At 64.4% G+C, this 56942-nt stretch carries 51 protein-coding genes and 1 tRNA gene (1 of these 52 only partly in view); 18 read left to right on the top strand and 34 right to left on the bottom strand.

What is annotated here, in order from left to right:
- The first annotated feature begins 394 nt into the window (after positions 1-394).
- Together OPIT5_28965 and OPIT5_28960 are read left to right on the top strand one after the other, a co-directional pair.
- Positions 395-775, top strand: a complete 381-nt coding sequence (locus OPIT5_28965; protein ID AHF93627.1) for a CopY family transcriptional regulator — start codon at positions 395-397, stop codon at positions 773-775.
- A 59-nt stretch (positions 776-834) separates the two neighbouring features.
- Positions 835-2628: a hypothetical protein gene (locus tag OPIT5_28960; GenBank protein ID AHF94869.1), complete on the top strand. Its 1794-nt coding sequence runs from the start codon at positions 835-837 to the stop codon at positions 2626-2628.
- 46 nt (positions 2629-2674) lie between these two features.
- Here the strand turns inward: OPIT5_28960 and OPIT5_28955 are convergent, their stop codons facing one another.
- Positions 2675-4147, bottom strand: a complete 1473-nt coding sequence (locus OPIT5_28955; protein ID AHF93626.1) for a methyltransferase — start codon at positions 4145-4147, stop codon at positions 2675-2677.
- A 334-nt stretch (positions 4148-4481) separates the two neighbouring features.
- Positions 4482-6716, bottom strand: a complete 2235-nt coding sequence (locus OPIT5_28950; protein ID AHF93625.1) for an isocitrate dehydrogenase — start codon at positions 6714-6716, stop codon at positions 4482-4484.
- A 225-nt stretch (positions 6717-6941) separates the two neighbouring features.
- Between OPIT5_28950 and OPIT5_28945 the strand changes: the two genes are divergently transcribed.
- Complete coding sequence (locus tag OPIT5_28945; protein AHF93624.1) at positions 6942-8228, top strand: fructose-bisphosphate aldolase; 1287 nt, start codon at positions 6942-6944, stop codon at positions 8226-8228.
- Between the two features lie 137 nt (positions 8229-8365).
- On the opposite strand, the gene OPIT5_28940 is transcribed toward OPIT5_28945, so the two are convergent.
- Positions 8366-8704 (bottom strand): nitrogen regulatory protein P-II 1, encoded by a 339-nt coding sequence (locus OPIT5_28940; protein AHF93623.1) that lies wholly within the window; start codon positions 8702-8704, stop codon positions 8366-8368.
- A gap of 57 nt (positions 8705-8761) precedes the next feature.
- Here OPIT5_28940 and OPIT5_28935 point away from each other — a divergent pair, with 57 nt between their 5' ends.
- From OPIT5_28935 to OPIT5_28905, 7 genes are all read left to right on the top strand, one after another.
- Positions 8762-8911, top strand: a complete 150-nt coding sequence (locus OPIT5_28935) for a hypothetical protein (protein AHF94868.1) — start codon at positions 8762-8764, stop codon at positions 8909-8911.
- A gap of 92 nt (positions 8912-9003) precedes the next feature.
- Positions 9004-9525, top strand: coding sequence for an anti-sigma factor antagonist (locus OPIT5_28930; GenBank protein AHF93622.1), 522 nt, complete (start codon positions 9004-9006; stop codon positions 9523-9525).
- A gap of 87 nt (positions 9526-9612) precedes the next feature.
- Positions 9613-10389 (top strand): ABC transporter permease, encoded by a 777-nt coding sequence (locus OPIT5_28925; protein ID AHF93621.1) that lies wholly within the window; start codon positions 9613-9615, stop codon positions 10387-10389.
- Between the two features lie 125 nt (positions 10390-10514).
- The gene (locus OPIT5_28920) at positions 10515-11324 is read left to right on the top strand and encodes an organic solvent ABC transporter ATP-binding protein (GenBank protein AHF93620.1); all 810 of its coding nucleotides are present in this window, start codon (positions 10515-10517) and stop codon (positions 11322-11324) included.
- Between the two features lie 12 nt (positions 11325-11336).
- Positions 11337-11828, top strand: a complete 492-nt coding sequence (locus OPIT5_28915; protein AHF93619.1) for an ABC transporter substrate-binding protein — start codon at positions 11337-11339, stop codon at positions 11826-11828.
- Entirely contained in the window at positions 11825-12529 is a 705-nt protein-coding gene (locus OPIT5_28910; protein AHF93618.1) for an organic solvent ABC transporter, read from the top strand. Before OPIT5_28915 ends, OPIT5_28910 begins: the two co-directional genes overlap by 4 nt.
- Positions 12526-13335, top strand: a complete 810-nt coding sequence (locus tag OPIT5_28905) for a VacJ family lipoprotein (GenBank protein AHF93617.1) — start codon at positions 12526-12528, stop codon at positions 13333-13335. The genes OPIT5_28910 and OPIT5_28905 overlap by 4 nt, the downstream gene beginning before the upstream one ends.
- A gap of 129 nt (positions 13336-13464) precedes the next feature.
- Here the strand turns inward: OPIT5_28905 and OPIT5_28900 are convergent, their stop codons facing one another.
- The 4 genes from OPIT5_28900 to OPIT5_28885 all read right to left on the bottom strand — a co-directional run bounded on the left by OPIT5_28900 (position 13465) and on the right by OPIT5_28885 (position 16452).
- A complete protein-coding gene (locus tag OPIT5_28900; protein AHF93616.1) occupies positions 13465-14526 on the bottom strand; it encodes a hypothetical protein in 1062 nt (353 codons plus the stop codon).
- 61 nt (positions 14527-14587) lie between these two features.
- Positions 14588-14875, bottom strand: coding sequence for a hypothetical protein (locus OPIT5_28895; protein AHF93615.1), 288 nt, complete (start codon positions 14873-14875; stop codon positions 14588-14590).
- 28 nt (positions 14876-14903) lie between these two features.
- Positions 14904-15218: an aromatic ring hydroxylating enzyme gene (locus OPIT5_28890; protein AHF93614.1), complete on the bottom strand. Its 315-nt coding sequence runs from the start codon at positions 15216-15218 to the stop codon at positions 14904-14906.
- A gap of 127 nt (positions 15219-15345) precedes the next feature.
- Positions 15346-16452, bottom strand: coding sequence for a hypothetical protein (locus tag OPIT5_28885; GenBank protein AHF93613.1), 1107 nt, complete (start codon positions 16450-16452; stop codon positions 15346-15348).
- 99 nt (positions 16453-16551) lie between these two features.
- Between OPIT5_28885 and OPIT5_28880 the strand changes: the two genes are divergently transcribed.
- The gene (locus OPIT5_28880; protein AHF93612.1) at positions 16552-17772 is read left to right on the top strand and encodes a biopolymer transporter Tol; all 1221 of its coding nucleotides are present in this window, start codon (positions 16552-16554) and stop codon (positions 17770-17772) included.
- 131 nt (positions 17773-17903) lie between these two features.
- Here the strand turns inward: OPIT5_28880 and OPIT5_28875 are convergent, their stop codons facing one another.
- The 11 genes from OPIT5_28875 to OPIT5_28825 all read right to left on the bottom strand — a co-directional run bounded on the left by OPIT5_28875 (position 17904) and on the right by OPIT5_28825 (position 31899).
- Positions 17904-18284: a gamma-glutamyl cyclotransferase gene (locus OPIT5_28875; GenBank protein ID AHF93611.1), complete on the bottom strand. Its 381-nt coding sequence runs from the start codon at positions 18282-18284 to the stop codon at positions 17904-17906.
- A gap of 97 nt (positions 18285-18381) precedes the next feature.
- Positions 18382-19827, bottom strand: coding sequence for a pyruvate kinase (locus OPIT5_28870; GenBank protein ID AHF93610.1), 1446 nt, complete (start codon positions 19825-19827; stop codon positions 18382-18384).
- A gap of 264 nt (positions 19828-20091) precedes the next feature.
- On the bottom strand, positions 20092-20898 hold the full coding sequence (locus OPIT5_28865) for a beta-lactamase (protein ID AHF93609.1): 807 nt from the start codon (positions 20896-20898) through the stop codon (positions 20092-20094).
- Positions 20899-21064: 166 nt separating this feature from the next.
- The gene (locus OPIT5_28860) at positions 21065-22999 is read right to left on the bottom strand and encodes a heparinase (GenBank protein ID AHF93608.1); all 1935 of its coding nucleotides are present in this window, start codon (positions 22997-22999) and stop codon (positions 21065-21067) included.
- Between the two features lie 181 nt (positions 23000-23180).
- Positions 23181-23408 (bottom strand): hypothetical protein, encoded by a 228-nt coding sequence (locus OPIT5_28855; protein AHF93607.1) that lies wholly within the window; start codon positions 23406-23408, stop codon positions 23181-23183.
- Positions 23409-23429: 21 nt separating this feature from the next.
- Entirely contained in the window at positions 23430-24110 is a 681-nt protein-coding gene (locus OPIT5_28850) for an ATP-binding protein (protein ID AHF93606.1), read from the bottom strand.
- A 17-nt stretch (positions 24111-24127) separates the two neighbouring features.
- A complete protein-coding gene (locus OPIT5_28845; protein AHF93605.1) occupies positions 24128-25369 on the bottom strand; it encodes an ABC transporter permease in 1242 nt (413 codons plus the stop codon).
- Positions 25370-25461: 92 nt separating this feature from the next.
- On the bottom strand, positions 25462-26529 hold the full coding sequence (locus OPIT5_28840) for a glutamyl-tRNA reductase (GenBank protein ID AHF93604.1): 1068 nt from the start codon (positions 26527-26529) through the stop codon (positions 25462-25464).
- Entirely contained in the window at positions 26526-27404 is an 879-nt protein-coding gene (locus OPIT5_28835; GenBank protein ID AHF93603.1) for a cytochrome C biogenesis protein, read from the bottom strand. The genes OPIT5_28840 and OPIT5_28835 overlap by 4 nt, the downstream gene beginning before the upstream one ends.
- Positions 27405-27816: 412 nt before the next feature.
- Positions 27817-29301 (bottom strand): polynucleotide adenylyltransferase, encoded by a 1485-nt coding sequence (locus tag OPIT5_28830; GenBank protein AHF93602.1) that lies wholly within the window; start codon positions 29299-29301, stop codon positions 27817-27819.
- Positions 29302-29574: 273 nt separating this feature from the next.
- On the bottom strand, positions 29575-31899 hold the full coding sequence (locus OPIT5_28825) for a sodium:panthothenate symporter (protein ID AHF93601.1): 2325 nt from the start codon (positions 31897-31899) through the stop codon (positions 29575-29577).
- Between the two features lie 343 nt (positions 31900-32242).
- On the opposite strand from OPIT5_28825, the gene OPIT5_28820 reads away from it, so the two are divergent.
- Complete coding sequence (locus OPIT5_28820) at positions 32243-32548, top strand: hypothetical protein (protein AHF94867.1); 306 nt, start codon at positions 32243-32245, stop codon at positions 32546-32548.
- Here the strand turns inward: OPIT5_28820 and OPIT5_28815 are convergent.
- The 4 genes from OPIT5_28815 to OPIT5_28800 all read right to left on the bottom strand — a co-directional run bounded on the left by OPIT5_28815 (position 32545) and on the right by OPIT5_28800 (position 37282).
- A complete protein-coding gene (locus OPIT5_28815) occupies positions 32545-33018 on the bottom strand; it encodes a transposase (protein AHF93600.1) in 474 nt (157 codons plus the stop codon). The genes OPIT5_28820 and OPIT5_28815 overlap by 4 nt on opposite strands.
- Complete coding sequence (locus tag OPIT5_28810; protein ID AHF93599.1) at positions 33015-33482, bottom strand: transcriptional regulator; 468 nt, start codon at positions 33480-33482, stop codon at positions 33015-33017. Before OPIT5_28810 ends, OPIT5_28815 begins: the two co-directional genes overlap by 4 nt.
- Positions 33483-34273: 791 nt before the next feature.
- Positions 34274-36451, bottom strand: coding sequence for a DNA topoisomerase (locus OPIT5_28805; GenBank protein ID AHF93598.1), 2178 nt, complete (start codon positions 36449-36451; stop codon positions 34274-34276).
- 75 nt (positions 36452-36526) lie between these two features.
- Entirely contained in the window at positions 36527-37282 is a 756-nt protein-coding gene (locus tag OPIT5_28800; protein ID AHF93597.1) for a 3-deoxy-manno-octulosonate cytidylyltransferase, read from the bottom strand.
- Positions 37283-37392: 110 nt separating this feature from the next.
- On the opposite strand from OPIT5_28800, the gene OPIT5_28795 reads away from it, so the two are divergent.
- The 3 genes from OPIT5_28795 (at position 37393) to OPIT5_28785 (ending at position 41893) form a co-directional block, all read left to right on the top strand.
- The gene (locus tag OPIT5_28795) at positions 37393-37692 is read left to right on the top strand and encodes a phosphocarrier protein HPr (GenBank protein AHF93596.1); all 300 of its coding nucleotides are present in this window, start codon (positions 37393-37395) and stop codon (positions 37690-37692) included.
- Between the two features lie 384 nt (positions 37693-38076).
- Entirely contained in the window at positions 38077-40041 is a 1965-nt protein-coding gene (locus OPIT5_28790; GenBank protein ID AHF93595.1) for an ABC transporter, read from the top strand.
- Positions 40034-41893, top strand: coding sequence for an ABC transporter ATP-binding protein (locus OPIT5_28785; GenBank protein AHF93594.1), 1860 nt, complete (start codon positions 40034-40036; stop codon positions 41891-41893). The genes OPIT5_28790 and OPIT5_28785 overlap by 8 nt, the downstream gene beginning before the upstream one ends.
- A gap of 37 nt (positions 41894-41930) precedes the next feature.
- Here the strand turns inward: OPIT5_28785 and OPIT5_28780 are convergent, their stop codons facing one another.
- Positions 41931-42404, bottom strand: coding sequence for a hypothetical protein (locus OPIT5_28780; GenBank protein AHF93593.1), 474 nt, complete (start codon positions 42402-42404; stop codon positions 41931-41933).
- Between the two features lie 178 nt (positions 42405-42582).
- On the opposite strand from OPIT5_28780, the gene OPIT5_28775 reads away from it, so the two are divergent.
- Together OPIT5_28775 and OPIT5_28770 are read left to right on the top strand one after the other, a co-directional pair.
- Positions 42583-42780 carry a 30S ribosomal protein S21 gene (locus tag OPIT5_28775; protein ID AHF93592.1) on the top strand — a complete coding sequence of 66 codons (198 nt, stop codon included), beginning with the start codon at positions 42583-42585 and terminating at the stop codon, positions 42778-42780.
- 277 nt (positions 42781-43057) lie between these two features.
- On the top strand, positions 43058-43945 hold the full coding sequence (locus OPIT5_28770; protein ID AHF93591.1) for a xylose isomerase: 888 nt from the start codon (positions 43058-43060) through the stop codon (positions 43943-43945).
- A 156-nt stretch (positions 43946-44101) separates the two neighbouring features.
- Here OPIT5_28770 and OPIT5_28765 read toward each other — a convergent pair whose 3' ends face one another.
- Both OPIT5_28765 and OPIT5_28760 read right to left on the bottom strand, forming a co-directional pair.
- Complete coding sequence (locus tag OPIT5_28765) at positions 44102-45151, bottom strand: iron-sulfur cluster assembly protein HesB (GenBank protein ID AHF93590.1); 1050 nt, start codon at positions 45149-45151, stop codon at positions 44102-44104.
- Positions 45152-45435: 284 nt separating this feature from the next.
- A complete protein-coding gene (locus OPIT5_28760; protein ID AHF93589.1) occupies positions 45436-46335 on the bottom strand; it encodes a phosphate ABC transporter substrate-binding protein in 900 nt (299 codons plus the stop codon).
- Between the two features lie 224 nt (positions 46336-46559).
- On the opposite strand from OPIT5_28760, the gene OPIT5_28755 reads away from it, so the two are divergent.
- Positions 46560-46636: transfer RNA gene (locus OPIT5_28755), tRNA-Arg, on the top strand.
- Between the two features lie 172 nt (positions 46637-46808).
- On the opposite strand, the gene OPIT5_28750 is transcribed toward OPIT5_28755, so the two are convergent.
- From OPIT5_28750 to OPIT5_28710, 9 genes are all read right to left on the bottom strand, one after another.
- Complete coding sequence (locus OPIT5_28750) at positions 46809-47558, bottom strand: ribonuclease III (GenBank protein ID AHF93588.1); 750 nt, start codon at positions 47556-47558, stop codon at positions 46809-46811.
- Between the two features lie 62 nt (positions 47559-47620).
- Positions 47621-48406, bottom strand: a complete 786-nt coding sequence (locus tag OPIT5_28745) for a hypothetical protein (protein ID AHF93587.1) — start codon at positions 48404-48406, stop codon at positions 47621-47623.
- 45 nt (positions 48407-48451) lie between these two features.
- Complete coding sequence (locus tag OPIT5_28740) at positions 48452-50014, bottom strand: hypothetical protein (GenBank protein AHF93586.1); 1563 nt, start codon at positions 50012-50014, stop codon at positions 48452-48454.
- Positions 50015-50065: 51 nt separating this feature from the next.
- On the bottom strand, positions 50066-50887 hold the full coding sequence (locus OPIT5_28735) for a hypothetical protein (GenBank protein AHF93585.1): 822 nt from the start codon (positions 50885-50887) through the stop codon (positions 50066-50068).
- Between the two features lie 118 nt (positions 50888-51005).
- Positions 51006-52907, bottom strand: coding sequence for a sugar ABC transporter (locus OPIT5_28730; protein ID AHF93584.1), 1902 nt, complete (start codon positions 52905-52907; stop codon positions 51006-51008).
- Positions 52904-54850 carry a sugar ABC transporter gene (locus OPIT5_28725; GenBank protein ID AHF93583.1) on the bottom strand — a complete coding sequence of 649 codons (1947 nt, stop codon included), beginning with the start codon at positions 54848-54850 and terminating at the stop codon, positions 52904-52906. Before OPIT5_28725 ends, OPIT5_28730 begins: the two co-directional genes overlap by 4 nt.
- A 14-nt stretch (positions 54851-54864) precedes the next feature.
- Complete coding sequence (locus tag OPIT5_28720) at positions 54865-54972, bottom strand: hypothetical protein (protein AHF94866.1); 108 nt, start codon at positions 54970-54972, stop codon at positions 54865-54867.
- 68 nt (positions 54973-55040) lie between these two features.
- Positions 55041-55190 carry a hypothetical protein gene (locus tag OPIT5_28715; GenBank protein ID AHF94865.1) on the bottom strand — a complete coding sequence of 50 codons (150 nt, stop codon included), beginning with the start codon at positions 55188-55190 and terminating at the stop codon, positions 55041-55043.
- On the bottom strand, positions 55187-56942 hold the 3' portion of the coding sequence (locus OPIT5_28710; GenBank protein ID AHF93582.1) for a helicase. The gene runs 326 nt beyond the window's last position; only the last 1756 of its 2082 coding nucleotides appear in the window; its start codon lies beyond the right edge, outside the window — the gene reads right to left on this strand; the stop codon is at positions 55187-55189. The genes OPIT5_28715 and OPIT5_28710 overlap by 4 nt, the downstream gene beginning before the upstream one ends.

Below are 56942 nucleotides of genomic sequence, written 5' to 3'. Positions count from 1 at the left end.
GGCGGACGACCGGGATCCGGACCGGCGGGGAGCGGTGCACCAGTCGACGAATTTTTTGGCAAAGATTTTTTTCGTGGATGGCGGTGATGACACGGACAGGGTTGCCCATGGAGGGAAGGAGCATGAGGTGGCGGAAATCCTGCGCTGGGCGGCGGAGGCGATTATCCGGTGCCATGACGAGTACGGCGACATTCCCCGCGACATGGAGATCTGCCAGAAAACCCTGGCGAAGGTGAAGCGTTCCAGGTCGGCGAAAGGATGAGAGGTGGAATCGGTGGCTCTCCCGATTTCGGGGCTGAAGGCAACAGGGTCATAACTATAAATCCAGATGGAATGCTAAAAAATTAGCATATCGACTTGACGTCGGCGGAGGATCGTGTGCTAAAAAAATAGCATGAAGTTGAAGCCCGAGCACCTCACCCGACGCGAACGCCAGATCATGGATATCATCTTCAGCCGGAGCGAAGCGACTGCAGCCGATGTTCAGGCCGCCCTGCCCGAGGCGCCCGGTTATTCTGCGGTGCGTGCCCTGTTGCGCATTCTCGAAGAAAAGGGCTTCCTGAAACACCGCGAGGACGGTCCGCGCTATATCTACCTGCCCACCCAGGCGCCGGAGCAGGCGAGGCGGTCGGCCTTGAAGCGGGTGGTCAGCACGTTTTTCGAAGGTTCGCTCGCCAGTGCGGTCGCCGCGCTGGTGGATGCGGACGATGGCAAGCTGGATCCGGAAGAACTGAACCGGATCGAGGCGATCATAAAAAAAGCCAGATCCCGATAATCCCTTCCGCTTTTTCGCCTGTTTTCCGATCCACTGTCCCTCTTCGCCCCCTTGGCCCGATGAACCTCCAGAGTTATTTTTCTCTCCTGCCGGATTTGATGCTGAAGAGCACTGTCGTCCTTTTGCTGGCGTTGCTGGTCACGCAGGTGTGGCGCAATGCGTCGGCGGCGAGCCGGCACATGATCTGGCTGGCTGCATTCGTCATTATTTTATTGATACCAGTAACGACCGCGCTGGTTTCCCGGATAGCGGCGAACAGGGAGACCGGAGGAGGCGTGACGCTCGTGTTGGGGTTTCCCGCAGTCGACCCTGAATTGCCGCAGGTGGCGTCCGCATCTTCCGGGTCGCCGGAGACCGTCGCCACTCCGGCACCAGTCACCAGCGAGTGGCACGCGTCTGCATGGCAGGCGGGGCTGACCGGTGTGTGGCTGGCGGGAGCGGCAATGTTGCTGGGATCGGGAGTCGCCGGGCGTGTGAGGTTGTGGCACCTGTGCCGACGGCGCAGCGAGCGGGTCCGCGACGCACGGGTGGTTGCATTGGTTGGCCGGATTGCTACCGAAGGCGGAATCAGCCGGAGGGTGCGGTTGCGCATGACGAGGGACTGTCGTGTGGCGATGACATGGGGAATATGGAGGCCGGTGGTGATGTTGCCAGCCGGGGCGTGCGGGTGGACGGAAGAACGACTCTCGCTGGTGCTGCGTCATGAACTCGCACACGTGAAGCGGCGGGATTGCCTGGCGCGATTGTGCTGCCAGGTGGCGTGCGCGTTGTATTGGCCGAATCCGCTGGTGTGGCTGGGCGCTCGCCGGGCGCGCCTCGCGCAGGAGCAGGCTTGTGATGATCGCGTGCTCGCGGCGGGCGTGTCGACGGAGGCCTATGCCATGGAACTGGTGACAGCGGCGCGTGAATCGGGAAGACGCCGGTTTGGCGCAGCCGTGGCGATGGCCGAACGCTCCACGCTCGAAACCCGGGTTCTGGGCATCATGAGCGAAGGGAGCAACCGGCGTCCGGTGCATCGTTTGCTGGTGGCGCTGACGTCGTTGGTGGCGCTGATGGCGCTTGTCGGGTGCTCGGCGGTGGAGGTGCGCGACGGGCCAAAACCGGCTACGCCCGGTGAAAAAGCATCCATGGGGTCCACGGCTACCGATCGGCCGAGTATCGTGGTGCGGGCTCGTTTCGTTGAAATCGGGGAAGTACCCTCAGGTGCAAGCGCCCTGGACGCTCTTGTGAAAGGCACGTTGCCGCCGCCGGGCGGGGTTGTCGGCGTGTTGACGCGAGAGCAAACGGCGTCCGTCTTCGCCGCGCTGAAAACCCTGAAAGGCGTGGAGATAATGTCTTCGCCCACGGTCACAGTGACCGCAGGGCAGCCGGCTCACATGAGTATCGGCCAGGAACTGCGTTATCCGGCCCGTTGGGAAAAGAATCCCGCTGGCACTGACTGGCTGCCTGACGGATTTGAAGGGCGGCTTGTCGGAGTGGAGCTGAGGGTAATGTCGCAGATCAAGGCGGACGGTTCGCTTGAACTGGATGTGACTCCGACGTGCAGGGAGTTCGAGGGTTTCCTCGAACTGGATGAGGTGGGTCCCGTTTTGCCGACGACCGAGGGGATTTCGCTGGATGGGAAACCCATACCCTGGAACGCACCGCTCACTCCGGTATTTTCCGTGCGAACGGTGACGGCGATCGTGAATCTGAATTCGGGAGAAACCGTCGTGTTGAATTGCGGTCCAAAAAAACGAATCCTCGGTTCGGGCGCCGTGATACCGGCTGTGGCAACTCCGGATGAGGCCACACCGGTGATTTCTCTGGTGCTGGTGACCGCCGACATCGCCCCGATAGCACGAGGACGATGAACGCCACGTCGCCGGGCCGTGGCGCGCTTCTCCGGAAAACCTCGCCTCACAGCCGGGCGGCGACGCAGCGGAAATGGTGGCCGATGATCGCCAGCTCGATCGCCACGCGAAACTGGCCGGGACGGCGGAACAGGGTGGCCAGGGAAAACCGGCAGTAGGCCAGGCGGCCGCGATGCCAGACGCCGAGAAGCCAGAACGATTTTATGAACGCCGACACATCTGCCCACGACAACCGCAGTCGTCCCCCTGTCGCATGGTAGGTTTTCAGGAAAATGCGGATACGCCGGTAGTAGTTACCGGGTTCGTAGAGCCGGCGCATCAGCTCGCGGTAGCCGGACTCGAGGTAGTCGCGATTGAGCCGGGGAAGGAAGTTGAGCGTGGCGTCCGTGTTGTTGCCTGTGGAACGGGCGAGAAGCCGGCCCTCGCGCTTCAGCCGCTCATAAAGCCGGGTCCGCGGCAGGGCAGTGAGCAGCCCGACCATCGCCGTCACCACGCCGGAACGCTGGATGAAATCGAACTGCTGCTTGAAGATGTCGCGGGTGTCGCTGTCGAAGCCGACGATGAAGCCGCCCATGACCTCGAGCCCGGACCGTTGCAGGACCTGGACCGCGGCGACGAGATCGCGGCCGCGGTTTTGCAGCTTGTGACACTCGTCGAGCGACGCGGCCGAGGGCGTCTCGATCCCGACAAACACCTTGCGGAAGCCGGCCGTGACCATGAGGGCAAGCAGGTCGGCGTCGTCGGCGAGGTTGATCGAGGCCTCGGTGAGGAAACCCATCTGCGGCCGCGTGCGTTCGCGCCATGCGATCATGGCGTGCAGGAGGGCGCGGGTGCGCGCCTTGTTGCCGATAAAATTGTCGTCCACCACAAACACCATGTCCTTCCAGCCGCACCGGCGCAGGGCCTCGAGTTCGGCGACGAACTGTTCGGGCGACTTGGTGCGCGGCACGCGGCCGTTCATCACGATGATGTCGCAGAATTCGCAGTCGAAGGGGCAGCCGCGGGAAAACTGCGCGGACATCGTCACGTAGTTTTTCATCCGGATCAGGTCCCAGCGCGGCACGGGCGTCCCGGCGAGGGCGGGGAAGGCGGGCGCCCGGTAGAGAGGTTGCGGCGCGCCGCGTTGCAGGTCGGCGATCACTTCAGGCATGATCATCTCGGCCTCTCCCAGCACGAAGTGCGGAATTTCCGGAAAATTCTCGTGGCCGGTGGTGAAGAGCGGTCCGCCCGCGATGATCTGCCGGTCGAGGGCGGCGCAGCGCCGGGCGATCTCCCGCACGGATTCGCCGTGCACGATCATGGCGCCGAGAAAGACGTAGTCGGCCCAGCGCAGGTCGGCGTCGTCGAGGGAGCGGACGTTGAGATCGACGAGCCGCAGTTCCCAGTCGCGCGGCAACATGGCGGCGACGGTCAGCAGGCCGAGCGGCGGAAAGGCCGCTTTTTTCGCTACGAAACGTAGCACGTGCTGGAAGCTCCAGAATGTGTCGGGTGTCTTTGGACTGACCAAAAGTATTTTCACCGTGACCGCGGTTACCTGTCCGGAGACAAGGTCGCACACTGCGTCCGATGGCGCCAGGTCAATTGCCACGCATATCTTGCGCAGGGTATAACCGGACGTGATACCTGGTGTGACGCAGCCGCGAGGCAGGGGCGGCGCTGGCGACGGTCACTCGTCAGCGCCGGTGTCGGGAAACCTGCCGCGTAGCTGCGAACGCACGTTCGCAGGGTTCGAGTACCGGAAGGCCTGCGAACGTGCGTTCGCAGCTACGGCCCTGTGGCCGCCAGATACTTCCAGGCGACGCCCCTTGCCTCCGGAACCCGATCTTCCCTCGAAGAACGGAGGACGATGCAGGTTACAGGGCGGCGAGGATTTCGTTGAAGGTCGCGCTCGGGCGGAGGGCGGCGGAGGCTTTTTGTTCGTCGGGCTGGTAGTAGCCGCCGATGTCGGCGGGCTTGCCCTGGACGGCACTCAGCTCGGCCACGATCTGTTTTTCGTTCGCGGCGAGTTTTTCCGCGATCGGGGTGAAGAGCGCCTGGAGTCCGGCGTCCTTCGTCTGCGTCGCGAGGGCCTGAGCCCAGTAGAGCGCGAGATAGAAGTGGGAACCCCGGTTGTCGATGCCGGCGCCGACCTTGCGGGCCGGGGACTTGTCGTTCTCCAGAAACTTGCCGTTGGCCTCGTCGAGAGTCCCGGCGAGGATCCTGGCCCCGGCATGGCCGGAGGTCTCGGCGACGTGCTCGAAGGAGGCGGCGAGAGCGAAAAACTCGCCGAGGCTGTCCCAGCGCAGGAAGTTTTCCTCGTTGAATTGCTGCACGTGCTTGGGCGCGGAGCCGCCGGCGCCGGTCTCGAACAGGCCGCCGCCGTTCATCAGCGGGACGATGGAGAGCATCTTGGCGCTGGTGCCGACCTCGAGGATCGGGAACAGGTCGGTGAGGTAGTCGCGGAGGACGTTGCCGGTGACGCTGATCGTATCCTGCCCGGCCTTGAGGCGCTCGAGGGTGGCCTGGGTGGCGGCGGCGGGCGGGAGGATGCGGATGTCGAGGCCGGTCGTGTCGTGGTCTTTCAGATACGTCTTGACCTTGGCGATGACTTGCGCGTCGTGGGCGCGGTTCTCGTCGAGCCAGAAGATGGCGGGGGTGGCGGAGAGGCGGGCGCGCTTGACGGCGAGTTTCACCCAGTCCTGCACGGGAGCGTCCTTGGTCTGGCAGGCGCGCCAGATGTCGCCTTCCTCCACGGCGTGTTCGAGGAGGATCTTGCCCGAGGAATCGATGACGCGGACGGTGCCGTTGGCCGGGATTTCGAAGGTCTTGTTGTGCGAGCCGTACTCTTCGGCGGCCTGGGCCATGAGGCCGACGTTGGGCACGCTGCCCATGGTGCGCGGGTCGAAGGCGCCGTGCTTTTTGCAGAAGTCGATGGTGGTCTGGTAAACACCGGCGTAGCTGCTGTCGGGGATGACCGCGAGGGTGTCCTGCGGCTTGCCGGCGGCATTCCACATCTGGCCGGAAGTGCGGATCATGGCGGGCATGGAGGCGTCCACGATGACGTCGCTGGGGACGTGGAGATTGGTGATGCCCTTGTCGGAGTTGACCATGGCGAGGGCCGGGCCGGCGGCACAGGCGGCGGCGATGTCGGCCTCGATGGCGGCTTTTTTGTCGGCGGGCAGTTTTTCGAGTTTGGCGACGAGGTCGCCGAAGCCGTTGTTCAGGTCGACGCCGAGTTCGGCGAAGGTGGCGGCGTGGGCGGCCAGGAGGTCTTTGAAAAAGACGCGGACGACGTGGCCGAAAATGATCGGGTCGGAGACCTTCATCATGGTGGCCTTGAGGTGGACGGAGAAAAGGACGCCGTCGGCCTTGGCGCGGGCGATCTGTTGTTCGATGAAGGCGACGAGGGCTTTTTTGCGGAGGACGGTGGCGTCGATGATTTCACCGGCCTTGAGCGGGGTGCTGGCCTTGAGGACTTTGGTCGAGCCGTCGGCGCCGGTGAACTCGATCTTCACGTCGGTGGCGGCGGGGACGGTCACGGACTTCTCGTTGGAGTAGAAATCGTCCCTGCCCATGGTGCCGACGGTGGTTTTCGAGTCGGGAGACCAGGCGCCCATGGAGTGCGGGTGCTTGCGGGCGTAGTCCTTGACGGCCTTGGGGGCGCGGCGATCGGAGTTGCCTTCGCGGAGGACGGGGTTGACGGCGCTGCCCTTGATGCGGTCGTAGCGGGCCTTGGCGTCCTTTTCGGCGTCGTTTTTGGGGGATTCGGGATAGTCGGGGAGCGCGTAGCCTTTGGCCTGGAGTTCGGCGATGGCGGACTTCAGTTGCGGGACGGAGGCGCTGATGTTGGGGAGCTTGATGATGTTGGCCTCGGGCTTGAGGGTGAGGGCGCCGAGCTCGGCGAGGGCGTCATGGGTCTTTTGCGAGGGCGGGAGGAGGTCGGCGAAGGCGGCGAGGATGCGGCCGGCGAGCGAGATGTCGCGGGGCTCGACGGAGATGCCGGAGTGTTTCGTAAACGCTTGGATGATCGGCAGGAGCGAATAAGTGGCGAGCGCGGGAGCTTCGTCGGTTTTGGTGTAGATGATGACAGGCGTGGATGCGTCGGGCATGGTGGTGATGTGTGATAGAAGGAAGTCTGAAACCGTAGAGCCTGCCACCTAATGTCGGTGAGGCCGCACGGTCAAAAGCATTTGCGGCATTGTCGGGGAAGAACGGCGTCGGCCCCGGATAATGAAAATGGCGGAATCCGCAATCTGTCAAAATCTGTCAAAATCTACCATTTTCTATCATCACCGGCTTTGACAGGAGGGTCTTTTGTCTGTCTGGATCGCAGGATGGATTCCCGCTGGCTACATCCGCGCAACGAACTGGTGCAGACGATGCATCGCATTTACCGCTACCGCATGACGACGACATCGGGCGGCAACCTGTCGATCATCGACCCCGACGGCAGCATCTGGATCACGCCGTCCCGGGTGGACAAGGGAAACCTGACGCCGTCCGACGTGGTGCGCATGCTGCCCGACGGCCGGCGCGAGGGGCAGCATCCGCCGTCCTCCGAATTTCCCTTCCACCGCGAGATCTACAAGCGGCGGCCCGACATCAAGGCCATCGTCCACGCGCACCCCGGCGCGCTGGTGGCGTTCAGCATTTGTCGCCAGATTCCGGATACGCGGGTGCAGACGCATGTGTTCAACGTGTGCGGCAAGATCGTCTATGCGCCCTACGCCTGCCCGGGCAGCGAGGAACTGGGGCAGAACATCGCCGAGGCATTCGGCACGGGGGCGGATTGTGTGATGCTGGAAAATCACGGCGTGGTGATCGGCGGCGCGGATTTGCAGGATGCCTTCCAGCGATTCGAGACGCTCGAGTTCGCGGCGCAGACGCTGATCAAGGCGGCTTCGCTGGGCGAGGTGCAGTTTTTGTCCGACGCGGCGCTGGTGCGCGAGACGGCGCCGGAGTGGCGCGACCTGGCGCCCGCGCCGTTGACCAACCGGGAGAAGGAGCTGCGTTCGCAGATCTGCGCGTTTGTCCGGCGTTCGTACGAGCAGCGGCTGCTGATCAGCACGGCGGGGGCGTTTTCGGCGCGGCTCGGCGAGGGCGGGGAGTTTCTGGTGACGCCGCGCCGCCGCGATCGCCTGGAGCTCGAGCCCTCGGGGCTGGTCCGGACGAAGGGTCACGCCTGCGCCGCCGGGCAGCGGCCGAGCCGCGTGGCGCATCTGCATTCGCTGATCTACGAACGGTTGCCGGAGGTCGGCGCCGTCATCAGCGCACAGCCGGCGCATGCCTCGGCGTTTTGCATGACGAGGACGCCGCTGACCACGCGGACGATTCCCGAGAGCTACATCGTGCTCAACGAGGCGCCGAAAGTGCCGTTCGCCCGGATTGTCGAGGACGCGGCGAAAATCGCGGCGCAGATGGATCTGAAAAAATGCCCCGTCATCCTGATCGAGAACGAGGGGGCGCTGGTCATCGGCCGCAACGTGCTCGACGCGTTCGACCGGCTCGAGGTGCTGGAGGCGACGTCGGAGGCGCTTTTGCTGAGCCGCCCGCTCGGGCCGCTGGCCCCGATGCCCGACGCCGCGCTGACCGAGCTGCGCAAGGCGTTCGGGATGGACTGAGTGTTTGTTCACGGATGTACCCGGCAACCGACGTGGCACGGGCTTCCGGCCCGTGTTCCGGAAGTCGGCGCTTCGCGCCGTCCACGGGCAAGGATGCCCGTGCCACGTCGGTTGCCGCCTGCGCAACTCCGGCGGTTTCAGATCGCCACGTCGCCGCGTTCCTCGGTGCGCACGCGGATGACGTCCTCGACGGGGTAGACGAAGATCTTGCCGTCGCCGATCTTGCCGGTTTTGGCCGAGGCGACGATCGTGTCGATGGCGCGGGCGGCGAGTTCGTCGGGCACGACGATCTCGATCTCGGCCTTGGGGAGAAACTCGATCACGTATTCGGTGCCGCGATACACTTCCGTGTGCCCCTTCTGGCGGCCGTAACCCTTGGTCTCGGTGACGGTCATGCCGGCGACGCCGATTTCGGTGAGGGCTTCACGCACCTGTTCGAGTTTGAAGGGTTTGATGATCGCGAGGATGAGCTTCATGTGAGCAATGGGCCTGGGCGGGCGGGGAGAAATTGGAAAATCCGGACGCTACCGGGAGTGCCCGCATGTCTGCAAGCCTGCGCCGGGGACGGTTTTTTTCATCCGGACGATGAACACCTTGCCGCAATCAATGGGCCGGCGCCGCGCAATCCCGCGCGGGAAAATCGCGCGGCATGGCCTCCGGCGGCCGCGGCTTTCGTCTCCTGATGCATTTCCTTCTCGAAACTTCCGCAGTCGCATGAAACTTTCCCGGTTCCGGTATATCCTTTCATCCAACAAAACCTGCCATATCTGCTGCGATGCCCGAGACTGCACAGCCCGCTTTTTTCGTCGATCCTGACTCCGATCCGGTGGTGATCCGGATCGAGGGCCGCGCGTCTTTCGTCAACAGCACCAGTCTCCATGATTTTTTCACCGAAGCCTTCCGCATGGGAAAGCGGCGCTTCGTGATCGATTTCCTGCGTTGTTCGACGATGGACAGCACGTTTCTGGGCGTGCTGGCCGGGGCCGCGCTGGAGGTGCGCCGGTTCGCCCCGCCGGGCAGCCTCGTCATCAGCCGGGTGGGACCGCGCAATCTGGAACTCGTGCGCAATCTCGGGCTGCACCGTCTCCTGACGGTCGATACGGGCGACAGCCTCCCGGCCGGCGCCGCGACGGCGACGACGGACAAGGCGCTGCCCTCGGGCCCGGCGCTCGACGAAGTGGAAAGCGCCCGCCATGTCCTCGCGGCGCACGAGAATCTCGTCGCGGCCGATGCCGGGAACCTCGCGAAATTCCAGGACGTCCTCACGTTCCTGAAAAACCGGATCAGCGAAGGTTAGCCTGGCGCAGAAGTGCCTCGCATAGGGTGGGCACAGGGCAGAGCGGCCTTGCGCAGGGCGGAAACCCGCGCCAGTCTTTCCCTTTTCATGTTGCGCGTCATCGGCCATCACACGCTTTCCACGGTCCGCGAACTGGGCGACCTCGCCACGTTTACGGGCAAGTCGTTCACGGCTGCCGTGGGCGCGCGCAAGCTCGGACGGCGCATTGTCCGCGCCATCTATGACCAGGGCGTCCGGTGTCTGCCGGTGATCCTGATCGTCGGGTTGTTCACGGGGCTGGTTCTCGGGTTGCAGGGTTACCATGTGCTCAGCCGCTTCGGCGCTTCCGGGATGCTGGGCACGCTCGTCTCGCTGACGCTGGTGCGCGAACTCGCGCCGGTGCTGACGGCGCTCATGCTGGTCGGCCAGGCCGGCTCCGCGCTCGCCGCCGAACTGGGCATCCAGCGCAACAGCGAGCAGATCGACGCGCTCGAAACGATGGGGGCCAACGTCCACGCCTACCTCGTGGCCCCGCGCCTGATCGCGGCGGTGATCGTGTACCCGGTGCATACGGCGTTTTTCAGCCTCATCGGCATGTTTGGCGGCTACCTTTCCGGCTCGGTGGTGCTGCCACTGGAACCGGGCGTCTACTGGGCCTCGGTGGACCGCGCGGTGCAGGGCGGCGACGTGCGCGAGTGTTTTCTCAAGGCGGCGGTCTTCGGCGTGCTGACCATCGCGATCTGCGCCTGGAACGGTTTTAACGCCCACCGCCGCCGCAACCTCACCGGAGCCCGCGCCGTCAGCGCCTCGACCACACGGGCTGTCGTCATCTCGTGCATCACGGTGCTCGCCGCCGACTACGTGATCACCTCGTTTCTCGTCTGACCCCGCTTCCCGTGACCGACGCCGCCGCCATGACCAGCCACGACCGCAACCTCAGCCAGAACCGCACCGACGACGGGACGTGCAACGCGAATACCGGCGGCGCAGCGACGTGTGCCGGCGACCTGCTGCTCGACGTGCGCAGCATTTACAAGAGTTTTGGTGACGATTACGAGCACAGCGGCCGCAACACCGTGCTCGCCGGCGCCAGCCTGGGCGTGCCGCGCGGCAGCCTCGTGACGATCCTCGGCAAGAGCGGCACCGGCAAATCCGTCTTCCTGAAGTGCCTCGCCGGCATCATCCGGCCCGACCGCGGCGAGGTCTGTTTCGACGGCAAGCCGCTCAATGCCGACGATCCCGACGCGCGCGCCGAATTTCGCCGCCGTTGCAGCTACCTTTTCCAGAGCAACGCCCTTTTCGACTCGCTGACCGCACTCGAGAACGTCGCGCTGCCGCTCGAGCAGACGACGCGGATTCCCAACCAGGAAATCCGCAAACGCTGCATGGAGGCGCTGCGCCAGCTCGAACTCGACACCAGCGCGGGAAAATATCCCGGCCAGCTTTCCGGCGGCATGCAGAAACGCCTCGCGCTCGCCCGCGCCATCGTCACGCGCCCGGAGATCGTGCTTTTCGACGAGCCCACCGCCGGCCTCGATCCGCTGCGGCGCAACAGCGTGTTCGAGATGATCACGAAGTACCGCCGCCAGTTCGGTTTCACGGCCGTGGTCGTCACGCACGACGTGCCCGAGGCGCTCGTCGCCAGCGACCGCGTGGCGCTGCTCGACAGCGGCACGATGCGTTTCCAGGGCACGCCCGCCGAATTCAGCGCCTCGCAGGACCCCGGCGTGCGCGCCTTCCGCGACAGCGCCGACGCCCTCCGCCACACGCTCGCCGCCCTCGGCGGCGGAGCTGCCTCCCTTTCCGGAACCGCCGCGTAAAACCCGAACGTCATGAAGCAAAACAAAACAGAACTGATCGTCGGAGCCTTCGTCCTCGCCGGCATCGTCGCGATCGCCTGGCTCGCCATCAAGATCGGCTCCGGCACGCTCCTCGGCAGCGGCTCCTGGCTCCTCGAGGCGCGCTTTGCCAACTCCGGCGGGATCAATCCCGGCAGCAGCGTCATCATCGCCGGCGTGCCCGTGGGGCGCGTCGAGAGCGTGCGGCTGGACGACGGGTTCAACGCCATCGTCACGCTCCGCCTGCAGGATTCGCTCAAACTCCCGACCGACACCATGGCCTCGATCAAGACCAGCGGCCTGATCGGCGACCGTTACATCGCGCTCGCGCCCGGCGGCGACGACGAGTTTTTCAAACCGGGCGAACGCATCACCGAGACCGAACCCGCCGTCGATATCGAATCGCTCATCAGCCGCTTCGCCTTCGGTTCGGTGGACAAAAAATCTCCCGAATCCGGAGAAGCGGCCACCGCCGTCCGGGAATGATCCGGACATCCCGCACTCCTTTCGCCAAACGCCGGGCAATTCGCATCGGACAACCCTTCACCGCCACCCGCCACACCATGAAACGCCACCTCGCCATCCTCCTCGCCATCCCGCTTCTGCTCGCCACGAGTGCCGCTACCGTTCGCGCCGCAACCGCAGCCGGGAGCGGCCCGCAGGAAACGCTCACCGCCGCCGTCGACCAGGTGCTGTCCGTCGCCTATGACACCGCGAGCCACCAGCCGCTGCACCAGCGGCTCCGCCCGGTGCTGGAGCAGTATTTCAATTTCGAACGCGCCACCCGCCTCGCGATCGGTCCGGGCTGGCGCAGTTTCAGCGCCGACCAGCAGAAGCGGACGATCGACCTGTTCGCCACCCTCGTCATCCGCACCTATTCGGACAAATTCGACCCGGGACCGCGTCCGGTCATCGCCTTCGGCAAGGCCGGCGAACTTTCCGAAACCCGGCGCGAGATCCCGAGCACGATCACCTTTGACGGGAAGCGTTATGCCGTGGCCTACCGCCTCGAGCAGGCAAAGGGCGAAAGCGCCTGGCGCATCTACGACGTGATCATCGAAGGCGTGAGCCTCGTGGCCAATTACCGCGCCCAGTTCGATCCCCTCTACAAAAAGGGCGGCGCCGACGAGGTCATTCGTTCCCTTGAAAAAAATCTCCAACAGCCTGTAGTGAGCGGTCAGCCATGAACGTTTCCCGATTCCCGGTCTCGTCCTTTCTTTCATTTGCCGGCGCCTGCGCGCTGGTGCTGGCGTTCGCGGTTTTCCCGGTCCGGCTCGAGGCGCAGAAGACGCCGCAGCGGCCCGATCCCGAACTCGTCAAGAAGGTCGTGGAGGAGGACGATTTTGATGAATATGCCTTGCCCGAGGTTTTCGATCCGCTGGAGCCGCTCAACCGGCTGACATTCAAGTTCAATGAAGGCGTGTACGACTACGTGTTGCGTCCGGTGTCGAAGGGTTACGAGAAGGTTGTGCCGAAGCCGGTGCGCAGCGGGCTGACCAACTTTTTCGACAACATCAAGTTTCCCGTCCGGTTCGTGGGCTGCGTGCTCCAGGGCAAGTTCAAGCGGGCGGGGAAGGAGACGGGCAAGTTTGTCGTCAATACGCTCGGCGGCCTCGGCGGCTTTATCAGGCAGTCGGACAATGTGCCCGAACTCGCGGACCTCCCGCGCGAAGACATCGGCCAGGCTTTCGGCCGCTGGGGGATCGGGGCCGGTCCGTACCTCGTGCTGCCGATCCTCGGTCCCGGTTCGGTGCGCGACACGGTGGGCCAGGTCGGCGATTCGCTGCTCAATCCCGTGGGCTGGCGCGTGACGAAAGAGGAAGTTTTCGGCGGCTGGGAAGTGCAGACGGCGGTGTACGCGACGGATATCATCAACCAGACGCCCGACTTGCTCCGCACCTTTGACGCCGCGGCCGGCAAGAACGCGATCGATCCGTACATCGCCACGCGCAACGCGTATCTCCAGTACCGCGAGGCGGCCGTGAAGCAGTAGGAGCGGCGGCATTCCTGGCCGCCGTCGCCGGTTTGGGTATGTTTGTGGCTTGTACCGGCAAAAGGGCGAGGCGCAGTGCGCCTCGTCGCAGCGGCAGGAATGCCGCCGCTCCGGTGCTGCCGCGGATCATCACACGCCGCCGGAGATGATGTTGAGGCGGATGGATTCGAGGTTTTCGCTGACCAGTTCACCCATCGACTCGCAATCGAGGTAGGCGCTGCGCTTGTAGTGCTCGGCCAGCGACTCGCGCAACTCGCGCACGTTTTCCGGCGGGGCGAGTTCGTCGCTCGACATGGCCGTGAGGAGCATGCCCAGCCGGTTGTCGCTGATCGCGGCGCGCTGGAGCATGAGCACCTGCTCCTCGCGTTCGTACTGGCGGGCGGTCTCGATCCGCAGGTGCTTGGTGCAGAAGAGGGCGAGCGCCTGGTTGTCCTTGTAGAACTGCGGACGGTAAAAATTCATCCGGCCTTCGTAGCTTTGCTGGTCGAAGTCCATGGCGCGCAGGCGAATCTGCGCGCCTTCGAAATCGGGGGTGAAAACGACCACGTAGTTGTAGCTGCGCATGTCACCGAGCAGGCGGACAAAGCAGCGTTCGTTGAATTTCACGAGTTCCTTGGCAAGGCGGATCGGGCGGATTTCGGGGCTCTCCATCCAGCGCGAGATGAACTCGTTGCCCGGGATGCCGGCGATGTGCTCCTCGACGAGCGTGTTGCCGAAAGTGAGGTAGTTCATGCGGTTGGGCGAGAGCAGGTGCTCGAGATCCAGCCCGTAGATACGCGAGGCGTCGCCTTTCTTGATGTAGAAGTGATCGGGATTGTCGTTGTAGGCATTGACGATCCGGATACGAAACGGGGCGGAGTTGCCGAAGGCGCAAAAGTCGATGCGGTCGATGTAAAGGTGCTGCATGACGGACATGTCGCCGTCGACGCGCAGGATGGCGTAAACCTGCTTCAGGTCTTCCTGCAACTGGTGCATCTCGAGGTGATCGTAGAACACGCTTTCCCAGAGCGTGTGGCGTCCGCGCGAGTCGCTGAGCGGCACGCTGTCGGAGAAGCGGCGCAGGCGTTCGTAGGTCACGGGCAGTTCGCGTTCCCGTTGCCAGCGGCGCAGGTAGGAGCGGAGTTGTTCGCTGACAGGGAAACCGGGTTTCTTCTGCTGCGTGCGGACGGGGCGTTGACCTTCGATCTCCATGAACCCGGGAAGCGTGGCAGCGCGGCGGGCGCTGGCAACGCCCGAAGCAGCGGAGGCACGGTCACCGCCGGTTGTTGTCCGTCCGCTCTTCCTGTTTTCTGGCGGGGCCGTTGCTGTCGGCGGGAGGTTGCTGGCGGGTGCGGCGGGAGGCGCGCCAGCTTTCGCGGTGTTTGCGGATCCAGTCGAGCAGGGCGCGCTCGAAACCGATGTCGTACCCGAGTCGCTCGGACTCCAGCCACTTGTGCTTCAGGATCTCTTCCCGCTCGGCCAGGAATTCCTGGTAAAGACTCGATTTCTTGACGAACTCACGGGAGGAAGAATCGGACTCCGAAGGGAAAGGACTGGCCATAGCGAGCACGACTGGAAGAGGAAGCAGGTTAGACAAGGTTGAGATTGCGACGACCCTCTTCCGTGATCATTTCCGGCCGCCATTGCGGCTCCCAGACAATCTCGACGCTGGCCTGTCGTATGCCGGGCACCTGGAGGAGCTTTTTGTGAACCTCGCCGGCAATGGCATTGGACATCGGACAACCGGTTGATGTCAGCGTCATTTTTACGGAAGCGACGGCCCCTTCGGCGGAAGGTGCCAGATCGACGGAATAAACGAGCCCCAGATCAACGATGTTGACTGGAATTTCGGGGTCCTGGCAGGTGCGGAGAGCAGAATAAACGTCTTCTTTGGTGGGCCCCATGGTGGTCGTTTAGCGAGGGAAGTTAGAGGGGCGCCGGAGAGTGTCAATGCCAGGGGGGCACGTAGTGAAATTGATCATGACAGGGCGGGATGGTATTCCTGTCGCTACGCAAGGCATCCGGGCCGCATCAGTCGGCTTCCGGCGGTTTTCCGGATTTGCGGTCGAGGAGAGCGAGCAGCGCTTCGGCGATTTCGGTGAAGGCCCGCCCGGCCGGCGAATCGGGTGCCGTCGCGGCGGCGGGCGTGCCGGCATCGCCGCCGGCGCGGATCTCGGGGAGGAGGGGAACTTCGCCGAGGAGCGCGGTGCCGAGCGCCTCGGCCGTGGCCGCACCGCCGCCTTCGCCGAAGATGGCGTGCCGCTGCCCGGCGGGATCGACGAAGCCGCTCATGTTTTCCACGACGCCGAGGAGGGGGACATTGACCTTCCGGAACATGAGGCCGCCCTTGCGCGCGATGTGGGTGGCGGCGATCTGCGGCGTGGTCACGAGCACGGCGCCGTCGAGCGGGAGTGTTTGCACAAGCGAGAGTTGCGCGTCGCCGGTGCCGGGCGGCAGATCGACGAGCAGCAGGTCGAGCTCGCCCCATTTCACGTTTTGCACGAATTGCTGGACGGTCTTCATGATCATGGGGCCGCGCCAGACGACGGGCGTGTTGTCGTCGATGAGGAAACCCATGCTCATGACTTTCACGCCGTGATTCTCGAGCGGGATGAGGAGGTTGTCGCCCTCGATCAGCGGGCGTCCCTCGATGCCGATCATGAGCGGGACGCTCGGGCCGTAGATGTCGCAATCCATCAGGCCGACGCGGCCGGGGCGTCCGCGCTGCGCGAGCAGGCGGGCGGCCGCGCAGGCGAGGTTGACGGCAAAGGTGCTTTTGCCGACGCCGCCCTTGCCGGAGGCGATGGCCACGGCGTGTTTGATGGCGGAAGCGCCACCGGCGGCGCCGGTGTTGCCCGCGAGATTGCCGCCTTGCGCGGCGGGAGGCGGTGTGCGCACGGGGGTGACGGCCACGTCGATGATCACGTCGCGCACGTCGGGGAGGGCGCGCAGGCATTTTTCGACTTCGGTCCTGATGTGGAGCGGCACTTTCGGGTCGGAGGTGGTCAGGGCGATCGAGACCTTGGCGGTGCCGTCGACGAGCGCGGCGGCGCGCACCAGGCCGAACGACACGATGTCGCGGCTGAAGCCGGGATATTTGACCTGTTTGAGATGTTCCTTGAGGGCGTCGGGTGTCACTGGGCGAAAATGGTGGATCGGCAATAAAAGTGCGAGCGTTTGACGTTGTTTGCTGGCGATTCCCTGTAAATAGAAATGCCCTTCCTTACTCAGCACTTCATGAAAGCCCTTTCCCGTTTTTTCAAAAAATTCCTCCCGATCACCGCTTTTGCCGTCGTTGCTGCCTTTGCGGCGGGCACGCTGACGGCGCAGCCGCAGCGCAACATCGTGGTGGACATCCCGTATGCGTCCGACGCGATTTCGGTGAGTGTGTCCGCGACCACGGCGGAGCTCGATAACCTGGCGAAGATCGCCTTCGATTCGCACGGGCGTTTCCGCCGGGTGGCGGCCAACCAGAGCCACGACATCCGGTTCACGCCGGTCGGGGCGAGCGAGGTGCAGGTCAGCGTGACGCGGGCGGGATCGGGCGCGGCGGTGCTTTCGCAAACGGTGTCGGGCTCGAGTCAGCGCAACGCGTTGCTCGCCGCCGCCGATCTGGCGGTCAAGGCGACGACCGGCCTCAACGGGTACTTCACGTCGCGACTCGCGTTTGTCCGGGAATCGGGAGGCAAGCACGAGATCTACACCAGCGATCTTTTTGCCGGCGAAATCCGGCAGATGACGCATGACAACTCGCTCGCCCTGACGCCGCGCTGGTCGCCGGACGGTTCGCGGATCGTCTACACCGGTTATTACCGCATGGGCTCGCCCGAGATTTTCCAGATCGACCTGCGGACGATGCAGCGCACACGCCTGGTGGGACTGCGCGGCACCAACACCGGCGCGCGTTTCAGCCCGGACGGGAGCCGGATGGCCATGGTGCTTTCCGGCGAGGGAAACCCGGAAATCTACATCGCCGATGCCCAGGCGCGGGGCATCCGCCGGATCACCCGCATGCCTTCGGTAGAAGCGTCGCCCTGTTTTTCGCCGGACGGTTCGAAGATCATCTTCGCCTCCGATGTGGCGGGGGGCCTGAAGCTCTTCACGATGCCGGTCGGCGGAGGCTCGGCCTCGCGGGTGCCGACGGCCATCAGCGGTTATTGCGCCGAGCCCGACTGGAGCACGGCCGATCCAAACAAGATCGCTTTCACCGTGGCGCAGAACCGGGGTTTTCAGGTGGCGGTGTTCGATCTGAAGACGGGCCAGGCGAAGGTCGTCTCGCGTGCGCCGATGGATGCGATCGAGCCGTCGTGGTTGCCGGACGGGCGGCATCTGGTGTACACCCAGCGTTCGGCCAACCAGCGCGAGCTTCGCATTCTCGACACGGAAACCGGGCGGTCCACGCGGGTGTCGTTGCCCGCCCTCGGCCAGTGCTCGCAGGCGAGCGTGTGGCGGCCGTGACGCTTCGGAAAAGCTGAAATGCTGAAAACTGAAAAGCTGAAAAACAGAGCTTCGGCAATGAGAGCGCGTCCTCGCCGCCGCCGGTTTTGTTTCAGTGTTTCAGCTTTCAGCATTTCAGCTTTTCATCCGGCTCATCGCCACCGCCCGCCGATGTCCGCGGCTCCGGTGACGGGGCGCAGGTACAGGTAACCGTCGACCGCGAGGTCCGCATGCGGAGGGGCGAGCGGGACGGGCACGCGGGCATAGAGGGCTTCGGCCACCCCTTCGAAGGCATCGAGCGCGGCGAGTCCGGCCGCATCCACTTCCCATATCTCGCCTTCGACGGAGAGCGGGTTGACCGGGTCCTCGACCATGCCGGGATAATCGCCGAGGTTGTAGAGCCGGTAGCGGGCCAGCGTGCGGGCGCGGGTCACGAAACGATGGCCGGCCATCAGGCGGTGGTTCGATTCGCCGCGCATGAGGGTGCCGTAAACGAAGAGGCGGTGGACGTGCCGGTGACGAGGGAGAGTCATGGTGCCGTTTACCGGTGAGCCGGAATCGTGCCATCCGGGCGTGTCTGTGCGCAGTCTCCCGGCGCCGCCGTTGCGGATCTCGATTTCGTCCGACCCTTCACCGCACGGTGCGGAGCTGGATGCTGTCCACGAGACGATCGTGCGAGAGGATGTCGGTGACGACGATCAGCTTGTCGCCGGGGCGCACGCAGCCGCGCGTCGTGAGGAGTTTGATCGCGTTGTCGATCGTCTCGTTGGGATCGCTTTCCAGCGCGAGCATGAAGGGCTCCACGCCGCGCATGAGGCGCATGTGGCGGAAGGTTTCCGGCGAGTTGGTCATCGCGTAAATCGGCGCGCGCGCCGGGCGCATCGCGGCAAGGCCCGCCGCCATGTAACCGCGGCGCGTGAAGGTGAGGATCGCCGTCGGGCTGTCGAGAAACTCGTGGGCGAGGTGGGCGGCGGATTGCACGAGGCGCATCTTGTCGCCCTCGACGCTGACGGGATCAAGCAGGTCGAAGGGGCCTTCGGATTCGATGCGGCGGGCGATCTTGTCGAGAATCTCCACGCATTCGACAGGATAGCGGCCGATGGTCGTCTCGCCGGAGAGCATCACGCAATCAGCTTTTTCGTAGATGGCGTTGGCCACGTCGGTGATCTCGGCGCGGGTGGGCATCGGCGAGCTGATCATCGATTCGAGCATGTGCGTGGCGATGACGACGGGTTTGCCGTAGTCGAAACACATGCGCACGGCGCGGCGCTGGATGACGGGCAGCTCCTCGAACGGGCATTCGATGCCGAGGTCGCCGCGCGCCACCATCAGCGAGTCGGTGGCGCGGACGATTTCCTCCAGGTTGACGATCGCGGACTGGTCCTCGATCTTGGCGATGATGCGCGCGCCGGAGCGGTGGGCGTGGAGAAACTCGCGCAGCAACTCGATGTCGGCGGCCTCGCGGGCGAAAGAGAGCGCGACGAAGTCGAGACCTTCCGCGATGCCGACGAGAAGGTCGGCCTTGTCCTTTTCGGTGAGCGAGGGGAGGTTGACCTTGACGCCGGGGAGGTTGATGTGGCGGCGGGATTTCAGCTCGCCGGGAATGAGCACGCGGCAGCGGATGCGGTTGTACTGTTTTTCGAGGACTTCGAGGCGGATGAGGCCGTTGTCGACGAGCACGGTGTCGCCCACGCGCACGTCGTTGACGAGGTCCTTGTAATTGATGTCCACCGAGCGGATTTCTTCGGAGTCGGCGTGGGTGGCGCCGGGGCGGATGGTGAAATCGAAGATCTCGCCGGCCTTGAGCTCGATGGGGGCGGAGACGTCGCCAGTGCGGATCTCGGGACCCTTGATGTCCATCATGATCGCAATGTCACGACCGACGCGCGCCGACACGGCGCGGATGCGGCGGATGATGGAGCGGGTCCACTCGTGGTTGGCGTGGGCCATGTTGAGGCGGGCGACATCGGCGCCGGCAAGAATGAGCTTTTCGAGCATCGGCTCGGACTCGGTGGCGGGACCGAGCGTGAAAACGATCTTGGTGCGGCGGATGGGCGTGTCGTGCGGACGTAGCATAAAAAGGTGTGCGAGGCCGATGGCCTGGATGACTGGAATGTGGCGGAACGGGAAAACCTGGTCACGAGCAGGCAGGATGCCAGCGCGAAGGCGAAAATAGGGAGCGGCGGCATTCCTGCCGCTGCATTTTTCGGACGGAGTACGCGAAAACCGGAAGGCCTGGCGCGGTGTGGAATACCCTCGTCAGGTCTTCGGCCCGCGGGGCGAGGCGCCATTGCGCCTCGTCGCAGCGGCAGGAATGCCGCCGCTCCGTCACGGATTCCGTCACCGCAATTCGACGAGAGCGGTGCCCCCGCCCGGCGGGACGATGGCGAACTGGCAGGTGAGCCGGGCGCGCAGCGTGGCGAAGGTCTGCTCGACGGCGTCGAGTGTGTTGCAATCGCGGCTGAGATGTGTGAGCACGATGTGTTGCCAGCGCGGGCTCGCGACGCTCGCGAGCAATTCACAGGCGAGCTCGTTGGACAGGTGTCCGTGCCGGCCGGCAATGCGTTGCTTGGTGGACCAGGGGCGGCGATGGTCGGCTTCGAGGAGGCGCGGACAATGATTGGATTCCATGACGACGGCGTCGGCTTCGCGGATACGCTCGCGGATATGGTCGGGCGCGTGGCCCATGTCGCTGAGCCAGGCGATGCGGCGGGGAGACGAAAACAGGTCGCCCTCGCGGCCTTGTCCGTGGGTAAACGTATAGCCGACGGGTTCCTGGGCATCGTGCGGGATGTGGAAACTTTCGATTTCCAGATCGCGAAAGGTGAAGCGGGCGCCGGTTTCGAAGATGCGCCAGCGCGGGCGGTACTCGAGTTTGTTTTGTACGGCGCGGGCGGTGCCGGCGTTGGCGAAGAGTTCGATGTGCGGATAACGTTTCAGGCCCTCGATGCCGGCGACGTGGTCGCTGTGTTCGTGGGTGATGAAGACCGCGTCGATTTGCGAGAGGTCGGCGCCGGCTTCGCGGATGAGCTGGTTCAGGCGGCGGGCGGAGAAACCGGCGTCGACCAGGATGCGGGCATGGTCGGTGAGGAGCAGGGCGCAATTGCCCGCACTGCCGCTGCCGAGAATCTGGAATCGCATGCCCATGGATGGATTGGCGGACTGGATCGTCTGAAAAAATCTGAAAAAGAGTCCGGGTGGTTGAACGGGGTTTGAACTCCCGCGGGCGGGCGGGTGCAAGGGGGAAGTGCGGCGCGAGGCATGAAAAACAGGGAACGCCTGGCCGGGAGAGGGAAACGGAAGGGCCGGCGATTCAGCGCATCGTGCCTGTCACGGCCGATTTTCCGGGGGCTTCCGGATCGAGCGTGAGGCTGGTCGCTGGGTCGAGTTGCACGACGATGCGGTGATCGGCGGAGATGCGGATCGAGGCGCCGGGGAGGGCGGCGGGCGAAAAAAGCCAGACGTTGACCAGAGGTGCGCGGATCGCCTGGTCGAGTTGTGTGCAGGAAGCCGGTTCGAGCATGTTGAACCGCGGGCTGTACCAGCCTTGGGGCGAGGGGCGCGAGCGGGCGGTGATCTGTTGCCGGTCGGCAGGCACGGGCTGGCTGGCGGCATGCCGGACATGGAGCGTCGCGGAGGAGCGGGAGACGATCAGCGAATCGGGCTGGCCGGGGACGGGCTCCACCGTGCATTCGGGCGACCAGTGCCAGAGCGTGGTGAGCGTGGCGGGGGAAAACGTGATGACGCGGTCGACGACGATCCATGCGCGGCCGGGCACATGCGCGACGAGGCGTCGCCAGTCGGCGGCGCGCGGATTGGCCGCGAAAGCCGGGCGGGAGGCGGAGGCAAACGTGGTGTCGCCCCAGGCGATTTCGACGGCGGGGGCGGCTGATGCCGCCGGTTCGGGGTTCAGGGTTTCGGGTTTGGGGTTGCCGGCAGGGGAGGGGAAGCGGCTGTCTGAACCTTGAACCCTGAACCCTGAACCTTGAACTCCCGCCGCATCAGCGGCGGCGGTGACGGCGCGCGGTCCCTGATCCGGACCGAGTCCGTCAAGGAGCAGGACATTGTGACCGGAAGGCCCGGCGAAGTAGTCGCGAAACGCGCCGGGGGTGTAGGTGTAACGGCCGTTATCGACGAGGAAGTCGCTGGCACCGACCGAGAGCGAGACGTGCAGGAAGTCGGCATGATCGTGATCGGTGCCGCGAGGACCGGTGTCGAAAAAGGCGTAAAGCAGCGGCGGCGGCGTGGCCGCCGCCGGTTTCGGGTTCCGGGTTCGGGGTTTGGCGTTATTGGCGGCGGCAGCGTTGGCGGAACCCTGAACTCCGAACCCTGAACCCCGAACTCCCGCCGCGTCAGCCGCGGCGGCGGCACGGCTGCGGAAAATCACCTGGCCCGCCCACGGCAGCCGGACGGTTTGTTCCGGGATGCGGATATGGGGAGCGTATTGGCGCAGGAGGGCGGCGACGGATTCGGTGTCGGAGTCGTTGTTGAGCGGATTGGTGCCATCGGGCTTCATGATGGCGGCGAAATAGTCCCAGAGGCGATGGACGCGAGGCTCCCATTCGCGGACGGCCTCCTCCTGGCCGGAGGCGCGGAGGAGATCGAGGAGTTCCTGGTAGTTGAGCGCGACGACCCGCTGGTAGTGGGAAGAGAGTTCCTTGTGCGCGCCGTCGGGGTAAACCTGGTCCTCGTAAGCGCGGGCGAGCCGGTCGAGGGCGTAGCTGCGCCAGCCGGCGGCGTCGGGCAGGTCGGAAAAGGTGAGGCCGAGCCGCGTGAGCGCGAGCATCTCGGTGATGAGATGGTTGCCGGAAAAGGCGTGGTGATTGCGCAGGTGGAGCGCGTGATCGCGAATGCTGGCGACGAAGCGGGCGCGGCGCTCCGGGGGGAAGGCGGCGGGATCGTCGCGGAGCGCAGCATAGATGGGTATCCAGCTTTCCATGACGCGGCGGGCGGCCTCGAGCGGCCGCCACGCGGCGGAAAAGGTGATGCCGGAGGGCGCGGGATGCTGCGCGATCCAGTCATCCAGCGTGACGAGGATCCGGTCGCGGTAGCGGACGTCACCGGTCTGCTGATACGCGGCGAGCAGGTCGGTGAACACGAGGTGCCGGTTGAAGAACCAGGCCCATTCGGGATCGTTGCGGGGGCCGCGCCAGTCCCAGTCGAATCCCCCGTCGGGCCGGCGCGGCTGGACGGCGGTGACTCCCTGGAGGGTGAAGGTGTCGCGAAGCGCGGCGTCGGCCGTGGCCATGTCGGCGGCGGCGGAGAGAAGACAGAGGCCGGAAGCCAGAGGCCAGAGGACAGAGGCCAGAATACAGATGCCGGATGGCCGAAAAAGAGCATGAAGCGGCGAAATTTTTGCTCCCGGGTTCCGTTCTCCGGCTTCTGGCTTCCGGCCTCTGTCCTCTGGCCTCTGTCCTCTGGCTTCTGTTCTATTCACCGGAGAGCCAGCGGGAGAGGGGGCGGGCGAGGAACAGCACAAGCAGCGAGAGCGCGAGGCCGAGGACGGGGCGCAGGAGTTGCTGCTTCCAGTAATAGGAGGCGTACGCGGGATTGAAGGTGTCGTAGCTCTGCGCGAGGTTGGCGAGCAGCGCCCAGAGTGAGACAAGAAGCCCGGTGAAGGCGAGGAGACGGAGAGCGAGGAGGGCGTGGGGGCGCATGGGCGGGTTGCGGCAGAAGGGTTACGCTCCGCGGTCGATGAGACCGTCCTTCATGTGGAAGATGTGGTCGCAGCGGGAGGCCAGTTCGGGGTTGTGGCTGACCATGACGAGCGCGTTGCCTCGCGTGTGGGTGAGTTCGGCGAGCAGGTCAAAAACCTTGCCGGCGTTTTGCTGGTCGAGGTTTCCCGTGGGTTCGTCGGCGAGGAGGAGAACGGGGTCGTTGGCGAGGGCGCGGGCGATGGCGACTCGCTGCTGTTCGCCACCGGAGAGCTGGTTGCCGAGCCGCGCGGTCTTGTCGGCGAGGCCGACGCGCGCGAGGAGGCCGGCGGCCTTGTCGCGCATGGTACGCTCGTCGAGCCGGCCCAGCTTGCGCATGGGAAGCATGACGTTTTCCAGCGCGCTGAATTCCTTCAGCAGGAAGTGAAACTGGAAGACGAATCCCATGTGCTCGTTGCGCAGGGCGGTGCGTTCGGCGTCGGTGAGTCCGCTGGTGAGGCGTCCGTTCACGACGATCGTGCCTTCGTCCGGCAGGTCGAGAAGGCCGAGGAGATAGAGCAGCGTGCTCTTGCCGGAACCGGAATGCCCGGAAATCGCGCAGGTGCGGCCGGGTTCGATGGCAAGGCTGACGCCGCGCAGCGCATGGGCGCGCGCTTCGCCTTCACCCAGGGTGCGGTGGAGATTTTCAGCGGTCAGGATGGGCATGGTGCAGTTAATTGATTTCAGTCGCCCGAGCCGCGGATGACGGTGCCGGGTTCGAGGCGGGCGGCGCGGCGGGCGGGGAAATAGCTGGCAACGAGCACGACAACGGCGGCGATGAGGCTGGCCCAGACGTAGTGCCAGGCGTCCCAGACCACGACGAGGTGATCGCTCGCGAAGATGCCGCGGATGTTGACGGGGATCCGGGAAACTCCCCAGGTGCCGGCGGCGGCGGCGATCCAGCCGAGCACGAGGCCGAGAGCGAGGACGATGCTGCCCTGGAGCATGAAGATCTGCGTGATGTCGCCACGCGTGTAGCCCATCGAGCGCAAGATCGCGATCTCGCGGGTCTTGTCGATGACGATCATCACGAGCGTGTTGAACATGCCGATGCCGGAAATGAGGATGATGGTGGAGATGGTCAGCGCCGACGAGAGGCGGAGGACGTTGAACACCTGGAGCCAGGTTTTTTCACGTTCCTGCCAGGGCATGACGGCGTGGGAGAGGACGTTCTCCATGCGGGCGGCGAGGTAGGGGGCGCGGTCGGGGTCGTCGAGATTCACCTGGATGAAGGAGGCTCCGTTGGTCCGGTTGAGCAGGCTGCGCGAGGCGGAGAGGTGCAGGTAAACGCGTTCGCGGTCCACCTGGTCGATGCCTGTCTCGAAAATGGCGGAGATGCGGAAACGCATGCGGGTGTGCGCGCTCTCGAGGAGGATGGCATCGCCGGAGTGGAGGTTGAGTCTTTGGGCGATGCGGGCGCCGAGGAGGAGCCCGTAGGGGTTGTCGGCAAAGGTCTGGAGGGAGCCGTCGACGATCTGGCTTTCGATGTCGGAGACGCCGACGTAGGACGCCAGTTCGATGCCGTAGGGCTTGCAGTCGTATTCGCGGAAATTGGCTTTCAGGGTGGCGTTGCCGCGGATGACCGGAGAGGCGGCGGTGATGCCGGGGAAGTGGGTCAACGACTCGAGAATGCGCGAGGGGTACTGGATGCCGGGGATGTATTTCACGCTGCCTTCGACGGTGACGGTGAAGGTGCTGTCGGGGTCGGCGTCGAGCGTGCGCAGGGTGGACTGGGCGCGGTCCTCGACGCGCACCATGCCGTTCACGCCGAGGATGGTTTTGATGAAGTAGGATTCAAAACCGGCGGTCTGCGCCTGCGTGAGGATGAAAAACGCCACGCCGAAAATGATGCCGGCGAGGCTCATCAGCATGGCGCGCTTGCGGGAGCCGAGGAAGCGAAGGGCGATGTTGAGATTGGTGGTCACGCGGGAGGGAGGAAAATGGAGGAAGGGCGGATTATAGTCGAAGGCGCGGGCGAGACAAGGAAGAGGATGGGGAGGAAGGCCGGGCGGCGGGATCAGCGGGTGAGCAGCGCGTGGACATGCCGCCAGAGGGCATCGGCGCGGGCCGCGGCGAGGGAGCGGGCGCGGGCGACTTCGGCCTCGCGGGCGGCGCGGTTCTTTTCCGCAATGCGGGCGAGATCGTCGAGGTTGTAGACGAAGACGTTTTCGAGGCCGGCGACGGCGGGTTCCACGTCGCGGGGCAGGGCGAGATCGATGAAGAAGAGCGGCTGCGCGGGGCGTGTGCGCATGGCGGCGGCGACGGCTCCGGCCGTGACGACGGCATCGGGCGCGGAGGTCGAGCACACGGCGATGTCGAACTGGCCGAGATGATGCGTGAAGTGCTCGAACGGCATGGCGGTGGCATCGAGCGTGGATGCGAGCTCCATGGCGCGTTCGAGGGTGCGGCTGCAAACGGTGAGCGAGGCGGCGCCGCGGCTCTGGAAGGCTTTGGCGGTCTTTTCCCCGATATCGCCTGCGCCGAGCAGGAGCACGCGGGAGGCGGAGAGTTTCCCGAAAATGTTCTGGGCGAGTTCGACCGCGACATTGGCGACGCTCACCTGGCCTTCGGTGATGGCAGTGCTGGAGCGCACGTGCTTGGCGGCCTGAAAGGTTTTTTGAAAGACCCGGTTGAGCACGGGGCCGGTGGAACCGGCGATTTGCGCGGCGGCGTAGGCGGTTTTCACCTGGCCGAAAATCTCGTTTTCCCCGAGCATCTGCGACTCGAGTCCGCTGGCGACCTCGATCAGGTGGCGGAGGGCGTCGGGACCGCGGGAGAGATCGCGGATGGCCGCGAATTCCTCGCGCGGGAGGTTCCGGAGTTCACAGAAGGTGGTTTCCAGCGCGTCGATGGCGGCGGGGGAGGCCACGCCATAGAACTCGATCCGGTTGCAGGTGTTGAGGATGACGGGCCCGGAGAGGCCGGGCGTGCGCGTGGCGAGGGCGAGCCGGAGGGTTTCCTGCGCGGAGGCATCGAGCGCAAGGCGTTCGCGCAGGTCGAGCGGGGCGCGCCGGTGGCTGGCTCCGAGATGGAAAAGCTGGACGTCGCCGCGGGAGTCGCCGGCGGTTGGGCCGGGGTTGCTCATCGTCGGGCGGCGGCCTCCTGGGTGCGAAGCGGGATTTCGTTCTCCCGGTTTACCTGGGCGCCCGCCGGTTGCCGGCTGGTATCGACCAGCCAGAGCGTGGCGAGCGCGCAGAGATAAAGGAGGATGCAGGCCCACGAGAATTTCCGGGCGATGAGCCGTCCGCGTATCCGGAAGATCATGACGAGGGTGTAAACCGCCCATACGCTGACGGTGCCCAGGATCTTGAACGCCTTGACGCTGTCCGGATCGCGCACCCAGTAAACCGCGCCGACTGCGAGCGAGGCGGCCAGGAGCAGGACGCCCGCCACGAGCAGCCGCAGGCTGATATGGTCGAGCGCGGTGATCGGCGGCAGGAAGGCGAAGGCGCCGCCGAGGCGTTTGTGCTTCAGGCTGTAGTTGCGGAGCAGGTTCATCAGCGAAGTCAGGGCGAGCAGTGCGAACACCCCGTAGCTGAACAGGGCGAGTGCGGCGTGAAACTCGATCCACGGGTTGCCGCCGAAAATGCCCACGCGCCGCTCCGCATCCCAGGCGGGAATGGCGAGCGACGTGAGGGTGAGCGTCGCCATCAGCATGGAGGAAAAGTAGCCGAGCAGGCTGAGGCGGAAGGTCGCGCCGATCACGAGATAAAGCGAGGCGGCGGACCAGGCGGTGAACTGGTAGATTTCGAATGTGTTGCCCAGCGGGCAGCCATGGACGGCGAGGCCGCGGAGGTAGAGGCCGAAGGTTTGCACGGTCCAGGCGGCCGAAAGGATCACATACATGAACGCCCGCGAGTGACGGCGCTCGCGGAGGAGCGAGATGGTGCCCAGCAGGAAGCCCGCGAAGTAGAGCGCGGCGGCGAGCCAGAGCCAGGTGCGGTCGGTGAATAGCGACATGAGCGAAACCCGACACCTTGTGGGGTTCCGGGTTTTCGCGCAAGCAGCAGGTGAGGGGAGGCGCAACCGGGTTCTTTTTTGACCACGGATTGCCTGGGGCGACTCAGCCGCAACCGAAGGCAGAGAAAGAATGGCCACGAAAAACACGAAAAAACACACTGCGGATGAAATTCTCCATCGCGCTTATAAGCGCGCGGGAGATTCCCGTCGGACAGAAGGGAATTTTGTGCTTTTTGTGGCCATCCCGGTTTGAATCCGGAACGCATCCGCACCGAGGGCAATCATGCACAGAAGAGAATGATTTTTCAAAACCAAGGCAGACGAACCAACCGCGAACAGGCGCGTTTCGAGCGCAGCAACAGTCCGCCATGAACGCGAATAAAACCAATGATTCCGCTGCCTTCATTCGCGTCTATTCGTGTTCATTCGCGGTTGGCTTGAGGGTTTGGGTTCTTTGGTTTTGGCGCAACCACTCCAGCGCGCCGGCTTCATCGGTGAAAGCGCCGTCCAGCTGGGCTTCGTAAGCGGCATCGAGGACGGCCTTGAAATCGGGTCCGGGTTTGTGGCCCGTTGCGATGAGGTGCCGGCCGAGCAGAAGCGGGCGGGGGGCCGAGTCGATGATGGCGAGCTCCCTGGCGCGCGTGCGCAGTCGCTTGATCAGGTCGAGCGATTCCGGCGTGTGGCGCGGGGGCCGACCCTGGCTGTCCCCGGTCATGACCAGGCAAAGATCCTCGATGGTGGCCGGAGCAAGCCGGCGGGCGAGACGACGGATCAGGGAATCGGAATACGAGGCTTCGCCGCCTGCCTCCGCCCCGCCGCCGTGGTGATGGACGAGATGGTTGGCCACCAGCGGCGTGATAAACGGCGCATGGTCGTGGGGAGCGCCGATGCGCGCCAGAAATGCTTCCGTCACCGGCACGCCGGCCGCTTCGTGGCCGGGGCTCGTCCAGCGCTCCACCCCCTTGCGCAGGGCCCGGACGGTGGTGGCGGGCTTGCCGAAATCATGGGCGAGCATGGCCAGCATGAGCAGACGACGGCGAACCGGAAGAGACGATTGCCATTCGGGCAGCGATGCCAGGGCGTCGCAACAGTGACCGGTGTGGGTCAGCACATCGCCTTCCGGGTGCCAGCCGGGGTCTTGCGGACAGCCACGCAGCGCGGCGACTTCCGGGAAGTGGACGAGCCAGCCCGATTCCTCGAGCACGGCGAGGCCGCGCGCGGGTTTTTGCGATTTCTCCGCCCACTTCTGCCATTCTCCCCAGATGCGCTCCGTGGCGAGTTCGGAATAACTTCCGGCAATGGAGCGGCAGAGCGCGGCGGTTTCAGGGGCCAGCGTGAGATCGAAGCGGCCGGCAAACTGGAATGCGCGCAACACGCGCAGCGGATCTTCGGCAAAGGCCGCGCTCGTGTGGCGGAGCACGCGGGCGGCCAGATCGCGGGCGCCGTCATGGGGGTCGATCAGCGCTTCGGCGGCATCGGCAAACGGATCCCACGCGATGGCGTTGAGGGTGAAATCGCGGCGGGCGGCGGCTTCGGCGTCGGACAGGCCCGGTTCCGGTTCGACGTGGAAACCCCGGTGGCCGGCTCCGGTTTTGGACTCCCGCCTCGGCAGGCTGAAATCGTACTCCTCCTTGCCGAGCCGGAGTTTGATCACGCCGAAGCTGCGTCCCACCACATCGGTGGCGCCAAACGGTGCGAGCACGCGGTGAAGCGTGGAAAAATCGATGCCGAAAACCTCGATGTCGATATCCTTGGCGGGGAGCCCGAGGAGGGCATCGCGCACGCAACCGCCCACCAGCCGGGGCCTTGCCCCCGGCACGCGACGCAGGGCCTGCAACACCGCGAGCAAGGGCGGCGGGAGGTCGATGGAGAGAGGCTGGCGGAGGGAGATCGTCACACGTCCGGTTACCCTGCATATTTCATGCGTTTTTCCGAGCGTTGGATTTAGCCACGGATTGCATGGCTTTATACCAAAGCCTCAAGGGAACTTCTGAAAATTGAACAGAAGCGAATTTTCCGAACCTCCCTCGAGGCTTCCGGATTTTTACACGAAGGCTGCAAAGAGCGCGAAGGATTGGTTTTCAGGAACTTCGCGTTCTTTGCGATCTTTGTGTAAAGCCAGAAGACCTCGGAGGAAGCCGCTTTGTGCTCCCCCGGCGCGCGCCGCCGGTCAGTCTTCCTGTTTTTTCCCGGTGCGGGCTTCGAAGGTGGCTTTGTCAACGAGGGAGACGTGGCCCTCCACCACGCCGTTGTCCAGGGGATTATCGACGCGGGCGGCGAGGTCGCGGAAGAGGCGGCGAAGGTCGATGATGCCGCCAACAAGAAACCAGACCGTGGAGACGATGCCGATGATGATCATCACCCAGATGTTGGTGATGTAAAAATACTCGCTCCACCAACTCTTTGGCCAAGGCGAGATGAGGTTCCAGATCAGGACGGCGAGGAAGCACAGGCCGAATTTATAGATAATGGCATATCCGACCACGGACCAGGCGATGACTTTGTCGCCACGTGTGTATTCGGGTGTGATGCCGGCCAGTTTGCCGAGGAAGTTGCGGAACGTCCACGCTTCCTTGAGCTTTTTCTCGCCTTCGACGGCGTAGATGCCGCGGTGGAGGAGGCGGTCGAGATTGTAGCCGCCCTTTTTGTGGGTGAGCAGCGAGCCGCCGACGTAGCCCAGAATGCCCGCGAGCATGGCCAGGAAATACATCTCGTAGGAGTTGATCGGGAACTTGGTGCCGTCGCCAAGGTGCCAGACAATGAGCGGGTTGAGGGGCGCGGAAACGGTTTCGAGGAAGCTGTTGACAGGGGCGTCCCAGCCGTTGCGGACGAGCCACGGGTAGATGGTTTCCGCCCAGTTGTATTGTCCGAAGAGGCCGGCGATGGAGAGGCCGGAACCGAATATCAGCGAGCAGAACGCGCCGGTGACCGTGCCGAAGCGGCTATACAATCCGAAAATCATGATCGGGCCTGCGCCGCCGAGCCACACCGAGCACATGATCGTGATGAACATGTTGATGTAGTCGATGTTCACGAAGAACAGGCAGCACAGCATATAGAAAATGGCGACGCCAACGGTGCCGAGGCGCAGGACGAGGAGGTGTTGTCTGGGGGCGAGCGGGCGTTTGACGAGGGGCAAAACGATGTCCTGAATGATGGTGCTGGAGGCGTTGAAAAGGCGTCCGTCGTCAGTCGTGAGCATCAGCACGATCATCATGAAACAGAACAGTCCGACGAGGCCGATGGGGACGATTTCGCGGAAGGCGACGGGGAGCATCAACTGGTTGAAGAGCGTGCGGTATTTTTGGAAAACGTATTTACCGGCGGCTTTCTCGCTCTCGGCGGCGTCGTCGGGCGCGAGGACGCTCTTGGCGGTCTCGAAATAAATGGTGTCGAGGTTGTACTTTTGCGAGAGCGGCTCGTCCTTGCCGATTTCGTGGCGCTGGACGGGGAGGGCGGCGATTTTGGCGTTGAGCGTGGCGCGGGTGGCGGGGTCTTCGACGAGTTCGGCGGCGATTTTTTCCGAGAGGTGCTGGCGGACTTTGTGCGCGGAATCGGCAAACTTGGCGTGCGTCATGAACGAGATGATCATGACGGCGATGAGCAGGCACATGAGCTGGGAAAAGCCGTTGCGCCATTGGCCGAGCAGTCCGGCCATTTTTTGCTCCTGCGGGGTGCGTCCGCAAATGGAGGTGTCGTTGCCGATCCAGCTCGCCCGGTTGAGGACCGAGGCGATGAGGTGCGTGACCAGCATGAAGATGTTAAAGTCGCGCAGCTTGTGCATGTCGAAGGGGCTGATAAAGCTCTCGCCCTCCACGCGGTCGATCATCACCGGGCCGATGACGTCGTGCCAGTTGAACTTGAAGAAGATGTAGCCGGCGATGATGACGAAGATGGGGTAACAGATGATGGACTGGAAGGCGTCGGTGACGAGGAGCGCGATGCGTCCGCCCGGCCACAGGATGCAAAGGCACGTTGCCAGCACAATCGCGCAGAGGATCGCGAAGGTGGGCATGTTGACCCCCATGATCATGATTTTGTGGGGCAGGCCGATGTAGTAGATGAAGAAGTTGGCCGCGATTGCCGGGCCGATGGCGTTGGTCAACATCTCGGAGGTGGTCCTGATGACGGCGGCGGTGACGCGCAAGGGGCGGTTGTAACGCATCTCGATAAATTGCCCGAACGAGAGAGAGCGGGTTTCCCGGAAGCGGTAGGTGCAGTAGCCGGTGAGGCCCATGACGATGCCGACGGGGATCACCATGTAGTCCCAGAAGGAGATGGCGTAGCCGACCTGGTATTTTTGCTCGCAGAGGGCGACGAGGGTGATGACGCCGAGGCCGGCGGTGAGGTCGCCGACGGCGATCACGTAGCGTCCGGCCACGCGCCCGGCGGCAAGGTAGTCGGCGACGCCGCGCACGTATTTGCGGCAGTGAATGGCCATCCAGAGGATGGGAATCATGGGGACGATTGTGATGAGCCAGTCGATCCAGTGCATGGGAGGTTGAGGGTTCTCCTGGTGAGGAGGGGAATGTTGGTTGAGCGGAGGGAGGCGCGGAGACGCCGAAGGCCGAAAGAAGAGAAAATCCGGACGCATCGCGAGGCGGCAATTTTGCCGCAGGGGAAGATTTTCTGAAAACAGTAGCCGCGGGCATCGCATGGGCAGAGGCCGGAGGGCAGAGTGTCTGAGCGGATGTTACGCATCTGCGCCCCTGCGAAAACGGGTCGGCCTAACATCTCCGTAAGAAAGCAGGGTTGATTGGTTTTATTCGCGTTCATTCGCGGTTGGCCCGTCTGCCCGGGTCCGTGGGTTTTCCCGTTTCTGATGAACCGCATCTGCCATGATCTTTTTCGATCCGACAACATCCCCTGAGAACGCCCATGAGGGGTGGGGCCTGCCGCCGACAGACCCGGAGGTGGTGGCGACGCTGGTGGAGCTGGCGGGGGAAGCGCCGGAACTGTGCAACGAGGAGATCAGGGAGCGGGTGGAGCGGGAGCACGGGATGAAGCTGGCGGAGTGGCTGCGCCACTACAACGAGGAGACGCCGCTGGAAGGGTACCGGAACGCGGGGCTGACGCCGCGGGCGTTCTGGCAGGGGGCGGCGGGGACGCTGAAGGCCGGGCGCAGAACATTTAGAGCATATTAAATAAAACTGTAACCGCATGCGGCGAACCAGCCAAGTGCGTCTTGGGGAGTGACGGAGCGTAACGCGGAGGCGACAGCCTTGAGGAGGTCGGGGTGATTACGCGCCTGAGCCTTGCGAAGGAGGGCCTTCACCTTGCTCCACATCATCTCGATGGGGTTGAGGTCGGGGGAGTAGGCGGGAAGGAAGCGGACCTGGGCGCCGACCTGTTCGATCAGGGCGAGGGTGTGTTCGTTTTTATGGGAGCCGAGGTTGTCCATGACGACGATGTCGCCTGGACGCAGCGAGGGGACCAGCACCTCGCGCACGTAGGCCTGGAAGACCTCGGTGTTGGTTGCTCCCTTGATGGTCATGCACGCGGTGGTGCCGTCCAGCCGCACCGAGGAAATCATCGTGGTGGTGTTCCAGTGGCCGTGCGGGGCGTGGCAGACCAGCCGTTTTCCTTTGGGCGAGCGGCCCCGCAAACGCGTCATGTTCGTCTTGGCCGCCGACTCGTCGATAAAGACAAGCCGGGCCGGATCGAACGCGCCCTGGCCGCGTTTCCATCCGCGACGCGCCTTGGCAATATCCGGGCGGTTTTGCTCGGCCGCATGGAGCGTCTTTTTTTATATGTCAGTCCCAGCTTCGCGAGCACCTGATGGATCGCCGGAATCGTGCAGACCAGATCGAGGCGCTCCTTGATCTCGGCCAAGGTCAGGTCCGGATGCCTCGCCACCAACGCCTTCAGCTCCTGGCCGCGTTCAGGCAACAACCGCGCCTTCCTTCCGGAAAACCGGTGCCTGGCTTCGATCTGCCCTGTCCTGCGCCTTTGCATCAACAGCTTCTTGACCATCCCCAACGACACCCGGAAACGCTTCGCTACCTCCTCCTGCGTCCACTCTCCCTCATCGTAGGTCTCCACTATCCGGCGCCTCAAATCCAAAGAAATGCTTTTCATCCCGAAAAATTGAACCATCTATTCCAAAATAGATACAGTTTTATTTAAAATGCTCTAACGCTCAACATTTAACATTTAGATAGTTTAAAATAAAACTGTAGCCGTTTCTTAACCACAGATTTCACGGATGATTTTGGATTCCACGGATGGTCAAGAAATAATCAAGATACCATATACCAATGTATTATCTGTGTAATCCGATTTTTATCCGTGATATCCGTGGTTCTGTTTTCAGGATCCTGTACGGCTACAATTTTTTAAAAAATGCTATAGTGGAAAACCGGATACGGGATCGTTTGTTGAGTGTTTGGTAAAGGTTGCAGGTTAAAATGGCCTGCCGGTGCAGAGGGGGCGTGGCGCGGGCGTCCCGCCCGCGCCACTCGTTCTCATTCTCGTTCTCTTACTCTTACTCCGGATCGGGATCTTTCTCGTACTCTTGCTCTTTCTCGTACTCGTGCTGCGGAACGCCGTGCGTGCACCTTGCGAGTGCCGTGCGAGTGCCGGAGCAGGAGAACGATCGATCCGGGGATCGATCCGGAGTACGAGCAGGAGAAAGAGAAGGAGTACGAATCCGGACCGGAGAAAGAGAACGAGAAAGAGTACGAGAACGATTCCGGCGTGGCACGGCCATCCTGGCCGTGGACGGCGCGGAGCGCCGCCGGTGTGTTTCCGGACGTCGCGGAGAGGCAACGCTCACGGGCAAGATGCCCGTGCCACTTTTCCTGCCAATCCCGGCGGCTTCGCCGTCAGCGGGCGAGACGCCCGCGCCACTTCAGTACTTGCGTTCGCAGCTATCCTTTTTTCTTCACGGCACGGACCGGCCACTGGGTGACCGTGATGCCTTTGGCGCTGCGTCCGCCGACTTTCATTTCGCCGAGGTCAAATTCGAATTCCTTCACCCGTGCCGAACACCGGCCGCTGAGGATGATTTCAACCTTGGCGGGCATTTTTTCCTCGGTGTCGGCCACATCGAAAAAGACGACCTTCGATCCCTCGCTCGCCGTCAGCAGATAGAGTTTTTCCCGGGTCACCCCGCCGACCTGGAACCGCTTGGCGAAGGCCTTGCCGCTGGCCTTGTCCTGATAGACGAGCGTGTAGAATTTCCTGTCACCGTCTTTCGGCAGGATCGCGACATGGATGATGTCGCGCCCCATGAAGACCTTGTCCGCCACCTTGGCGACTTTCATGGTGCCATCGGCCATGAAACAGATCACATCATCGAGCGGCGTGCATTCGGTGATGAACTCGTGCTGGCGCCAGTTGAGACCGATGAAACCTTCGTCGCGGTTGACGTAGAGGCGCTGGTTGGCCGCCACGACCTGCGCGGCGCTGATCTGCTCGATCTCGTCGTAGGTCGTGCGGCGCTTTTGTCCCTTGCCGTACTTTTCCTGGAGGCGCTCGAACCACGCAATGGCGTAGTCGGTGAGGTGCGCGAGGTCGTGCCTGGTCTGCTTGATCTCGGCCTCGATTTTTTTGATGGCTTCGTCGGCCTTGAAACGGTTCCAGGCCGAGATGCGCTTGATGCGGATTTCGGTGAGGCGGGTGATGTCGTCCGCGGTGACCTCGCGGCGGAGGTGCTTGATGTGCGGTTTGAGGCCGGTGCGAATCTCCTCGAGAACGCTTTCCCAGGTGTCGGATTTTTCGATGCGGCGGTAGATGCGTTCCTCGATGAAAATGCGTTCGAGCGAATCCTGGTGCCACTGCTCCTCGAGTTCGCCGAGCCGGATTTCGAGTTCCTGTTTCAGGAGCTGGACGGTGCGGTCGGTGGAGCATCGGAGGATTTCGGATACGCCGAGGAACACGGGGCGGTCCTGCATGCCGTCGCCGTTGCCGGTGTCGGAGGTCTCGATGACGCAGGCCGCAGGAGAAATGGAAACCTGGCAATCGGTGAAAACGTAGAGCTGGTTGAGCACTTGGTCGGCGTCGGCGCCTTGCGGGAGGTGGACGAGAATCTCGACCTTGTCGGAGGTGTTGTCGTCAACATGACGGATCTTGATCTTGCCCTTGGCGTTGGCGGAGACGATCGATTCGATCAGCTTCACCGTGGTGACGCGGTAGGGGAGCTCGGTGATGGCGAGCAGGTATTTTGTCCGCTGTTCGATCTTGGCGCGGATTTTTACTTTTCCGCCGCGGTCGCCGTCGTTGTATTCGGAAAAATCGGCGATGCCGCCGGTCGCGAAATCAGGGACAATGCGGAATTTTTTCCCCTGGAGGTGATTGATCGAGGCGCGGCAGAGGTCGTTGAAGTTGTGAGGGAGGATCGTCGTCGAAAGACCCACGGCGATGCCATCCGTGCCCTCGAGCAGGGCAACGGGGAATTTTGCCGGAAGGGTGAGGGGCTCCTTCGCGCGGCCGTCGTAGCTGAGTTGCCAGGCGGTGGTCTTGGGGTTGAAGAGGACATCACGGGCGAAAGGCGTGAGGCGGGCTTCGATGTAACGCGGTGCGGCCGGGTCGTCGCCGGTGAGGGCGTTGCCGAAGTTGCCCTGCGGCTCAATCAGCCAGCCGCGCTGGGCGATGGCCACGAGCGCGGCACCGATGGAGGCGTCGCCGTGCGGATGGTAGGCCATCGTGGCGCCGACGATGTTGGCGACCTTGTGGAAGCGGCCGTCATCCTTTTCCCAGAGCGTATGGAGGATGCGGCGCTGGACGGGCTTGAGGCCGTCGTGGATGTGCGGGACGGCGCGGTCGAGGATGACGTAGCTGGCGTATTCGAGAAACCAGTTTTTGTAGGCGTGGGCGAGGGGGGCCTTGTCGTTGTTCTTGGGCTCTTCGGGCACGACCTGCGCGGCGGGAGCGTCCGCGGTTCCGGAGGCGGGGGGGAGGGCGCTGTCGTCATCGCCACCCGGCGACGTTCCGGATGCGGTGCCGGATGAGGAGGCGGCGAGCGTGCGGTCGGCCGGCTTCGGATCGCCGTTGAAGGACAGTTCGGGTTGCTTCTGGTCGTCGTCGGGAGGTGTGCGTTTCGGCATTAAAGGGAGCGTGTTTGAAAGAGGTTGGTGGACCGGGATGCCGGTTTTTTGTTCAAAGGGGCGAAATAGCGCAGGCTAGCGGGCGACGCCGAGATATTTTTCGTATTTCACGGCATCTTCGGGCGTGTCCACACCGATCCCGGGATCATCGGTGACATCGCAGGCGATGTCGTAACCGTTCTCCAGAACACGGAGTTGTTCGAGCCTTTCGACGATTTCGTAGCGGCCTTGCGGCAGGCTGGCGAAGCGGTCGAGAAGATCGGCCTTGTAGGCGTAGAGGCCGAGGTGGCGGTAGCAGGGGTGGGCGCGGACCCAGTCGTCGGTGACTTGGCCGGCGTGATCGCGGGCGTAGGGGATGGGCAGCCGGGAAAAGTAGAGGGCGCGGTGGCTGCCGGGGGCGAAGACGACCTTCACCTGGTTGGGGTTGGCGAAGTCGGCGGCGGTGCGGAAGGGCGTGGCGAGCGTGGCCATGGCCACGCCGGGGGAGGCAACCAGTTCGGCGAGGCGGCGGATCTGGGCGCCGGTGACCAGGGGTTCGTCGGCCTGGACGTTGATGATGTGCGCGGCGCGGACGGTGCGGTTGGCCTCGGCGATGCGGTCGGTGCCGGACTGGTGGCAGGTGCCGGTCATGATGACGGAGAAACCGGCGGCCTCCAGCGGGGCGGCGAGGAGGGCGTCATCCACGGCGAACCAGAGCGGGAATCCGGGGGCTTCTTTCCGGATGCGCGCGGCCACGTGGAGGACGAGCGGCCGGCCGCCGACGGGATGGAGCAGCTTTCGGGGAAAGCGGGTCGATTCGAGGCGACAGGGGACAATGATGGCAGTGCTCATGGACAATTGCAGGTGACGGATGTCGACGGAGATGAAAGGGAAGGAGCGTGGCGATCAGGTTTTTGGGTTGCAAGCCACCCGCGCGCCGCGAACCTTCACCGTTCTGACACATGGATAACGCAGATACCGCCGCCGCCGGCCAGCAACTGACCCGAGAGCTTGTTGTTCAAAACAAGATGGGAATTCACGCCCGTCCGGCAGCCATGATTGTGCGCATCACCAACAAGTTCAAAGCCGATGTCCTCGTCGAAAAAGACGAGGAGCAGGTCAACGGCAAGTCGATCATGGGCCTGATGATGCTGGCCGCGGGCAAGGGTTCCAAAGTGAAATTCCTCGCGACCGGCGGCGATGCCAAGGCGATGCTCGACGAACTGGAGCAGTTGTTCACGCGCAAGTTCGACGAAGCCTGAGGAGGCGCCGGGGCGCGTCCGTTTTTTTTGGCGCACCGGTTTCAGTTTCCGCTTGCCTCGTCCGGTCCGGCCCGGTTTTTTCCGGGCTCTGTTTTAACCGAGGACTTCCCATGATGAACCACACGCCCACCATCGACCTCTCCCTGCGTGCGGGCCGTGTGCTCCCCGGATAAGGCCAACCGGCAAATCATTCCGACCGGTTTTACGGACGATCCCCGATCCCGATCCCTGATCCACAGCCCGCCCGCCGCCCGAAACCGCGCGGGTTTTTTTGTGCCCGCTCCCGTTTCGGCCGTCTCCGGGGCCTGGCTGTCGCCGGGGTTTGCGGTCCGGTTTTTCATCCGACTCTGTCTCTCCGATTTTTCACTCATCCGTTTTTCCAACATGTTTTCCCTTTTCCGCGTTATCTGGCGCCTCATGCACGGGCAGCGGGTGCTCTATCTGCTCGCGCTGGTTTGCCTCCTGTTCGCCATCGGCCTCAACTATCTCGTGCCGCTTGTCGGCACCGTGACGCTCGACCACGCTATCTCCGGCAAGCCTGCGCACGAGGCCAACGGCCTGCTCGCCGTCATGCTCGGGGCGCTCGGCGGCGCCGAAAATCTCCGCGCGCACCTCTGGATCGCCGTTGTGGCGATGGTCGCGATCACGGCGACCAGCGGGGTGTTTTCCTACGCCAAGGGCTGGCTCGCCTCGCTCGCCAGCGACGGCATCGCCCGCAATCTCAAGAACGAGCTCTACGACCACCTCAACCACCTGCCCGCCCGCCATCACGATCGCTCCGACACGGGCGACCTCGTGCAACGCTGTACGAGCGACGTGGAAACCACGCGGCAATTTCTCGCCGTGCAGGTCATGGAAATCGGCAACTCGCTCATCCTCGCCGCCTCCGTGCTGCCGCTCATGCTCATGCTCCATGTGCCGATGACGCTGGTGTCGTTCGCGCTGGTGGTGCCGCTGGTGGTTTACAGCTACGTTTATTTCGTCCGCGTGCGCCATGTGTTCAAGGCGGTGGACGAGGCCGAGGGCGCGCTCACGGGCGTGGTGCAGGAAAACCTCACCGGCATCCGCGTGGTGCGGGCCTTCGCCCGCCAGGAGTATGAACGCCGGCGTTTCGCCGGCCCCAACGCCGCCTACCGCGACACGAGCCTGCGCATGCTCCGGCTGATGGCATGGTACTGGTCGCTGAGCGATCTGGTGTCGCTCGTGCAGACGGGGCTCACGCTGCTCGTCGGCGCCTGGTGGCTGGCAAAGGGCGAGATCACGGTCGGCACGCTGTTCGCGTTCATCACGTACCTCGGCATCATGCTCTGGCCTGTCCGGCAGATGGGGCGCATCCTGACGGATCTCGGGAAAACGACCGTCGCGCTCGGCCGCATCCGCGAGATTCTGGACACGCCGCGCGAGGGAGAGCCGGAGGCCGGCCTCGTCCCGGCCGGACACGCTTCGCCGAACGGCGCCGCCGACGCCCGGCCGGGCGCCATTTCCATTCGCGACCTGGGTTTCACGCACCAGGGCATGTCGCGCCCCGCGCTCGACGGCATCTCGCTCGATGTCGCGCCCGGCGAGACGCTCGCGATCATCGGCCCCTCCGGGGCGGGCAAGAGCACGCTCATGCACCTGCTGCTCCGGCTCTACGACTACGACGAGGCGAGCGGCGGCAGCGGCAGCATCCGGATCGACGGACGCGAATTGCGCACCCTCCCGCGCAAGGACGTGCGCGCCCGCACCGGCGTCGTCATGCAGGAGCCGTTTCTTTATGCGAAGACCCTGCGCGACAATCTCCGCCTCGGCCGCGGCGACGCGTCCGAGAGCGAGGTCGAGGAGGCCGCCCGCGCCGCGTGTATCCACGAATCCATCACCAGTTTCGAGAAAGGCTACGACACGCTCATCGGCGAGCGCGGCATCACGCTCTCGGGCGGGCAGCGCCAGCGCATGGCGATCGCCCGCGCGATCCTGAAACGCCCGCCGCTGCTCATCCTCGACGACGCGCTCAGCGCCGTGGACGGCGAGACGGAGGCGCTCATCATCGAGGCCCTCCGCCAGCGCCACGGCCGCTCCACGACACTCGTCATCGCGCACCGCCTCTCGACGCTCGCCCACGCCGACCGCGTCATCGTGCTCGACCATGGCCGCATCATCCAGAGCGGCACCCACGCCGACCTCGCCGGCCGCGACGGTCTCTATCGCCGCCTCTGGCAAATCCAGAACGACATCGAGCAGGAATTCATCGGAGAAGCGGCGTCCCCGTCGCCGTCGCTCCGCCCGTCCGCATCGCTTCCGGCCCAACCCCCGACACTGAACTCTGAACTCCGAACCCTCCGGGGTTCGGTTTTTTCCCGCCATGCCTGACCACTCTCACCAGGAAGACGAATTCAAGGCCCGCCTCGATGCCGGCCTCTGGATGAAGCTCTTTCGCCGCGCGCTCGGAATGCCGCGTTATCTCGTGCCGCTCGGCATCACCGCCATCCTCATTGCCGTGCTCGAAACCACGCTCGGCCACATGACCCGCTGGATCATCGACGGCGTGGCGCGCGACGGGGTGAATGCGCCCTTCGCCCTCTACATCGGCGCGTTTCTCGGCATCGTCCTGCTCTTCAGCGCCGGCATCTGGGTGTTCATCGAGATGGCCGGCAACCTCTCCAACCGGCTCGCGCACGACATCCGGCGCGACGGTTTCGACCGGTTGCAGGAGCTGGAGTTCGCGTTTTATGACACGCGCCCCGTCGGCTGGCTGATCTCGCGGCTGACGAGCGACTGCGACCGCCTGTCGCGCATCATCGCCTGGGGCACGCTCGACATCGTGTGGGGCTTTTTCTTCGTGCTCATGATCGCCGGCAGCCTGCTCTGGATGAACTGGCGGCTCGCCCTGATCGTCCTTGCCGTGCTTCCGCCGCTCGCGCTGGTGTCGCTGTTTTTCCAGCGCAAGATGCTCCTCTCCGCGCGCGAGATCCGGAAGTACAATTCGCAGATCACCGCCAGCTACAACGAGTCGATCCAGGGCGTGCGCACGACAAAAACCCTCGTGCGCGAAAAGGAAAATCTCGCCGAGTTCGAGGATCTTTCCGCGCGCATGTTCGAGGCCTCGGTGCGCAACGCCCGGCAGAGTTCGCTCTATTTTCCGGTCGTGATGACGCTCGGCTCGCTCGCCGGCGGACTCGCACTCTGGCGCGGCGGCTGGCTCGTGCTCAACGACGCGCTCACCCTCGGCACGCTGGTCGCGTTCATCCAGTTTGCCGGACAGTTTTTCCATCCGATCAACCAGATGGCGCGCATCCTCACCGAAATGCAGGCCGCCCAGGCGGCCGGCGAACGCGTCATGGGGCTGCTCGCCACGGAGCCGAAGATCAGGGACAGCGAGGCCGTCACGGAAAAACTGAAAGCGGAAAAGCTGAAAACTGAAAGGGAGAGAACACCGGGCGCGGCGGAAGACGGTCTGCCCGACCGCATCGAAAGCGTGGAGTTTCGCCACGTCACTTTCCGCTACGAAAACGGGCCGGTTGTCCTGGACGACTTCAACCTCGCGGTGCGCGCGGGCGAGACGATCGCGCTCGTCGGTCCGTCGGGCGGGGGCAAGAGCACCATCGTGTCGCTCGTGTGTCGTTTCTACGAACCGGTTTCTGGCACGGTGCTGGTCAACGGCACGGATTACCGCGAGCGCTCCCTGCACTGGTTCCAGTCGCAGCTCGGCATCGTGTTGCAGGCTCCGCATCTCTTCAAGGGAAGCGTCCGTGAAAACATCCGTTACGGCCGGCTCGAGGCGACCGATGCCGAAATCGAGGCGGCGGCGCGGATGGTCAACGCGCACGACTTCATCATGCAGTTGGAAAACGGATACGACACCGAGGTCGGCGAGGGCGGGAACCGGCTTTCGACCGGACAAAAACAGCTCGTGTCGTTTGCCCGCGCGCTGCTGGCCGATCCGCAGATTTTCGTGATGGACGAGGCCACGTCGTCGATCGACACGGAAACGGAGCAACTCATCCAGCGCGGCCTGGAGACGGTTTTCCGGGGCCGGATTAGCTTCGTGATCGCGCACCGCCTGAGCACGATCCGCAACGCCGACCGCATCCTCGTGATCGGCAAGGGCCGCATCGAGGAATGCGGCACGCACGAGGAACTGCTCGCGAAGCGCGGGCATTACCACGAGCTCTATACCAGCCAGTTCCGCCGCGAACGGCTGGAGGAGGCGTTGCGGGCGTAGCCTGAAGGAGCGGCGGCGGGAATGCCGGCCTGCCCGGTCAGGCTTCCAGCACGCTTCGCCACAGGGTTTCTTCACCCGGCACGCCGTGTCGCCGCAACCGGCCGGCGATCTCGTCAACGGACGGCTCGGCAACAGCGTGCTTCGGGTCCGCCGGCCATTCGGGACGGAGGTGGCGAACGAGCGCCCAGCAGGCCCAGGCGCGCCAGCGGCGCTGATCCTTGCGCGGTTCGTTCATGCGGTCGGCGTAGTGCTGGAAATGGACGCGCGGGTTGCCGATAAACACCTCGGGAGGCGTGTGCGTGAGAAACCACGCCATCGCGGCGTAGGGCAGGGGCCACGCGCGCAGCACCGGCTCGTCGCCGGCAAGATCCGCGCCGAAGGCGCGGTCGAGGCAGAGCACGGCGCGGGCGGCCAGGCTGCGTTGCCAGAGCGAATGCGCGTAGGTGAGGGCCGTCAGGTAAAACCCGCCGTCGCGCGCGCCGCCGTGGGCGTTCATGGCGCGCCAGTCCATGCCGGAGACCGGCGGCGGCAGATGCGGGCAAGGCGGCAGGGAAGATATGACCATGCAGGGAAGTGATGCGCCTGCCCTCGTCCGTCAACCTGTCGAAACGACGAAAAATTGCCGTTGACGCGCTCGCGGCCAGATGCCTGGTTAACCGCTTTCACTTTTACCGACCGTCGTTTCCAACATGCCCATCGAAATCAAAATCCGCAAAAACGAGCCAGTTGACCGGGCCATCCGCCGCCTGAAAAAGAAGCTCGAACGCGAGAACGTCATCAAGGATGTCCGTGCCAAGCGCTACTTTGAAAAGCCTTGCGAGCGCCGCCGTCGCAAGGAAAAGGTCCAGGCCTTTACCCAGATGCTCCGCCGCCGTTACGCTGAATAAGCGGGTGGACTTCCATTCATGAAATTTGCGAAACGCTCCCTTCCGGGGAGCGTTTTTTTGTGTTTTCATGACTTGAAATAGCCCGGTCCGCCTGGTTGCGTTGCCACTTTGAAAAACCCGCTGCCGGATCCCTGCCACAGTCATCGAAAAGGAGAAGATTGCAAAAAGAATGCATCCTCCTTCCGGTGTCTTCATCTGTCCGCTTTTTAATTTTGTGAAACCGACTCTCGCTCTCTCTACCTGCTGGAACTCCTTTCGCCACAACGATGGTTACGGGATGCTCAAGGAGATAGCCGATCTGGGTTTCAGCCATGCCGAACTCAGCCACGGCATCCGGTTGCTGCTGGTGCCGGGTATCCTGCGGGCGCTCGAGCAAGGGGTGATCAAGGTCAGCTCCACCCACAATTTCTGTCCGCTCCCCACGAGTGTGAGCCAGGCGGCGCCCAACCTGTTCGAGCCCTCGTCGCGGGACCGTCGCGAGCTGGACCAGTGGTTGCGGTACACGCTGCGCTCGATCGATTTTGCGGCGCAGGTCGGGGCCTCCGTGATGGTGGCGCACCTGGGCAGCGTGCGGTTTTTCTGGATGTCGCCGGCACGCCGGCTGAAGGCATTCCTGCGCTCCTCCCCCGAGACGGAGGTGGCGACGAGCGAGCGTTACCAGGCATTGCTGAAAAAATCCTGCGCAAAACTGCGCGCCAGAATGGTGCCGTTCTGGAACCAGGTCATCAAAAGCCTGAACGAGGTGCGGGCCTACGCGCTCGAAAAAAACATCCGGATCGGTTGCGAGAACCGCGAGCGGTTCGAGGAACTGCCGCTGGACGACGATTTCGACACGTTGTTCGGGACGCTCGCGACGCCGTCGCCCTGCGGGTACTGGCACGATACCGGGCATGCGGAGATCAAGCGCAGCCTGGGTCTGCTCGATCACAAAAAACACCTGGAGCAGAACGCCGGTCGCACGCTCGGCTTCCATCTGCACGACGTGGACAGCAATGGCCGCGATCATCAGCCGGTGGGCGCGGGAAGGATCGATTTCGACATGATCAGCGGGTTCTGGCAACCGGAGCACCGGCTGACGCTGGAGCTGAGTCCGCGCGTGTCGCCCGGCGATATCCGGACTTCGCGCGAACGCGTGCTCGGCCTGATCGGGAAGCGGTTCGGGTGAGGCGGGTGGCACGGGCTTCCAGCCCGTGGACGGCGCTCCGCGCCGCAAACCGTTCCCCCCTCCCCGGCAATCATGGGCAAGGATGCCCATGCCACATCAAACCCACGGGCAAGGATGCCCGTGCCACGCCGCCTTCCGCGTAACATCAGTTGACAGTTACCCGAGGAGTTCGGTGACCCAGCGCCGGTGCGGGCCGGAGAGCGTGATGCTGTCGAGCGTTGCGAGCGGTACCCAGACAAGCCCGGGCGGGCAGGTGGCGGGCGAGAGGACCGGCGCGGGCGGGGCGGCGAGGGCGCGGATCGTCTCGGTGATCGCGTAGCGGGTGATGCCGCGTTTTTTCTTCGCGAGAATCTGCGGGGCGACCGTGGCGAGGGTGTCCGGCGCGAGGTCGAGGTGTTCGGCGGAGGGGAGTTCGTGCAGGCCGGCGAACCGGCGTGAGCCGGCGGCGGCGCGGTGGAGCAGGAGTTTCTGGTCGTGCACGCACCAGAGGCGATCGACGCTGAGGGCCGTGATGGTTTTGGCGGCGAGCCGCGGATAGCTTTCCGGAGCGCCTTCGCGCCGGGCGGCGCAGAAGGTGAGGACCGGGCACACGGTGCAGAGCGGATTCTGCCGGTGGCAGACGGTGGCACCCAGCTCCATCATGGCCTGGTTGTGGTCGCCCGGGTTGCGCGGATTGAGCAAGGCGTCGGCGAGCGGGGCAAAGGCTTTGGAGGCGGTGGCGCTGTCGCGAAATTCCGTGGCGTCGGCGGTGAGGCGGGCGAGGATACGGACGACATTGCCGTCGACCACCGCCGCCTGTTCGCCGAAGGCAATGCTGGTGATGGCAGCGGACGTGTAGGGGCCGATGCCCGGCAGGGCGAGCCATGCGTCTCGCGTCCGCGGAGGCGCGGGCAGCGGGGCGAGAGCCCGGGCGAGTTTGTGGAGATTGCGCGCGCGGGTGTAGTAGCCGAGGCCTTCCCAGTTCCTGAGCACGCGGTCCTCGGGCGCGGCGGCGAGGGCGGAAAAGTCGGGGAACGTCTCCAGCCAGCGGGCGAAGTAGGGGAGCACGGTCTTGACCTGGGTCTGTTGCAGCATGAATTCGCTGACAACAGTCTTGTAGAGCGAGGGTTCTTCGCGCCAGGGCAAGGTGCGCCGGTGGACGCGATACCAGGAGAGCAGGGCATCCTGGAAACCGGTCCGGGTGGCGATGAGGGCTGCGGCGTTCAAGGTGAGGTCAGGACAGAGGACACATTGATTTTACTGATGTTGCGCACTCCGCAGGTAGGGGCGTCGCTTGCGACGCCCGCGCCAGCCGGGCGACGTGGCGATGCCCCAAGGTATTCGCGGGCTTCGCAAGCAAAGCCCCTACGGTCGATCCGCGTAACATCGGTGATTTTATTCGCGTCCATTCGCGTTCATTCGCGGTTAACAGGATCGGGCGCACCGGCTTCTTCCGACTGTGGAGAATCGTGCTCAAAAACACGATTTCCCGGCATGGCCCGGATGTGAGGTCAGAGCGTTTCGAGTTCAAAAACGAGTTCGTTGCGCACGGGGACCGGCAGGGGGACGAAACCGGCGGCGGTCCACATCTTTTCGGCTTCCTCGCTCAGGAGTTCGCGGAGGACGGGCCGGAGTCTTGCCGCGTCTTCTTTCCGGAAAACGAACTGGACGGGCAGGCGGAAGGGATAGGTGCCGGACTGGAGATTTTCAGGCGTGGGCGCATAGGCGGTGTCTTCCCGGCTGCGGGAGACGAGGAGCACCTTGATATTCGGTGTCGTCGGCGGGGTCAGGGGAAGGATGGCGATGCCGCTTTCGTCGCCGGCAAGGCGGGCGAGGGCGGCGGCGGCGGTGTCGACGACCGTGACGGTGGACTTGAGCGCGTGTTCGCCGCCGGCAGACGCGGTGGCGAGAGCGAGTTCGCTGGTGAGGCTGGCGCGCTGGCTGATGGCGATGGGGCGGATGGTGCGCTGTGCCTGGACGCCGGGGACGCCGAGATCGGCCCAGCGGCGGATGTTGGTCGTTTCGCTCTGGTTGTAGATGCCGGCGAGCTGGTTGAAGGTGATCTGGTTGAGGGAAGTGCCGGATTCGCTGACCGCGATGACAGCAGTCTGCCAGGCGGCGGGGCGAGCGATGAACCGGTCATCGAGCTTGGGGCTGAGCGGGCCGATGATGGCGATGGCGAGATCCGCCTGATTGTTCCGGAGAGCGAGCAGGGCGGTGGTGCTGCCCTTGAAGTCGAGTTCGAGCTTGAGGTCGTTGCGTTGGGCAAAGGAGGTGAGTTCGCGCGTCATTTCCGCGGCCAGCATGTCGGAGCCGGCGATGCGGATCGGGCCCGGGCTCTGGCCGGGGAGCGCAGCGGGAAGAGCAAGGGCGGCGGCGGCGAGGCAGGAGAAAAGGGATCGCAAGAGCATTTAGGGTGCGAGCGAATCGCATGCAGGCTCGCAGGCAAACGGAAAGACGACATCACCTGCAAGGGTGGTCCGGGAAGAGGAGCCGATGCATGGCGGGCAGGGCCGGAAAGTGCAAAAAGGCTCCCCGGAAAGGGGAGTCGGGGAGGAAGTTTGTTTTTTGTCAGAAAAAACCTTGCCAGGGTCGGGCGGCGTTACCTAACTCTCGCGGCTCGTCAGTTTGAAACGCAGCCGTAGCTCAATTGGATAGAGCATCTGACTACGGATCAGAAGGTTTGGGGTTCGACTCCCTACGGCTGCGCCAGCTTTTAAAACCCGTTTCCATCACCGGAAACGGGTTTTTTTACGGGCTGAAGTTACGCACTCCGGAGGCAGGGGCGTCGCTCGCCGACGCCCGCGCCAGCCGGACGGGGCGTCAAATTGTATTCGCGGGCGTCGGCGAGCGACGCCCCTACGGTCGATCCGCGTAACATGCGTTACGGGGTTTCCGGACCGCTGCCGGCCTGGTTTTCTTCGGCTTCGGCGCGGGCGAGGAGGGCGAGGGCTGCGCCGGCGGCGGCTTCCTCGGCATGTTTTTTCGAGGTGCCGCGACCGGTGGCGAGGAAACGCTCGCAGAGGTAAACGCGCGACTCGTATTCACGGGCGTGGTCCTGGCCGGAAATGTGAAACGTCTCGTAGCGCAAGGCGTTGTTGCCGTACTCGGGCTGCACGCGTTCCTGGAGCCGGCCTTTGGGGTTGTCGGCTCCGGCATTGCTGGAAAGACGCGCCTCCAGCGGGCCGTAGATCGCGTGGAGCACACGGCGAGCCGGTTCAAGGCCCGCATCGAGCCAGAGGGCGCCGAAGAGCGCTTCGAAGGCGTCTTCGAGCGTGGAATCGCGCTGGCGCCCGCCTGTCTGTTCCTCGCTGGAGCCGAGACGCAGGGCGGCGTCGAGACCGGTTTCGCGGGCGAGTTGCGCCAGAAAGGAACCCCGCGAAAGGACGGCGCGGTGTTTGCTGAGCGGGCCTTCGCGTTCGGCGGGGAAGAGGTGGAAGAGTTTTTCGGTGAGGAGGAGCTGGAGAACGGCGTCGCCGAGGAGTTCGAGGCGCTGGTTGTTTTCGGGCGTTTCCGGGTGTTCCTGCAACCAGGAGGGATGCGTGAGGGCGGTGAGCAACAGGACGGGGTCGCGGAAGGTGTGGCCGAGCCGGGCCTGCAGATCCGCAAGAACCGCCCCGGCGTCGGCGGGCATGGCTGGCGGGACGGCGGGAGTGTTGCCGCCGGGGGCGGGGGAGGTTGCGCGGGGCGGAGGGTTCATGAGCTGGCGCTGGCATAGCGGCGCAGGCCGCGGTTGAAGACGAGGACGGCGACCGAAAGCCAGAAGCCCGCCGCCGCCGCCAGCCAAAGGGCATGGGCGGGTTCGATGCCGTGGAGCAGCGTCCGGGCGGGCACATTGGTCACGATCACGACGGGTAGGGTGTAAACGAGAACGATCGAGGCGATGCCGCGCAGGGCTTCGCGCGGGAGGCGCGAATATTCGTTGAGCGCGAAGTACCCGCCCTCGATGCCGCGCGCGCTTTGCAGCCAGAACACCAGCGAGATGTTGATCAGCAGCGTGGCGTAGTGGACGGCAAGCCCGCACAGGACCAGAAAACCGTAGGCGAGGACGCGTCCGGCGGTGAGTTCGAGGTCGAGCCGGTGGGCGGCGTAAATGACGACCGCGAGCGCGAGCGGGAGATTGATCAGGCCGTCGAGGTCGAGCTTGCGCGTGGAGACCATGAAGAGCGGGTTCCCGGGCTGGGCGAGGAAGAAGTCGAAATGTCCGGTGCGGACGTTGCGGCCCATTTCGAAGAGATTGCTCCAGAAAAACGCCATCAGCAGGCGTTGCACGACCATCGACGTGCCGACGAGCAGCGTCATCTCCCAGGCGCCCCAGCCGGCGATCGATTCGGTGTGGCGGTAGATGACGCCGACCAGCAGGAGGTTGACCGCCATCCAGAACGTTTCGACGAGCGACCACATGAGGAAGTCGCCGCGAAACATCATTGCCCGGACAACCGAGTAGCGAATGCTGGCGAGCCAGATGCGAAAGTATCTCATGGGAAAATACAGGGCTGAAAGAATGAGGCGGCAGAGGGGGCGGGTTTACGGTTCAACGGCGACGCGGCCGACAACGAGCCGCACAGGATCGGGCCGATGTGTCGAAGGGATGAAATCGGATTCGATAACATAACCGGTTTTGGCGGCATTGGCAGCAACGCCGCCCGTCCCGGCGTTTTCCGCGCCATCCGGCGTTTTTTCCGGGATGATGCGGAAGGTTTTTTGTGTGACAGGATCGGATACACCGGAGGGGAGTTTTCCGGCGACGGCGGCGTCAAGGGCGGCGGCGAGCTGGGCTTCGCGGATTTTCCCGGCAGCGGCAAAGCGCTGGAGCATCGTCATGTGCATCGTCAGGGTTTTTGCCTGTTCGCTGAGCCGGTTGTGGAGGGCGGTCGTGTCGTCGAAGTCAAAGGCGTCGAAGCGGGCGGCGAGCGCATCGTAATAGTCCGTGATCTCCTGATAGACGGATACCCATTGCGCGAGGGTTTCGGGCAAGGGAGCGGGCTCGGAGCCGGAGAGCATTTCCACCATTTTCCGCAGGGGATCGTCTTCGGAAAGGGTGACGCGGATGGTGTCGAGATCGACGAGCTTGCGGCTCTCCAGTTGCAGTTGCACCAGGCGCCCCTCGTAGGAGAGGAGTGCCTGCTGTTTTTTTATATCGACATTTACAAGGCGGACGCCGTGGAGGGTCTGGCCGGTCTTGAGCCAGAAGCTGCCGTCCGCGGTTTCGAGGCTGATGGATACGTTGTCGCCTTCCCCGAGCAGGCCGGCCATGCGGAGGGTTTTGGCGGAGCGGTCGCTGTCCTCCGCCGGTGTGAGCGCGGCAAGGCCAACGATCCTGTCGAGGAACGCTTCGGCATAGCGCTTTTCGTTCGGAAAACAGGCGGACCATCTGCCGCCTTCGGGCAGGTTTTCCATGCGTCGTTGAAGTTCGGATACGGCTTGCGCGGGCAGTTCCGGGAGGCGGCTGGCCAGCCATCGGGTGGCGACGCCGTCTAGCGCGGCTTGGGTGATGCTGGTAATCAGGGTGTTGGTCTCGCTGACGTGACGCGAGAGGGCGAACACATCGGCGGCAAGCGTAACTGCGGTTTGCGGATCATTCGCCACCAGCGAGTCCGCTTGCGCGAGAGCGATATATGCGAAGGCGCGCGCATCTCCGACGTGTTCGAAAACGATGTTTTCGGGGTTTTGATTCATGTTGACGCCCCAGTCCACGGACCGGGCTTCGCCGCCGTTGCGGAGGGCTTGCCCGATGGTCTGGAGAACAGCGGAGGTGGTGGGGTCGGCGGCGAGTTGCGCGAATGAGGGGGGAGGGGGGGAGGGGGGAAAGAGGCCGCGTCCTTGTCGGGACGGTTGCGGAGGGTCGGGGGATACTTGTTTCTCGCTGGTTTGTTGCAGGCGGCTGCGTTGTTCCGCGGGGAGGGCATTCCAGGCGGCGATGGCGGCGGCGTAGGGATTGTCATCGGGGACAGGATTGGCAACTGGCCCAGGAGCGGACGCATCGTCGTCGGCAGCAGCGGCATTTTCGGGAGCGGAGAAAAACAGCGTCGCAAAAATCGCAACGGACAGAAAGCAACGACAGTGGCGGCGTGAGGCAGAAAAGGTCATGGGAAAAGGCAGCGACGGCGGGGGTGTGCGGTGTTGTTCAGACGGCTGGTTTCATCCTCCTACGGCGGTATGCCGCCGCAGGCCGCGGGTCCAGAGGAAGTGAGCCATCGCGAGGAGGGCTGCAACCCAGAAGGCCTGCACGCAGAGCCCGCGCACGGCAAGCGCAGGGTCGGAGATGCGGCCGGTGAGAAGAGCGGCGGGGAAATACATCTGGTAATAGTACGGGAGCCACGAGGAAATTTCGAGAAACCAGCGCGGCATCAGGTCGAGCGGGAACACTTGGCCGCCGAGGATCGTTTCCACCGCCAGCGAGAGGATGACGAACGACTGGATTTCCAGAAACCAGAAGGTCAGCAGTCCGAAAATGTAGGCGATGGTAAACTGGATCAGTGCGGACATGACGAGCGCAGGCGCGGCCGCCAGGTACATCCAGCCGGCGTCGGCGGGGGAGGGGAACGAGAGATGCCCGGAGAGCCAGGGCAGGAAGAGCGCCAGCGGCACGAGTGCGAGCAGGCCGGAGACGGCGCGCGCCGCGCTGTAGAGCGTGAGCCGGTAACCGAAATAGTTTACCGGCTTGGTGAGAAACTGGTTGATGAGCCCGTTGCGGATCTCTTCCGAAACCTCGTAATCCTCGTTCATCGCGCTGATGAAAAACTGGAGCACGAGAACGACCACGAAGTAGGTGAGCGTTTGCCGGAGATCGAAGCCGCCGAGTTCGGTTTTGCCCGCGTAGGCCGCGCCCCACAGGATGAACACGTAGGCGAGGTGGATGAACGAAAGCGTGGCCCGGATGGCGAAGTTCCACCGGTAAACGAGGTTGCCCTGGATTCCGACGAGGAACACATGGCGGTATTTGGCGAGAAGAGCGGTCACGGAAAAGGGAAACGTTGAGGAACCCGAAGGTTGAAGTAAAACGGGAACCGGACTGACATTTTTGCCGGGAATTTCACGAGCCGGGCTGCACGCGCGCCCACGCGGGGCCGCCGCGTGATCATATCGATCCGGCGCCAGCGGGCTTTGCGTCCGGCGCCGATGTCGTTTCACCGGCGAGACCGGCGAAGACGAACTGGCGGTAGAGGTCGTGGTATTTGCCACGCCGGGCGAGGAGTTCGCGGTGATTGCCGCGTTCGACGATGCGTCCCTGGTCGAGAACGAGGATGTGGTCGGCGCGGACGATGGTGCTGAGGCGGTGGGCGACGACGAAGCTGGTGCGGCCGGAGAGCAGGCGGGAGAGCGCGTGCTGGAGGCGGTGTTCGGTGACGGGATCGACGGCGCTGGTGGCTTCGTCGAGGATGAGGATGCGGGGGTTGGCAAGGAGGGCGCGGGCGAAACAGACGAGCTGGCGCTGGCCGAGGGAAAGGCTGGCGCCGCCTTCGCCGACCTCGGTGTCGAGTCCTTGCGGGAGGCTTTCGAGCAGGTCGAGGCAATCGAGCTGGCGGGCGGCGTCGTTCACGTCGGCGTCGGTGGCAGAGGGGAGGCCGAAGCGGATGTTTTCGCGGACGGTGCCGGTGAAAAGGAAGTTGGTCTGGAAGACGATGCCGGTCTGCCGGTGCAGCGATGCGGAGCGGAGGGTGCGGATTTCGCGTCCGTCGATGAGGACCTCGCCGGTGGTGGGCAGGTAGAACTTGCAGACGAGATTGATGATGGAGGACTTGCCGCTGCCGGTGTGTCCGACGAGCGCGAGGGTCTGGCCGGGCGTGGCGACGAGGTTGATGTCGTGGAGGACGAGGCGCGCAGGGTCATAGCCGAAGCAGACATTGCGAAACTCGACGCGGGCGCCGGGGGCAGGGCGCGATCCGGCGGTCTCCCGCGGGTCGGGCAGGTCGCCGGCCTCGGGCGCATCGCTCCACTCGGGCTTCAGGTCGATGAGACGGAAGACGCGTTCCGCGCCGGCCATGGAGGTGACCGTCTGCGTGTAGAGGTTGCCGAGTTGCTGGAGCGACTGGAAAAAAAGGGCGGGCAAGAAGAAGAAGGCGATGAGGCTGCCGACTTCCATGCCGGCAAAACCGTGGAGCGCGCCGTAGCCGCCGACGACGAGCATGGCGGCGATGAAGAACTGGCTGCTCAGGTCGAGCAACGGCACATAGAGCGCGGATTCGGACGCGAGCGCGACGTTGTCGCCGGCGAGCTTGCTGACGTAGCCTTCGAAGATATCCTCGCCCCGGCGCTGGCGGGTGAAGCCCTGGATGACGCGCATGCCGCGCACGGATTCGGCGAGGTTGCCGGTGAGGCGGCTGCTGCTCTCGGCGGCGGCGCGGGACAGCCGGCTCAGCCGGGGGTGAAAATAGCGGCTGGTCAGCCAGATGACCGGGCCCACGCCGAGGAGGAGCAGGAACAGCACCCGGTTGTAGTAGAGCATGAGGGCCGCGGCGCCGAGCATCTGGCCGAGCAGCAGGATGCTGAAGAAAAACACCTGCTGCATGCCGCGACGCACCGATTCGATGTCGGTGATCACGCGGCTGAGGATGCGGCCGAGTTTGGTTTTGTGAAACCAGGCCAGCGGCATGCGCTGGAGATTGCCGAAGACGTCGTTGCGCAGATCGTGGATGACCGCCTCGCCCAGTTCGAGCTGGTTGCGCTGGCGGAGATGAAAGATGACGGCGGTGAACGCCAGCAGACCCACGAAGCCGAGCGTTTCGATCACGGTGAGGCGATAGTCGCCGCGCGTGACGGGGCCGTTGATAATCGCCGCGATCGACCAGGCGAGCGCCGGTTTTTGCAGGGCGCGGACGGCGGTGAGCACGAAGATGAAATTGCGCTTGGCCGCATAGGGCCGGCTATAGGCGAGCACGCGACGGATGACCTTCCAGTCGATGGCGGCGCCGGGAGGACGTTCCTCTCCGAGGCCGCGCAGGGGATTGCCGCGTCCGGCTCCGTGAAAGGGCGAGCTCATGGGGCAACCGGGTCGCTTTCCCCGGCGAGCAGGCGGCGACTTTCGTCGTCAACCATCTGGTGCATGGCGGCGCCGCGATAGGGGCCGTCTTCCTGCATGAGCCGGGCGTGGGTGCCGGCCTGGACGATGCGACCGTGTTCGAGGACGATGATCCGGTCGGCGCGACGGAGCGTGCTGAGGCGGTGGGCAACCACGAAGGTGGTGCGGCCGGCAAGGGACTGCTCGATGGCCGCGAGGATTTCGTGCTCGGTTTCGGGATCGATCGCGGCGGTGGGATCGTCGAGGAGCAGGATGGCGGGATTGGCGAGCAGGGCACGGGCAATGGTGAGCCGCTGGCGCTGGCCGCCGGAAAGATCGACGCCGCTCTCGCCGAGGATGGCCCCGTAGCCGTCGGGAAGGGCTTCGATGAAGTCGTGCGCGCAGGCGGCTTTGGCGGCGGTCACGATCGCCTCGCGGGAGGCGTCGGGCTGGCCAAAGGCGATGTTGGCGGCCACGGTGTCGCTGAACAGGAAGTTTTCCTGAAACACCACGCCGACGCGGCGGCGCAGCGCCTGCAAGTCCCAGTCGCGCACGTCCACGCCGTCCACGAGCACGCGGCCGGCGGCGGGATCGTAGAACCGGGGGATGAGGCTGAGCAGCGCGCTCTTGCCCGAGCCGGTCTCGCCGACGATGGCGACGCATTCGCCGGGGGCGATGTCGAAGCTCAGTCCGTCGAGCACGGCGGGGCCGTCCTCGATATGATGGAACGAGACGTTCTCGAAACGCACGGAGCCGCCGCCGCGCGCGGGGATGACCGGGCGGGCGGGCAGGGGCAGGCCGGCGGGGGCGTCGAGGATGTCGAACACGCGGCGGGCTCCTGTAAGGCTTTCCTGGATACCATTGGCGATCTGGGCGATGGTGGTGACCTGGTTGGCAAACTGTTGCAGCAGGCCGGCGAAGACGACAAGGCCGGTGCCGAGAGGCAGGGTGCCGTCGATCACGAGCTTGCCGCCGTAGAGGAGCAGGGTCACGAGGCTGATCTGGGTGAGAAAATCAATGCCCGGGGTGAACAGCGACATGCGCCAGAAGATGCGGCGCTGCTGGTCCTTCACGGCGAGATTGTCGGAGCGGAAGTGATCCGAAACCTCGGGCTCGCGGGCGAAGCCCTTGATGACGCCGACGCCCTCGATGGACTCGGCGAGGGTGAGCACCATGCGGTCGAAGAGCGACCGGTTGCGCAGGTAGAGCGGATGCACGGAGCGCGAGTAGCGGATGCAGATGAAAACGAGCAGCGGCAGCAACGCGAGGCAGGCGAGGGTGAGGCCGACGTGGATGTTCAGCATGTAAACGAGATAGACGGAGATGGTGAGGACCGTCACGAGGGCCTGAACCAGCACGGTATCCACAAAGGCGCGCACGGAGGCGATGTCGCCGGTGGCCCGGTTGATGATTTCGCCGCGGCTGTGCTGGTCGAAAAAGCGGAAGTGCAGGCGCTGGAGTTTCGAGAACACGGCGGTCTGCAGATCGGAGATGACGCGACGGTGGACGAGGCGGGCGAGGAGCGCGCCGGCCAGCCAGGTGAGCGCGCCGCGCAGCAGGGCGGCGAGGACAACGACCGCGGCGACGAGCAGAAGGACGGTCATCGGCTCCCATGAAGCCGGCGGGACGAGGCCCAGCGGCCAGCGTGCGGGCGGGACGCCGGGCGAGAGCGTGGCGTGCAGGTAGTCGATGCCCAGGCCGGCCGAACCGAGGCCGACAAGGCCGAGCGCGAGCAGGCAGATCTGGCAGACGATGACCTGGAGGCAACGCACGCGGTCGCGCCAGCAGAGAGCCAGCAGGCGCAGCAAGGCGGAACGCGAGGGCGCCGGCGCGTCCGCGACACGGGCGGAGGCTCCGGGCGGGAGCGATCCGGGAGGACGGCCTCCGTTGCGGCTGGCGCCGCGGGGGGCGACGCCGGCAGGCATGGCGGCGGCGCGACTCACGGCAAAGGATTGGGGAGCGCGACGGGCGATTCCTCGATGGAGATGCTTTCCAGACCGGTGAGGCTTGGCTGGAGGTCGGTGTTTCCGGGTTTCCGGTATTTCATGTGGCAGTTTTGTGACAGGAAAAAAGCGCCGGCAGGAACCCGGCGCCGGAAGGTTGCGGGTTATACGCTCAGGTGGTGATGGTGCGGCGTTTTACGCTGGCGGCGAGGGCGGAGAGAACGGGTTTGAGTGCATGGTCGATGGCGGGAAGATGCGCAGGCGAACCGGCGCTCGCAAGAAGGAGCACGGTTTTGCCTCGCAGCGTCGACGTCCGGCTCACACGAACGGCACAAATTTTTCCGCCCGGTTGTGCCGGTTGATCCGCACCACGCTGGTGTTCGGCAGGCTCTCGACAAACATTCGCCCGTAAGGTTTCTGGATGATCCGCGGGTCGAGCAGCGTGATGACCCCGCGATCGCGCGCGCTGCGGATCAGCCGGCCCACGCCCTGCCGGAAAGTCATCAGCGCCTCGGGCAGCGTGATCTCCTGGAACGGATTGCCGCCGCGCTCGCGCACCCACTCCGTGCGCGCCTCGAGAATCGGATGCGTGGGCACCTCGAAGGGCAGCCGCGTGATGATGACTTGCGAGAGCGAATCGCCCGGCACGTCGATGCCGGTCCAGAAACTGTCCGTGCCGAAAAGGATGCCGTTGCCTGTCTCGCGCAGCAGCCGGGCGAGTTCGGTGCGCGAAGCGTCGCGGCCTTGCATGAGAAAAGGCCGTTTCGCCCCTTCGTAAACCGGCTCCAGCTCCTCGGCCACGCGTTTCATGTCGGCGTAGCTGGTAAAGAGGACGAGCGAACCGCCCTGCGTGCGGCGGGTGCAGAAGTCGATGTAGTCGATCAGCGATTCGAGCGCGAGCCGGGCGTCCTGCGGCGAGGGCGGCGGGATGTCGGTGGCGGCGTAGACGCGCATCTGGCGGGCGAAGTCGAAGGGCGACGCCTCGATGGCCGTGCGGGCGGCCTCGCCGCCGATGCGGTGCTGGAAGGGCTCGATGCGACCGCCGAGGGCGAGCGTGGCGCTGGTGCAGACGACGGCGGTGCCGCGGTCGAAAAGAGCGTCGCGGATGCACGGCGCCACGTCGATGGGCGCGGTGCGCAGGGTGATGATCGTCTGGCGGCGTCCGCTGCGTTCGGCCCAGTAAACGAGCTTGTCCGGCTCGGCGACGGTGAGGAACTGGCTGATGCCGGTCTGGCAGCTTTTGATTTTGGCCGCCTGTTCGAGCATTTCCTGGCGCTGGCTGGAGTCATCGGGGAGCTTGTCGGCGCGGTCGCGCACGACCTTGTGCAGCGCGGTGAGCGGCCCGTCGAGCCAGGGCTCGGCAAACCCCTCCGAGCGCACGCGGGCGATCGGGCGTTGCAGGAGGAGGCGTTCCTCGACGTGGGCGAAAAACTGGCGGGCGGCTTCGAGGGCGTCGTCCACAAGTTGCAGTTCGTGCGGGAGCGCGCCGGTTTTTTTGAGGAGGCCGCGGCGGGTGCGCGGGTTGTAGAGGTACTTGAGCATCCGGTCCACGCCGTAGCTGCTGATGCGCAACCCGAAGTAGTCGGTGGCGACGCCGGGCACGGTGTGGGCTTCGTCGAGGACGACGAAGTCGTCGGGAAAGAGCACCCCGCGCGTGTTGCCGCCGGGAGCTCCGCCGGCGTTGAGGAGGGCGAAGAGGAGCGAGTGGTTGACGACGATGACGTGGGCCTTGCTGATGCGGGCGCGGGCGCGCTGGTAGAAACACGTCTCGCAATTGCAGTATTTGCGGGCGCAGGCGGAGGAGTCGGCGTTGACCAGTTCCCACACCTCGGGAGCGGGCGGCGGGTTGAGTTCGTGGCGGAGCCCTTCGGGCGAGTTTTGCGCCCAGTCGGCGATGCGCTGGAGCTCGGCGTGTTCGGGGGTGGAAAAAAGTTCGTGTTTGTCGCGCAGGGCGGCGGCGAGGCGCGTCGTGCACAGGTAGTTGCCCTTGCCGACGAGGACGGCGGACTTGAAATCGGCGTAGCCGGCGGTTTCCGGCGAGGCCGCGAACACGCGGCGGCAGAGCGGCAGGTCC

The sequence above is a fragment of the Opitutaceae bacterium TAV5 genome (assembly GCA_000242935.3).
GTDB lineage: Bacteria > Verrucomicrobiota > Verrucomicrobiia > Opitutales > Opitutaceae > Geminisphaera.
This window is presented reverse-complemented; position numbering and strand designations above follow the sequence as displayed.

What these genes read in the sequence shown, in the direction of transcription:
- OPIT5_28930 (AHF93622.1), top strand. Translation starts at nt 9,004, where the DNA reads ATGCCCGAGACTGCACAGCCCGCTTTTTTCGTCGATCCTGACTCCGAT.
- OPIT5_28815 (AHF93600.1), bottom strand. Translation starts at nt 33,018, where the DNA reads ATGACGCGTTTGCGGGGCCGCTCGCCCAAAGGAAAACGGCTGGTCTGC.
- OPIT5_28965 (AHF93627.1), top strand. Translation starts at nt 395, where the DNA reads ATGAAGTTGAAGCCCGAGCACCTCACCCGACGCGAACGCCAGATCATG.
- OPIT5_28725 (AHF93583.1), bottom strand. Translation starts at nt 54,850, where the DNA reads ATGCCTGCCGGCGTCGCCCCCCGCGGCGCCAGCCGCAACGGAGGCCGT.
- OPIT5_28900 (AHF93616.1), bottom strand. Translation starts at nt 14,526, where the DNA reads ATGGAGATCGAAGGTCAACGCCCCGTCCGCACGCAGCAGAAGAAACCC.
- OPIT5_28950 (AHF93625.1), bottom strand. Translation starts at nt 6,716, where the DNA reads ATGCCCGACGCATCCACGCCTGTCATCATCTACACCAAAACCGACGAA.
- OPIT5_28940 (AHF93623.1), bottom strand. Translation starts at nt 8,704, where the DNA reads ATGAAGCTCATCCTCGCGATCATCAAACCCTTCAAACTCGAACAGGTG.
- OPIT5_28840 (AHF93604.1), bottom strand. Translation starts at nt 26,529, where the DNA reads ATGAGCAACCCCGGCCCAACCGCCGGCGACTCCCGCGGCGACGTCCAG.
- OPIT5_28890 (AHF93614.1), bottom strand. Translation starts at nt 15,218, where the DNA reads ATGGGGCCCACCAAAGAAGACGTTTATTCTGCTCTCCGCACCTGCCAG.
- OPIT5_28905 (AHF93617.1), top strand. Translation starts at nt 12,526, where the DNA reads ATGAACGTTTCCCGATTCCCGGTCTCGTCCTTTCTTTCATTTGCCGGC.
- OPIT5_28855 (AHF93607.1), bottom strand. Translation starts at nt 23,408, where the DNA reads ATGCGCCCCCACGCCCTCCTCGCTCTCCGTCTCCTCGCCTTCACCGGG.
- OPIT5_28790 (AHF93595.1), top strand. Translation starts at nt 38,077, where the DNA reads ATGTTTTCCCTTTTCCGCGTTATCTGGCGCCTCATGCACGGGCAGCGG.
- OPIT5_28860 (AHF93608.1), bottom strand. Translation starts at nt 22,999, where the DNA reads ATGGCCACGGCCGACGCCGCGCTTCGCGACACCTTCACCCTCCAGGGA.
- OPIT5_28945 (AHF93624.1), top strand. Translation starts at nt 6,942, where the DNA reads ATGGATTCCCGCTGGCTACATCCGCGCAACGAACTGGTGCAGACGATG.
- OPIT5_28925 (AHF93621.1), top strand. Translation starts at nt 9,613, where the DNA reads ATGTTGCGCGTCATCGGCCATCACACGCTTTCCACGGTCCGCGAACTG.
- OPIT5_28865 (AHF93609.1), bottom strand. Translation starts at nt 20,898, where the DNA reads ATGGGCATGCGATTCCAGATTCTCGGCAGCGGCAGTGCGGGCAATTGC.
- OPIT5_28880 (AHF93612.1), top strand. Translation starts at nt 16,552, where the DNA reads ATGAAAGCCCTTTCCCGTTTTTTCAAAAAATTCCTCCCGATCACCGCT.
- OPIT5_28870 (AHF93610.1), bottom strand. Translation starts at nt 19,827, where the DNA reads ATGCTACGTCCGCACGACACGCCCATCCGCCGCACCAAGATCGTTTTC.
- OPIT5_28960 (AHF94869.1), top strand. Translation starts at nt 835, where the DNA reads ATGAACCTCCAGAGTTATTTTTCTCTCCTGCCGGATTTGATGCTGAAG.
- OPIT5_28805 (AHF93598.1), bottom strand. Translation starts at nt 36,451, where the DNA reads ATGCCGAAACGCACACCTCCCGACGACGACCAGAAGCAACCCGAACTG.
- OPIT5_28770 (AHF93591.1), top strand. Translation starts at nt 43,058, where the DNA reads ATGCTCAAGGAGATAGCCGATCTGGGTTTCAGCCATGCCGAACTCAGC.
- OPIT5_28780 (AHF93593.1), bottom strand. Translation starts at nt 42,404, where the DNA reads ATGGACTGGCGCGCCATGAACGCCCACGGCGGCGCGCGCGACGGCGGG.
- OPIT5_28875 (AHF93611.1), bottom strand. Translation starts at nt 18,284, where the DNA reads ATGACTCTCCCTCGTCACCGGCACGTCCACCGCCTCTTCGTTTACGGC.
- OPIT5_28720 (AHF94866.1), bottom strand. Translation starts at nt 54,972, where the DNA reads ATGAAATACCGGAAACCCGGAAACACCGACCTCCAGCCAAGCCTCACC.
- OPIT5_28835 (AHF93603.1), bottom strand. Translation starts at nt 27,404, where the DNA reads ATGTCGCTATTCACCGACCGCACCTGGCTCTGGCTCGCCGCCGCGCTC.
- OPIT5_28740 (AHF93586.1), bottom strand. Translation starts at nt 50,014, where the DNA reads ATGACCTTTTCTGCCTCACGCCGCCACTGTCGTTGCTTTCTGTCCGTT.
- OPIT5_28820 (AHF94867.1), top strand. Translation starts at nt 32,243, where the DNA reads ATGATCTTTTTCGATCCGACAACATCCCCTGAGAACGCCCATGAGGGG.
- OPIT5_28750 (AHF93588.1), bottom strand. Translation starts at nt 47,558, where the DNA reads ATGCCCGCCGACGCCGGGGCGGTTCTTGCGGATCTGCAGGCCCGGCTC.
- OPIT5_28850 (AHF93606.1), bottom strand. Translation starts at nt 24,110, where the DNA reads ATGCCCATCCTGACCGCTGAAAATCTCCACCGCACCCTGGGTGAAGGC.
- OPIT5_28785 (AHF93594.1), top strand. Translation starts at nt 40,034, where the DNA reads ATGCCTGACCACTCTCACCAGGAAGACGAATTCAAGGCCCGCCTCGAT.
- OPIT5_28910 (AHF93618.1), top strand. Translation starts at nt 11,825, where the DNA reads ATGATCCGGACATCCCGCACTCCTTTCGCCAAACGCCGGGCAATTCGC.
- OPIT5_28800 (AHF93597.1), bottom strand. Translation starts at nt 37,282, where the DNA reads ATGAGCACTGCCATCATTGTCCCCTGTCGCCTCGAATCGACCCGCTTT.
- OPIT5_28730 (AHF93584.1), bottom strand. Translation starts at nt 52,907, where the DNA reads ATGAGCTCGCCCTTTCACGGAGCCGGACGCGGCAATCCCCTGCGCGGC.
- OPIT5_28895 (AHF93615.1), bottom strand. Translation starts at nt 14,875, where the DNA reads ATGGCCAGTCCTTTCCCTTCGGAGTCCGATTCTTCCTCCCGTGAGTTC.
- OPIT5_28810 (AHF93599.1), bottom strand. Translation starts at nt 33,482, where the DNA reads ATGAAAAGCATTTCTTTGGATTTGAGGCGCCGGATAGTGGAGACCTAC.
- OPIT5_28795 (AHF93596.1), top strand. Translation starts at nt 37,393, where the DNA reads ATGGATAACGCAGATACCGCCGCCGCCGGCCAGCAACTGACCCGAGAG.
- OPIT5_28760 (AHF93589.1), bottom strand. Translation starts at nt 46,335, where the DNA reads ATGCTCTTGCGATCCCTTTTCTCCTGCCTCGCCGCCGCCGCCCTTGCT.
- OPIT5_28775 (AHF93592.1), top strand. Translation starts at nt 42,583, where the DNA reads ATGCCCATCGAAATCAAAATCCGCAAAAACGAGCCAGTTGACCGGGCC.
- OPIT5_28745 (AHF93587.1), bottom strand. Translation starts at nt 48,406, where the DNA reads ATGAGATACTTTCGCATCTGGCTCGCCAGCATTCGCTACTCGGTTGTC.
- OPIT5_28915 (AHF93619.1), top strand. Translation starts at nt 11,337, where the DNA reads ATGAAGCAAAACAAAACAGAACTGATCGTCGGAGCCTTCGTCCTCGCC.
- OPIT5_28825 (AHF93601.1), bottom strand. Translation starts at nt 31,899, where the DNA reads ATGCACTGGATCGACTGGCTCATCACAATCGTCCCCATGATTCCCATC.